Source organism: Tumidithrix helvetica PCC 7403 (genome assembly GCF_965232925.1).
In the GTDB taxonomy this organism is placed as follows: Bacteria; Cyanobacteriota; Cyanobacteriia; order Pseudanabaenales; family Pseudanabaenaceae; genus Tumidithrix; species Tumidithrix helvetica.
The window spans coordinates 57672-115342 of sequence record NZ_CBDDRA010000017.1 but is presented as its reverse complement, the minus strand read 5'-3'; the positions used below and the strand labels follow the sequence as shown (position 1 = coordinate 115342).

At 46.4% G+C, this 57671-nt stretch carries 54 protein-coding genes (2 of these 54 cut by a window edge); 26 read left to right on the top strand and 28 right to left on the bottom strand.

The window, feature by feature from the left end; genetic code table 11:
- Positions 1-340 carry the 5' portion of a WbuC family cupin fold metalloprotein gene (locus tag ACP2WE_RS16360; RefSeq protein ID WP_425216616.1) on the bottom strand. The gene continues 140 nt to the left of window position 1, outside the view, so only the first 340 of its 480 coding nucleotides appear in the window; it begins with the start codon at positions 338-340; its stop codon lies beyond the left edge, outside the window.
- A gap of 288 nt (positions 341-628) precedes the next feature.
- On the opposite strand from ACP2WE_RS16360, the gene ACP2WE_RS16355 reads away from it, so the two are divergent.
- The 3 genes from ACP2WE_RS16355 to ACP2WE_RS16345 all read left to right on the top strand — a co-directional run bounded on the left by ACP2WE_RS16355 (position 629) and on the right by ACP2WE_RS16345 (position 3442).
- The gene (locus tag ACP2WE_RS16355) at positions 629-1858 is read left to right on the top strand and encodes a glycoside hydrolase family 10-like protein (RefSeq protein WP_425216615.1); all 1230 of its coding nucleotides are present in this window, start codon (positions 629-631) and stop codon (positions 1856-1858) included.
- Positions 1859-1871: 13 nt separating this feature from the next.
- Positions 1872-2483: a 2'-5' RNA ligase family protein gene (locus ACP2WE_RS16350; RefSeq protein ID WP_425216614.1), complete on the top strand. Its 612-nt coding sequence runs from the start codon at positions 1872-1874 to the stop codon at positions 2481-2483.
- Between the two features lie 101 nt (positions 2484-2584).
- The gene (locus ACP2WE_RS16345) at positions 2585-3442 is read left to right on the top strand and encodes a hypothetical protein (RefSeq protein WP_425216613.1); all 858 of its coding nucleotides are present in this window, start codon (positions 2585-2587) and stop codon (positions 3440-3442) included.
- 43 nt (positions 3443-3485) lie between these two features.
- On the opposite strand, the gene puuE is transcribed toward ACP2WE_RS16345, so the two are convergent.
- From puuE to uraH, 3 genes are all read right to left on the bottom strand, one after another.
- The gene (gene puuE / locus ACP2WE_RS16340; RefSeq protein ID WP_425216612.1) at positions 3486-4409 is read right to left on the bottom strand and encodes an allantoinase PuuE; all 924 of its coding nucleotides are present in this window, start codon (positions 4407-4409) and stop codon (positions 3486-3488) included.
- A 151-nt stretch (positions 4410-4560) separates the two neighbouring features.
- Positions 4561-5070 carry a 2-oxo-4-hydroxy-4-carboxy-5-ureidoimidazoline decarboxylase gene (gene uraD / locus ACP2WE_RS16335; protein WP_425216611.1) on the bottom strand — a complete coding sequence of 170 codons (510 nt, stop codon included), beginning with the start codon at positions 5068-5070 and terminating at the stop codon, positions 4561-4563.
- Between the two features lie 22 nt (positions 5071-5092).
- Positions 5093-5446 carry a hydroxyisourate hydrolase gene (uraH, locus tag ACP2WE_RS16330; RefSeq protein ID WP_425216610.1) on the bottom strand — a complete coding sequence of 118 codons (354 nt, stop codon included), beginning with the start codon at positions 5444-5446 and terminating at the stop codon, positions 5093-5095.
- Positions 5447-5566: 120 nt separating this feature from the next.
- Here uraH and hpxO point away from each other — a divergent pair, with 120 nt between their 5' ends.
- Entirely contained in the window at positions 5567-6730 is a 1164-nt protein-coding gene (gene hpxO / locus ACP2WE_RS16325) for an FAD-dependent urate hydroxylase HpxO (RefSeq protein WP_425216609.1), read from the top strand.
- A gap of 183 nt (positions 6731-6913) precedes the next feature.
- The gene (locus ACP2WE_RS16320) at positions 6914-7939 is read left to right on the top strand and encodes an aromatic ring-hydroxylating dioxygenase subunit alpha (RefSeq protein WP_425216608.1); all 1026 of its coding nucleotides are present in this window, start codon (positions 6914-6916) and stop codon (positions 7937-7939) included.
- A gap of 68 nt (positions 7940-8007) precedes the next feature.
- On the opposite strand, the gene ACP2WE_RS16315 is transcribed toward ACP2WE_RS16320, so the two are convergent.
- The 4 genes from ACP2WE_RS16315 to ACP2WE_RS16300 form a co-directional block, all read right to left on the bottom strand.
- The gene (locus ACP2WE_RS16315; RefSeq protein WP_425216607.1) at positions 8008-8391 is read right to left on the bottom strand and encodes a hypothetical protein; all 384 of its coding nucleotides are present in this window, start codon (positions 8389-8391) and stop codon (positions 8008-8010) included.
- A gap of 1758 nt (positions 8392-10149) precedes the next feature.
- On the bottom strand, positions 10150-11448 hold the full coding sequence (gene guaD / locus ACP2WE_RS16310) for a guanine deaminase (protein ID WP_425216606.1): 1299 nt from the start codon (positions 11446-11448) through the stop codon (positions 10150-10152).
- A gap of 3 nt (positions 11449-11451) precedes the next feature.
- Positions 11452-11802: a hypothetical protein gene (locus ACP2WE_RS16305; protein ID WP_425216605.1), complete on the bottom strand. Its 351-nt coding sequence runs from the start codon at positions 11800-11802 to the stop codon at positions 11452-11454.
- A gap of 33 nt (positions 11803-11835) precedes the next feature.
- Complete coding sequence (locus ACP2WE_RS16300; protein WP_425216604.1) at positions 11836-12324, bottom strand: hypothetical protein; 489 nt, start codon at positions 12322-12324, stop codon at positions 11836-11838.
- Positions 12325-12465: 141 nt separating this feature from the next.
- Here ACP2WE_RS16300 and ACP2WE_RS16295 point away from each other — a divergent pair, with 141 nt between their 5' ends.
- A complete protein-coding gene (locus tag ACP2WE_RS16295) occupies positions 12466-13506 on the top strand; it encodes a DMT family transporter (protein WP_425216603.1) in 1041 nt (346 codons plus the stop codon).
- A gap of 125 nt (positions 13507-13631) precedes the next feature.
- Here the strand turns inward: ACP2WE_RS16295 and ACP2WE_RS16290 are convergent, their stop codons facing one another.
- Positions 13632-14462, bottom strand: coding sequence for an Rpn family recombination-promoting nuclease/putative transposase (locus ACP2WE_RS16290; RefSeq protein ID WP_425216602.1), 831 nt, complete (start codon positions 14460-14462; stop codon positions 13632-13634).
- A gap of 247 nt (positions 14463-14709) precedes the next feature.
- Here ACP2WE_RS16290 and ACP2WE_RS16285 point away from each other — a divergent pair, with 247 nt between their 5' ends.
- The 3 genes from ACP2WE_RS16285 to ACP2WE_RS16275 all read left to right on the top strand — a co-directional run bounded on the left by ACP2WE_RS16285 (position 14710) and on the right by ACP2WE_RS16275 (position 18454).
- The gene (locus ACP2WE_RS16285) at positions 14710-15033 is read left to right on the top strand and encodes a CU044_2847 family protein (protein WP_425216601.1); all 324 of its coding nucleotides are present in this window, start codon (positions 14710-14712) and stop codon (positions 15031-15033) included.
- 1 nt (position 15034) lies between these two features.
- Complete coding sequence (locus ACP2WE_RS16280; RefSeq protein ID WP_425216600.1) at positions 15035-16354, top strand: S1 family peptidase; 1320 nt, start codon at positions 15035-15037, stop codon at positions 16352-16354.
- A 309-nt stretch (positions 16355-16663) separates the two neighbouring features.
- The gene (locus ACP2WE_RS16275; protein WP_425216599.1) at positions 16664-18454 is read left to right on the top strand and encodes a TPM domain-containing protein; all 1791 of its coding nucleotides are present in this window, start codon (positions 16664-16666) and stop codon (positions 18452-18454) included.
- 48 nt (positions 18455-18502) lie between these two features.
- On the opposite strand, the gene ACP2WE_RS16270 is transcribed toward ACP2WE_RS16275, so the two are convergent.
- Positions 18503-19996, bottom strand: coding sequence for a hypothetical protein (locus tag ACP2WE_RS16270; protein WP_425216598.1), 1494 nt, complete (start codon positions 19994-19996; stop codon positions 18503-18505).
- Between the two features lie 98 nt (positions 19997-20094).
- Positions 20095-20946, bottom strand: a complete 852-nt coding sequence (locus tag ACP2WE_RS16265) for a helix-turn-helix domain-containing protein (protein WP_425216597.1) — start codon at positions 20944-20946, stop codon at positions 20095-20097.
- Between the two features lie 379 nt (positions 20947-21325).
- On the opposite strand from ACP2WE_RS16265, the gene ACP2WE_RS16260 reads away from it, so the two are divergent.
- A complete protein-coding gene (locus tag ACP2WE_RS16260; RefSeq protein ID WP_425216596.1) occupies positions 21326-21667 on the top strand; it encodes a hypothetical protein in 342 nt (113 codons plus the stop codon).
- Positions 21668-21792: 125 nt separating this feature from the next.
- On the opposite strand, the gene ACP2WE_RS16255 is transcribed toward ACP2WE_RS16260, so the two are convergent.
- The gene (locus ACP2WE_RS16255) at positions 21793-22290 is read right to left on the bottom strand and encodes a hypothetical protein (RefSeq protein WP_425216595.1); all 498 of its coding nucleotides are present in this window, start codon (positions 22288-22290) and stop codon (positions 21793-21795) included.
- A gap of 8 nt (positions 22291-22298) precedes the next feature.
- On the bottom strand, positions 22299-23537 hold the full coding sequence (locus tag ACP2WE_RS16250; protein ID WP_425216594.1) for a Zn-dependent hydrolase: 1239 nt from the start codon (positions 23535-23537) through the stop codon (positions 22299-22301).
- A gap of 94 nt (positions 23538-23631) precedes the next feature.
- Between ACP2WE_RS16250 and ACP2WE_RS16245 the strand changes: the two genes are divergently transcribed.
- The 3 genes from ACP2WE_RS16245 (at position 23632) to ACP2WE_RS16235 (ending at position 25525) form a co-directional block, all read left to right on the top strand.
- Entirely contained in the window at positions 23632-24312 is a 681-nt protein-coding gene (locus tag ACP2WE_RS16245; protein ID WP_425216593.1) for a GntR family transcriptional regulator, read from the top strand.
- 33 nt (positions 24313-24345) lie between these two features.
- Complete coding sequence (locus ACP2WE_RS16240; RefSeq protein WP_425216592.1) at positions 24346-24777, top strand: allophanate hydrolase-related protein; 432 nt, start codon at positions 24346-24348, stop codon at positions 24775-24777.
- Between the two features lie 427 nt (positions 24778-25204).
- Positions 25205-25525, top strand: coding sequence for a hypothetical protein (locus ACP2WE_RS16235; RefSeq protein WP_425216591.1), 321 nt, complete (start codon positions 25205-25207; stop codon positions 25523-25525).
- Between the two features lie 46 nt (positions 25526-25571).
- Here ACP2WE_RS16235 and ACP2WE_RS16230 read toward each other — a convergent pair whose 3' ends face one another.
- The 3 genes from ACP2WE_RS16230 to ACP2WE_RS16220 form a co-directional block, all read right to left on the bottom strand.
- Positions 25572-26114: a DUF1697 domain-containing protein gene (locus ACP2WE_RS16230; RefSeq protein WP_425216590.1), complete on the bottom strand. Its 543-nt coding sequence runs from the start codon at positions 26112-26114 to the stop codon at positions 25572-25574.
- 377 nt (positions 26115-26491) lie between these two features.
- The gene (locus ACP2WE_RS16225) at positions 26492-27262 is read right to left on the bottom strand and encodes a DUF3226 domain-containing protein (protein ID WP_425216589.1); all 771 of its coding nucleotides are present in this window, start codon (positions 27260-27262) and stop codon (positions 26492-26494) included.
- Positions 27263-27264: 2 nt separating this feature from the next.
- Positions 27265-28422 (bottom strand): AAA family ATPase, encoded by a 1158-nt coding sequence (locus ACP2WE_RS16220; protein ID WP_425216588.1) that lies wholly within the window; start codon positions 28420-28422, stop codon positions 27265-27267.
- Positions 28423-28946: 524 nt separating this feature from the next.
- Between ACP2WE_RS16220 and ACP2WE_RS16215 the strand changes: the two genes are divergently transcribed.
- A complete protein-coding gene (locus tag ACP2WE_RS16215; protein ID WP_425216587.1) occupies positions 28947-29966 on the top strand; it encodes a hypothetical protein in 1020 nt (339 codons plus the stop codon).
- A 60-nt stretch (positions 29967-30026) separates the two neighbouring features.
- Positions 30027-31310 (top strand): M16 family metallopeptidase, encoded by a 1284-nt coding sequence (locus tag ACP2WE_RS16210; RefSeq protein ID WP_425216586.1) that lies wholly within the window; start codon positions 30027-30029, stop codon positions 31308-31310.
- Between the two features lie 39 nt (positions 31311-31349).
- Here ACP2WE_RS16210 and ACP2WE_RS16205 read toward each other — a convergent pair whose 3' ends face one another.
- From ACP2WE_RS16205 to ffh, 3 genes are all read right to left on the bottom strand, one after another.
- Complete coding sequence (locus tag ACP2WE_RS16205) at positions 31350-32378, bottom strand: NAD(P)/FAD-dependent oxidoreductase (protein WP_425216585.1); 1029 nt, start codon at positions 32376-32378, stop codon at positions 31350-31352.
- 69 nt (positions 32379-32447) lie between these two features.
- Positions 32448-33320 (bottom strand): isoaspartyl peptidase/L-asparaginase, encoded by an 873-nt coding sequence (locus ACP2WE_RS16200; RefSeq protein ID WP_425216584.1) that lies wholly within the window; start codon positions 33318-33320, stop codon positions 32448-32450.
- A 165-nt stretch (positions 33321-33485) separates the two neighbouring features.
- Positions 33486-34910 (bottom strand): signal recognition particle protein, encoded by a 1425-nt coding sequence (ffh, locus tag ACP2WE_RS16195; protein WP_425216583.1) that lies wholly within the window; start codon positions 34908-34910, stop codon positions 33486-33488.
- 227 nt (positions 34911-35137) lie between these two features.
- Here ffh and ACP2WE_RS16190 point away from each other — a divergent pair, with 227 nt between their 5' ends.
- The 5 genes from ACP2WE_RS16190 (at position 35138) to ACP2WE_RS16170 (ending at position 36980) form a co-directional block, all read left to right on the top strand.
- The gene (locus ACP2WE_RS16190; protein ID WP_425216582.1) at positions 35138-35821 is read left to right on the top strand and encodes an SDR family oxidoreductase; all 684 of its coding nucleotides are present in this window, start codon (positions 35138-35140) and stop codon (positions 35819-35821) included.
- 42 nt (positions 35822-35863) lie between these two features.
- A complete protein-coding gene (locus tag ACP2WE_RS16185) occupies positions 35864-36031 on the top strand; it encodes a DUF4145 domain-containing protein (protein ID WP_503473944.1) in 168 nt (55 codons plus the stop codon).
- Between the two features lie 137 nt (positions 36032-36168).
- The gene (locus tag ACP2WE_RS16180; RefSeq protein WP_425216580.1) at positions 36169-36435 is read left to right on the top strand and encodes a type II toxin-antitoxin system Phd/YefM family antitoxin; all 267 of its coding nucleotides are present in this window, start codon (positions 36169-36171) and stop codon (positions 36433-36435) included.
- Positions 36413-36676, top strand: a complete 264-nt coding sequence (locus ACP2WE_RS16175; RefSeq protein WP_425216579.1) for a Txe/YoeB family addiction module toxin — start codon at positions 36413-36415, stop codon at positions 36674-36676. The genes ACP2WE_RS16180 and ACP2WE_RS16175 overlap by 23 nt, the downstream gene beginning before the upstream one ends.
- Positions 36677-36755: 79 nt before the next feature.
- Positions 36756-36980, top strand: coding sequence for a DUF433 domain-containing protein (locus tag ACP2WE_RS16170; RefSeq protein WP_425216578.1), 225 nt, complete (start codon positions 36756-36758; stop codon positions 36978-36980).
- Between the two features lie 121 nt (positions 36981-37101).
- Here the strand turns inward: ACP2WE_RS16170 and ACP2WE_RS16165 are convergent, their stop codons facing one another.
- The 3 genes from ACP2WE_RS16165 to ACP2WE_RS16155 all read right to left on the bottom strand — a co-directional run bounded on the left by ACP2WE_RS16165 (position 37102) and on the right by ACP2WE_RS16155 (position 40004).
- Positions 37102-37692: a 2OG-Fe(II) oxygenase gene (locus ACP2WE_RS16165; protein WP_425216577.1), complete on the bottom strand. Its 591-nt coding sequence runs from the start codon at positions 37690-37692 to the stop codon at positions 37102-37104.
- A 172-nt stretch (positions 37693-37864) separates the two neighbouring features.
- A complete protein-coding gene (aroC, locus tag ACP2WE_RS16160) occupies positions 37865-38950 on the bottom strand; it encodes a chorismate synthase (protein WP_425216576.1) in 1086 nt (361 codons plus the stop codon).
- 106 nt (positions 38951-39056) lie between these two features.
- Positions 39057-40004: a LysR family transcriptional regulator gene (locus ACP2WE_RS16155; RefSeq protein ID WP_425216575.1), complete on the bottom strand. Its 948-nt coding sequence runs from the start codon at positions 40002-40004 to the stop codon at positions 39057-39059.
- A gap of 210 nt (positions 40005-40214) precedes the next feature.
- On the opposite strand from ACP2WE_RS16155, the gene ACP2WE_RS16150 reads away from it, so the two are divergent.
- The 5 genes from ACP2WE_RS16150 (at position 40215) to ACP2WE_RS16130 (ending at position 44650) form a co-directional block, all read left to right on the top strand.
- Positions 40215-40682 carry a phosphate-starvation-inducible PsiE family protein gene (locus ACP2WE_RS16150; protein WP_425216635.1) on the top strand — a complete coding sequence of 156 codons (468 nt, stop codon included), beginning with the start codon at positions 40215-40217 and terminating at the stop codon, positions 40680-40682.
- 239 nt (positions 40683-40921) lie between these two features.
- Positions 40922-41044, top strand: coding sequence for a photosystem II reaction center protein PsbX (psbX, locus tag ACP2WE_RS16145; protein ID WP_425216574.1), 123 nt, complete (start codon positions 40922-40924; stop codon positions 41042-41044).
- 221 nt (positions 41045-41265) lie between these two features.
- Complete coding sequence (locus ACP2WE_RS16140; protein WP_425216573.1) at positions 41266-41958, top strand: Ycf66 family protein; 693 nt, start codon at positions 41266-41268, stop codon at positions 41956-41958.
- Between the two features lie 104 nt (positions 41959-42062).
- Complete coding sequence (locus ACP2WE_RS16135) at positions 42063-43679, top strand: serine/threonine-protein kinase (RefSeq protein WP_425216572.1); 1617 nt, start codon at positions 42063-42065, stop codon at positions 43677-43679.
- Positions 43680-44368: 689 nt separating this feature from the next.
- Positions 44369-44650: a GlsB/YeaQ/YmgE family stress response membrane protein gene (locus ACP2WE_RS16130; protein WP_425216571.1), complete on the top strand. Its 282-nt coding sequence runs from the start codon at positions 44369-44371 to the stop codon at positions 44648-44650.
- A 59-nt stretch (positions 44651-44709) separates the two neighbouring features.
- On the opposite strand, the gene ACP2WE_RS16125 is transcribed toward ACP2WE_RS16130, so the two are convergent.
- Positions 44710-47232 carry a DUF5682 family protein gene (locus ACP2WE_RS16125; protein WP_425216570.1) on the bottom strand — a complete coding sequence of 841 codons (2523 nt, stop codon included), beginning with the start codon at positions 47230-47232 and terminating at the stop codon, positions 44710-44712.
- A gap of 98 nt (positions 47233-47330) precedes the next feature.
- Positions 47331-48185 carry a Uma2 family endonuclease gene (locus tag ACP2WE_RS16120; protein ID WP_425216569.1) on the bottom strand — a complete coding sequence of 285 codons (855 nt, stop codon included), beginning with the start codon at positions 48183-48185 and terminating at the stop codon, positions 47331-47333.
- A gap of 567 nt (positions 48186-48752) precedes the next feature.
- Between ACP2WE_RS16120 and ACP2WE_RS16115 the strand changes: the two genes are divergently transcribed.
- Positions 48753-49298 carry an SgcJ/EcaC family oxidoreductase gene (locus tag ACP2WE_RS16115; RefSeq protein ID WP_425216568.1) on the top strand — a complete coding sequence of 182 codons (546 nt, stop codon included), beginning with the start codon at positions 48753-48755 and terminating at the stop codon, positions 49296-49298.
- A 78-nt stretch (positions 49299-49376) separates the two neighbouring features.
- On the opposite strand, the gene ACP2WE_RS16110 is transcribed toward ACP2WE_RS16115, so the two are convergent.
- From ACP2WE_RS16110 to ACP2WE_RS16095, 4 genes are all read right to left on the bottom strand, one after another.
- Complete coding sequence (locus ACP2WE_RS16110; protein ID WP_425216567.1) at positions 49377-50537, bottom strand: ATP-binding protein; 1161 nt, start codon at positions 50535-50537, stop codon at positions 49377-49379.
- A gap of 137 nt (positions 50538-50674) precedes the next feature.
- Positions 50675-54607 carry a DUF4132 domain-containing protein gene (locus ACP2WE_RS16105; RefSeq protein WP_425216566.1) on the bottom strand — a complete coding sequence of 1311 codons (3933 nt, stop codon included), beginning with the start codon at positions 54605-54607 and terminating at the stop codon, positions 50675-50677.
- Between the two features lie 41 nt (positions 54608-54648).
- Entirely contained in the window at positions 54649-56832 is a 2184-nt protein-coding gene (locus ACP2WE_RS16100; protein ID WP_425216565.1) for an SWIM zinc finger family protein, read from the bottom strand.
- Positions 56808-57671, bottom strand: partial view of a VWA domain-containing protein gene (locus ACP2WE_RS16095; protein WP_425216564.1) — the 3' portion only. The gene runs 306 nt beyond the window's last position; only the last 864 of its 1170 coding nucleotides appear in the window; its start codon lies beyond the right edge, outside the window; its stop codon occupies positions 56808-56810. Before ACP2WE_RS16095 ends, ACP2WE_RS16100 begins: the two co-directional genes overlap by 25 nt.

The window sequence follows — 57671 nt, the reverse complement described above, 5'->3', positions numbered from 1 at the left end:
GAAGTGCCACCAGTGTATGATATACACCCTCTGCCAATTCCAATCCCCATGGATCGCCTCCCACGCGAAAATAACGCTGCACTTGCCCAGTCTCATCCAAAACTAGCAATCCGAGTTCCCCCTGAAGCACGGCAAATAATTCAAACCCATTGTTACCTTCTCCTCGAAGGTGACGATGAGGACGCACGTAGGTTCCAAGCTGAAGCACATTGACAAAACGCTGCACTTGGTCGGGAAGTTGGTGCAGGTTATGATTTTGTCGCAGTCTCGGATTTAAACTTGCCTGTTCGCCTGTTTGGCTCAGCAAGGCAAGGGTTAAGAGTTTAACAAGATTGTCCATAAGCCAACAAATAAATTTAATTATCCTTGTTTACAGGCATTGGCGATCGCATCTATATCGTTTGTGAACGTAAGTGTAGTTTTTGGGTTCGTGCAGGCAAGATGCCTGCGCTACAAATTAATTGAAACTCATTTACGATCGCATCTATATCGTGATTTTCGTTTTTTGTTGCAGGCACACAAATCTTGCATGACGACACCCTTCGAGGTAAAGTGCTAACTCAGATCTTTATAGAAATAAGGAGAACTCTGAAATTCGTCAATTCAGGGTTTGCTAGGCTTAATCACGATGAAAAAATTTCACACAAAAACTTGGCAGAGACCTTTACGATCGCTTGTTTCGCTCTGTTTGGGCTTAGCGATCGCGCTTATGACAAACCTTCCCTTTTTTAATTCCTTCTTTTTGGCGGCGGCACAACCTCCAGCCCCAGTAGCCAAATCCGCGTCGGAACTAAGAGGGGTATGGCTGACCAATGTGGATAGTGATGTTCTATTTTCGCGGGATAAACTCAGTCAGGCAGTTCAACGCCTAAAACGCCTCAATTTCAATACAATTTATCCCACGGTTTGGCACGAGGGATATACCCTCTATCCTAGTGTGGTAGCTGAGAATACCTATGGCAAAGCAGTCTCTCCGATTCCAGAATTGCAGGGGCGAGATATGTTAGCAGAAGCGATCGAACTGGGTCACGAGCAGAAACTAGCCGTAATTCCTTGGTTTGAGTTTGGCTTAATGTCTGAAGAGAGAGCCGAACTCACAAGGCTGCATCCCGAATGGTTGACTAGTCGCAAGGATGGCTCCAAGGTGTTTGTTTATGGCGATCGCGGTCAACATCGTTTTGTTTGGCTCAATCCTTTACGACCTGAAGTGCAAAAACTACTCGTCGATCTAATTATGGAAGTTGTCACCAAATATAATGTGGATGGCATTCAAATTGACGATCATTTTGGGATGCCTGCTGAGCTTGGCTACGATGACTACACGATCGCACTCTATCAAAAAGAACACAAAGGCAAACGCCCCCCCGAAGATATCAACGATCCAGAATGGACGCGCTGGCGTTCTCATTTCGTCACGAATCTAATGGTGAAGATATTCGCCTCGATCAAAACCACCAAACCTAATTGCCTGATTTCTCTCTCTCCTAATCCTAGAGCCTTCTCTTACCAACACTATCTCCAAGATTGGTATCGCTGGGTCGATCTGGGATTTATCAACGAACTGATCGTACAGGTCTATCGTTCCAAATTGGCTGAATTTGTGAATGAGTTAGAAAGTCCTGAATTACGAGAGGTTCGCAAAAAGATTCCTGTCGGAATTGGGGTTTTAGCGGGTTTACGCGTTCAAAATGTGGCGATGGAATTGATTGAAAGTCAGGTTAAGGCAACCCGCGATCGCAATTTTCAAGGTTTTTCTTTCTTCTTTTATGAAACGCTGGGCGATCGCGATCCAGCCTTTGCGAATTTACTCCCTGCACCCGCTATTCGCCCAAGCAAACCATTGGCTCGTAAAGCCTAGCTGAGAATTCCTTATGTCTGATGTTCCTAAATCTGAAGCATCAAAACAGCGATTCTTTATTGCTCTACTTCTGCCTGAGCCTATCGAAGCTGGGATCGATCGGATTAGGCAAGATTTTCGCGATCGCTTCCAAAGTCGAGCTGCCCTTAATTCGCCACCTCATATCACCTTACAACCTCCCTTTGAATTTCCACTAGATGGTTCGACTGAAGATGTCTCGACCTTAACGAAACATCTAGAAGAATTCGCTTCTAGCCGCTATTCCGTTCCCATCACGCTATCTGGATTTTCTGCCTTTGCGCCTAGTGTGATTTATGTGGCGGTCAAGTCTCCAGAACTCCTGACAATGCAGACCGCTCTCGCCAAACATCTTGAAACAACGATGAATCTGGTCGATCTACAGGCGAAAACTCGTGCTTTTGTTCCCCATGTAACCGTGGCTTCCCGCGATCTAGGCGAACAAAATTTCAAGCTGGCATGGGCAGAATTTGAGCATAAATCGATTCGCTATGATTTTATAAGCGATCGGATTACACTCCTCGGTTATGAAGAACAAAAATCGATCGCTCATGCAGATTTCCCATTCATAACAGCGCTTCAGAACGACAAATCTGCGAGAGAATAATTATATAATCGTGATTGATATCCCTAAAAAGGGAAAGTTGCAAGAGCAGACCTAATCTATGTCCTAAACTCTCACCCCTCACCCCATTCATACTCTAACCCATGACAAATTCTCATACCTACGAAAACCCAGTAGCACAGCTTTTGTTCATCAAGGAGCCTACCGCTTGGAACGATCGGTGGATTGATTACCCAACAGAGTTCGGGCTGACTAAAGCAGATATACCCGATCTGATCCGATTGAGCTGTGATGAAGAGCCACTGGACTGTGAGTCAATAGATTACTTTATTCATGCATTACGGGCATTGGCTCAGCTCGATCCAGAAGCCGCCTTGACTCTTTATCTAGAACTGTTGCAGAAGTTCCCCGATGACGATTTTTTGCATGAGGAGATATATGGTCTCAGTCGAGAGGTGGGTGCGATCGCGATCGCGCCATTGGTAAAACTTATGTCAGGAGTCACTCAAGACCGATGGGTGCAAACGACGGCAGCAAATGGGTTGGAATCGATTGCACAGGCACATCCAGAGTGTCGTGAAGCTTGCGTGCAAGCTATCGTCGAGCAATTGCGAAATTATCGAAACCAAGACGATGGCACTCTCAATACAACGTTGGTCGATAAGCTGATTCAGTTGGAAGTTGTAGAAGAAGCCGCATTACTGGCGGAGGTATTTGAAAACTGCGAGATTGATGAGTTTTTGACTGGATCTTGGCCTGCGGCTCAGGTGAAGTTCGGGCTGAAAAAAGAGTCTGATTTTTCGCCAGAGGAGCTGATTGCTAAAGAGCCAGATTATATTAAATTGATACGAGAGCAGCGAAAGCAAGACATCGATCGCGATGTAATTGCTGTCATCGGGCAAATCTCTGCTCTTCGACGACCTGCTGGCAAGGGTTTTGGCTCAGTTAGCTCAGGCAAGAAGGGAAAAAAGAAAAAGAAGAAAAAAGATGGCGATTTCTAAGCATTGTAATTGAGCATATCTCTTCTCCATAGAAGATTTGAGCTTACACAGGCTTGTGATTTGCGTGCCAGTGGTGGGCAATGTCAATGCGACGACAGAGCCAGACTTGTTCGTGGTTTTGCACGTAATCGAGAAAACGGGCTAAAGCGGCAGCACGACCTGGTCTGCCAACGAGGCGACAGTGCAATCCCACACTCATCATTTTGGGAGCGGTTTCTCCCTCGGCATAGAGAACGTCAAACGCATCGCGCAGGTAGGCAAAAAACTGATCGCCGCTGTTAAATCCCTGTGCTGTAGCAAAGCGCATATCGTTGTTGTCGAGCGTGTAGGGAATGACGAGGTGGGGTTTACTGGATTCCTGCACCCGATCGTGAACCCAATAGGGTAAATCGTCGGCATAGCTATCGGCATCATAGAGAAAGCCACCTTCTTCCATCACAAACTTACGAGAATTGGCACTGGTACGTCCTGTATACCAACCGAGGGGACGACTGCCTGTGACTTGGGTATGAATGGCGATCGCTTTCTGAAAGTGTTCGCGTTCTAGGGTTTCGGGTAAATATTTATAGTCAATCCAGCGGTATCCATGGCTGGCAATTTCCCAATCCGCTTCCAGCATGGCAGCAACGGCTTCGGGATTACGTGCCAGTGCCATGGCGACTCCATAGACTGTAACGGGAATCTGCCGCTGGGTAAACAGGCGATGCAATCGCCAAAATCCTGCGCGACTGCCATATTCGTACATTGACTCCATATTCATGTGGCGCATTCCCTTAAGAGATTCCGCACCAATAATTTCAGACAGGAAAGTTTCGGAAGCGCTGTCACCATGAAGAATACAGGTTTCACCACCTTCTTCGTAGTTGATCACAAATTGAAGGGCGATACGGGCTTGGTGCGGCCATTGGGGATGGGGAGGACGACGACCGTAGCCGATTAAATCTCTGGGATAGAAGTCATTGACCATTGGAAATCAGGAATAGATAACAAAGTTATGTGAAATTGAATTAGGGATAGATGGGGAATTAAAGTGTTCCCAATAGTCTTGCCTGTCTTTGCTTTAGGGTCTCGATCCCCCCCAGCCCCCTTACAGAAGGGGGGAGAATTAATTCTCTTCTTTAAGGAGGATTAAGAGGAATCAAATCTTGGAGTCGAAACCAAGCGATTTGGGCAATCTCTTTGAGCGCTCGATCTTTCTCGGTTTCAGCAGAGTTTTGCAAGCGCTGTTCAAAAGCTTCCAGAATGCTAGCTTTGGAATGGTTCCTGACTGCGATGATAAAAGGGAAGCCGAACCTCTCGAGATAGGCTCTGTTAAGTGCCTGAAAGAGATTGTATTCATCTTGAGACAACCGATTTAAACCCAAGCTCGATTGTTCGAGGACAGAGGCTTCTGCCATTTTGACGCGATCGCCTAGGCTGGGGTGGGCGCAGATCAGTGCCATTTTTTCGAATGGGCTCAGGGTATCTACAACATCGATCGTGGCTGCATGCAATTCCGAGATGCTTTGGAACGGGCGTTTATCCCAGGTTCGTTCCGCGATCGCCGGGGTATCTTCAAACACTGCTCCTAAAGCATCGGTAAATACCGCTCGATCCATCTGGTTGAGTTGTGTCAGGGTGTAGGACATAGTGTGGGAAAGCGAAAATAAACTAGCTGCCGCGATAGGTGCTGTAAGACCAAGGGGAAATCAGGAGAGGAACGTGGTAATGGGCGTCAGAATTGGCAACCCCAAACCGAATCGGAACGCGATCGAGAAACGCTAAGGTATCGGGTTCGTAAAATTCCGAAAAATAGGAGCCGATCTCAAAAATTAATTCATACCAACCAATTTTTAGATTGCCATCAGCGAGCAAGGGGGCACGTCCATCCGCATTAGTGATCGCACTTTTGATCGGTGTAGAGAGATTGGTGGCAGGATCGATCGCCCATAATTCGATCGCGATCTCGGCAGCAGGGCGGCCACGAACTGTGTCTAAAACATGGGTTGTAAGCTTACCTGACATAGAGTTCTTTGCTGTATACCGTATACAGTAATCAAAATACCAGAAATAATTGTAGCTACCAGTACAGAATCATTGATATAGTCTTGGTATGTATTCTGTATACAGTATACAAATGAGTCCATGTACAATCTCAAGGTCGCGATCGTTGGTGCGGGTATAGGCGGCTTAACGGCGGGAATTGCACTGCGCCGCATGGGATATGCTGTCGAAATCTACGACAAAGCCAGCGAATTAAGACCCGCAGGGGCGGGGATTTCGCTATGGTCAAACGGCGTGAAAGTGATGAATTGGTTGGGTCTTGGCGATGCGCTCGCATCGATTGGCGGACGCATGGATCGCATGGAATATCGCAGCCATACCAACGAACTCCTCAGTCACATTGATTTAAATCCTCTGATCGATCGCGTTGGACAGCGACCCTATCCCGTTTCGCGCACCGACTTGCAACGAATTTTGCTCAATGCTTTTGGCGAAGAAAACGTGCGGCTCCAGTCTAAATGTATCGGAGTAGAAGCGAATACGGAGAGCATTACCGCTCTATTTGAAGATGGCCATCGCACTACCGCAGATTTGATTGTTGCTGCCGATGGTATTCATTCCCTTTTACGTACCTATGTAAATGGAGGGGAGGTAGAGCCACGCTATGCCGATTATGTGAACTGGAACGGTTTGGTCGAAGCTAGTCCCGATATTTCTCCCAAAGATGTTTGGGGGATTTACGTGGGGGAAGGCAAACGCGCCTCCATGATGCCCATCGGAGGCGATCGCTTCTATTTCTTTTTTGGTGCGCCCATGCCCAAGGGTACGGTGGTGGAGCCCTGCGATCGCCGAGCCGAATTGGCACAACTGTTTGCAGGCTGGGCTACCCCCATACAGAATCTGATCGAGCGGCTGAATCCGCTCGAAACCAATCGACTCGAAATTAGCGATCTCGATCCTTTGAAACAAATCGTGCGCGATCGCGTTGTGTTGCTGGGTGACTCTGCCCATGCTTCTACGCCCACCCTCGGACAGGGGGGCTGTCAGGCAATGGAAGATGCCGAAATTCTCTGTCGCTATTTGATTACGACCAATCTGGGTGTGGCAGATGCCCTGAAGCGTTATGAAAGCGATCGCAAAGAACGCACAAATTCTCTAGTTTTGAAAGCTCGCAAACGCGCAGACACCATTTATGGCAAAGATCCGCAGGTGACACAATTTTGGTACGAAAGCCTAAAAGAAGAGGATGAGAAGGATGTGATCGATGCCCTCGCTAAAGTGATTTTGGCGGGTCCATTCCATTAGAGATTTAGATCCTCGACTTTTTCTTTGCAACCGCCAATCGACTTTGTTGGTCATAAAAAAAGTCGGGGATCTAGACTAAGCATTTACAGTTTTCTTTTGCTTACCTACTTCTTATTTCCCTGCGATCAAATGGTTCCTGAAATTTTTTATTGTAATTAGATTGAAGTTGGAGAGTTTTTTCCTATGTTAGTGACAAGGCAACCCGTATTTCGTAAGTTTTGGTATCCCGTAATTCCCACAGCCGATCTAGCCGAGGGACCCAAACCCTTTACGCTGCTGGGGCAAAAACTCGTGCTGTGGCTCGATGCCGAGGGAAAACCCGCTGCTGCCAAAGATCGCTGCTGTCATCGTTCCGCCCAATTGTCGCTAGGCAAAGTCGTGAATGGTGCGATCGCTTGTCCCTATCACGGCTGGCAATTTGACAGCACGGGTAGTTGCGTGCACGTTCCCCAGTTAAAGGGTGTGGGTATCCCCGCAACTTCGCATATCGATGCCTATCGTTGCACAGAAGCCTATGGCTATGTTTGGGTATGCTTGGAAGAACCGATCGCCGACATCCCTAAAATTGCGGAAGCCTTTGAGACTGACTATCGCTTAATTCACGAGTTCTACGAGCCTTGGAAATGCGCGGGTTTGCGTGTGATGGAAAACGAACTCGATCTAGCCCATCCCACCTTTGTGCATACCACCACCTTTGGTAGTGAAGACCATCCCACGCCCGATTTATTAGAAATTACCGAAACGAAAGAAGGTCTGCACGCTCATGGTGTTTTGGGTGTGGTCAATCCCGAACTGCAACAACAAAACCTAAAAATGGATTCCGTACAGACCTATCGCACGTTGGATATGTTGTGGTTTATGCCTTTCACAGTCAAATTACGCATTGCCTATTCCAATGGACTGGTACATATTGTCGTCAATACGATGACCCCGATTGATGATGGCACTTCGCAGATGGTGCAGTTCTGCGTGCGCAACGACACAGAGAAGGATACACCTAGCCGCGATGCGATCGCCTTCGATCGCGCCGTTACCCTTGAGGACAAACGAATTCTAGAAACGACGGACTACGATGTTCCCCTCGTTCCCAATCGCGAACAGCATATGTTTACCGATAAGCCCGGACTCTTAATTCGCAAAAAGATTGCAGAGCTATTAAAGGATCATGGCGAAACCGAGCAAACCCTAGAGACGGCTACTTTAGCCTAACATGGAACTTCAAACTCGCTTCTCGTCCTGAGGCAAGTCCCACAGGTTCAAACTGCTTAAGCCCTCTATCAGTTGGTCTCGATCCACAAACGCATTTCATCTTCTGTATCGCAATAAACACTTTGACCCGTTTGAGGGTTGAAGGCATACCACCAGATATTGCCACTGCGATCGGAAATCTGCTTAATTTGCAGTTCTGACTTCGGTGCAAAAATTTGCATCAGTCCATCCCAAACTTTGGTCAAGCCAGATTGCCATTGAGAAAAGGGCGATCTCAAAATTTCAGTTTGCATCTCTTCTGCAAAAATCTCTTGTCTTTCATCTTCTAACAGCTCAACTAGCTGTAAGTTGCGAATTGCTCTAGCAACTTCTAGGCGGCGTTCGAGAGAAGTTAGCATACTGGTCTTATGTTTTGCGATTATTCGCGTATCGGAGCGATGGGTTGTAGTCATGGCTTTCTCTTTAAAAAATTAATTTCTATTATCCTTAATTTATATTTTTTCTGTACGTTTAGATACAAAAGACACAAAAATTTGCTTTTATTGCGAAAATAATTGGCACATTGCTAAGGTATTCAGGATTTTATTAGATATTCTCATGAAGCTGAGATGGTAGGTCTCGAACTTTATCTACTCGCCTCGATCGCGATCGCGCCGTATAGATCCGCATTGTCGTTCAAGCTATTGGCAGCATGGGAAGCAAAGTTGCGAGCAAAATGCGGTAAATCCTGAAGAGAAGTAACGAGGGGTGCTTCAGGGCTAACCGCTAGATTGACCAAATCTTTTGTGACCATAAAGATCGCCCCTCCTTTGCCTTCGCCCGATCGCTCTCCTTCCCCCGCGATCGCCATATTCTCTTGAAACGTGACGTTACGCAGTTGCAGCCTACCACTGCGGATAAAAATACCGCCACCCATACCGCCACCCCCCCCACCAAAGCCCAGAGCACCATCACCCGCAGCAAAGCCTCCAGACCCGTTTTTACCAACGATTCCTACAGGATTGCCACTACCACCAAACCCACCACCACCGCCACCACCACCAAAGCCGCCGTTGCCGCCGTTCCCACCATTGCCGCCANTNCCNCCATCCGCACATTTGGCGATCGCATTTGCACCATTACCGCCATTCCCCGCATTGCCAAATCCACCAAATCCACCGCCACCACCAAAAGCGATCGCGCCGATACTGTCAATCCCAACTCCCTCAAGCCGCAAAGATTTCCCTCCATTTTTTAACGGGGAATGGCTATCCCCCATCCCTGAGTTAGGAACTGGAATAACACCCGCTAAGGAGCCAACCCCAAATACTCCGATGCCACCATTGCCGCCGTTGCCACCATTACCGCCGTTCCCTCCCTCCGCGCCTGCATTGCCACCGTTACCGCCATTCCCCGCATTGCCAAACCCGCCAAACCCTCCGCCGCCAGCAAACACAATCGTGCCAATACCATTGACACCAATGCCACTGACCCCAGCGATCGCACCACGATTGACGAGATATTTGTTCCCTTGACTGGAAATTGCCATGCCTTCCAATCCTGGCTCGGTGCTGATACCTCGAATACCTGCGATCGCGCCACGATTGATGTCATAGCGCTCTCTTTTGCTTTGGATTGCGTTCTGATTCTTGCTGATGTCTGGAACAGCGCGATCGCCCCGTCCGCCATTGCCTCCGATGGCGCGATTGTTGCGAAATACGACATTGGTTAGGTTTACTGTACCTTGATCGATAAACATGCCGCCACCCATGCCCGCACTTCCGCCCGCAGTGCCTTTGCCTGTTTCACCCCTTGCGAGTCCATTCGCGATCGCCAAATTCTGCATCTCTATGCGACCATCCTCGATATAGAAAATGCGATGCTTGCCTCTGCCATCGATCGTGTCATTCCCATCCCCCACGATCGCCAAATTGCCGCGAATTTTCGGTAACGGTTGGTTTAACGCGATCGCACCGCTGACGCGACTCAGATCGATTTCGTCATCTTCGGGATTTCGATTGGCTTGCTCGATCGCTTGACGCAAGGAACCATGACCGCGATCGCGTAAAGTCGTCACAAAAATTCTGTGGGTTACCTTACCGACCTCTCGAACGACTTCCGTTGCCGCAACAGGAGCAGTCCAACAAAGGAGGGCAAAGGATAACGAAATCACCCACAAAAGCAGTGTTTTTAGGAATAATTGGGAAAAAGGAAGTTTAAGCATCCTAAACCTACATACGTTCGCCAGCAATATAGGTTGCCGCGACCGCGCGATCGTCACCCAAAATCATCGTGGCGAAAATTTGTTCGGCAAGGGTTTCTAAATCTTGGGGAATACCGCCGCGATTGCGAAGCGCCATCAGAGGAGTAGCCTGCATATCCAAAACCACAAAATCTGCTTCCTTTCCAAGATCGAAGCTGCCTAGTTTATCTTCCAAAGAAATCGCCTGCGCCGCACCTAGGGTTGCCAGATAGAAAGCTTTAAAGGGCGAAAGACTTTCTGCTTGCAATTGGGCGACCTTATACCCATCGCTCATGGTTTGGAGCATAGAGAAACTTGTCCCCGCACCGACATCCGTCGCCAGCCCTACTTTGATGCCATGATCTGACTTGGCTTTACCCAGCTTAAACAGTCCGCTACCGAGAAAGAGATTGGAAGTCGGACAAAACGCGATCGCCGCACCTGCCTTAGACAACCGCTCGAAAGCCGATTCATCTAGATGAATGCAGTGAGCAAAGATGGAGCGATCGCCGACCAAGCCAAACTGCTCGTAGACATTGAGATAGTCTTTGCTGTTGGGAAAAAGTTTTGCTGTAAATTCAATCTCTTGGGGATTTTCGGAAAGATGGGTATGCACGTAGACATCGGGAAACTCTGCTTTTAACTTTCCTGCTAGGGTCAGTTCTTCATCCGTAGAAGTAATCGCAAAGCGCGGCGTAATTGCATAGAGCGACCTGCCATTGCCATGCCATTTCTGAATCTGTTCTCTTGTCTGTGTGTAGGCAGTTTGAGCGTCGTTAATCAGAAAATCAGGAGCATTGCGTGTCATCAGCATTTGCCCTGCCACCATTCGCATATTCCGTCGCTGGGCTTCCTCAAACAATGCATCTACGGAATTTGGGAAGATCGTCGTCAGTACCACAGCCGTGGTTGTGCCGTTCCTGAGCAGTTCGTCCAGAAAGAAAGAGGCGATCTGACGCGCATAGTCCTTGTCGTGAAACTTCTTTTCTGTAGGAAATGTATATTTGTTCAACCATGCCAATAGTTGCTCGCCGTAGGCAGCAATCATTTCAGCTTGAGGATAGTGAACGTGAATATCGATGAATCCAGGTAAAATCAACTTGCCTTCATGGGAAGCGATCGCTACGCCAGCATATTTTTCCTGCAATGCCTCAAATGTGCCAAAGTCTTTGACCTTGCCTTGGTCGATCACCAGCAAGCCATCAGGAATGTAACGAATGCTCTCTGACTCAGGCACAAAAAAAGGATCGCCAACAAAATCAAGAAAAGCAGCGCGGATCGCCTTCATGAACTACTGCTCCTTTTGGGTTTTATTTTGACCGCTATCCTGTTGTTGATAGGTGGTTTCCTGTTTTGGGCTTTGATCCTGTTGGTAGCTAGAAGTCTGGGTTTGCCGATCGCTACTTTCTTGCTGCTTAAAGCTCCGATCCTGCTTGTAGTCTTTTTGGCGATCGCTGGAATAGTCCGTTTTTTGCTGATAGGAATTGCCTTTTTGCGTTAAAGTGGCGCTTGGTGCAGCCTCTGCTGCGCCTTGCTTGCCATAGTCATGGGCGGAAACCATAGTAGCGTTATTCAAGCAGAGTAATAACGCGATCGCGAGGGCGACGAGTATTTTGGGGATATTTTGCATGGGGGAAATCATAAATGCTCCTAGATTTGAGTTTAGTGTGTAAGTTTACTGATTTTGATTTTGATTGTTGCTGTAGTCGCGCTTTTGGCTTGAGAAACCTTGCTTCGCGAGATCCTTCTGCGGTTTTTGGCTGCCAAAGTAGCCAGTTTGCCCATCCTGTTGAGAGGGGCTGTTGGCACTCTGTACGGACAGAAACTCTTGGCTGACCCAGCCCTCGGCATAGGGGGGATTTTCAAAGCGGACGAGATTCCATGTTTTGCCAGTATTGCTACCGACTTGCTGAAGTAACGTCACGCGATCGCCAGATAGCCCATAGCCAATCCGTTTCTGCGACGCTGCATTTGGTTGGGCGTAGATCGCAATCTGAATTTTTTTGTCTGGTGCTACGAGCGTTGCCGATTGGTTCAAATCTTGGTTATTGCTCTGATTTCCAGCCGCCGCGATCGCCGTGGCAGTGCCTTGGAGAAAGACAAAAATTGCCAGCACAGTTGCCAGTAGTATTTGCCGAATCGAGCACCGTTCTATATCTTCCATAGCGCTTTCTAGGAGATTTACGTAAATATTGCATACTGTATACAGTATGCAATATCAAGCATACATTTTTAGTTGTAGTCTGAAATACTATTTGCTCCAAGGATTTTTTGTATACAGTATACAAATCGTTCCCTCAAAACTATGCAACCCAATCTCGCCAAGCTGGAACTTGCCAAATCTCCGATATTTCTGATTGCACCCTTCTTCTTCCTTGGTACCTCAATGGTGGCGATGAAAGCTGCTATCCCCGATACAACGCCTCTATTTCTGGCAAGCTTTCGTCTAGTTCCCGCTGGTATTTTGATCCTCGCCTTAACCCTGTTTCTCAAGCTGCCGCAACCCAAAACTTGGAAAGCATGGCTTTGGATCGGATTGTTTTCGCTAGTGGATGGCGCGATGTTTCAAGGTTTCCTGACAGAGGGACTGGTGAATACGGGAGCTGGATTGGGAGCTGTGTTGATCGACGCCCAACCTTTGGTGGTAGCGGTTTTAGCGCGGCTTTTGTTTGGCGATGTCGTGGGTTTATGGGGTTGGCTGGGTTTAGCGATCGGCTTTGTGGGAATTTGCCTGTGCGGTTTGCCCGAAGCATGGGTGATGAGTCTGCTGCATGGCGATCTGAGCTTTCTGCAAGGCGGTTATTTTCTCAGACCCGAAAATCTATTGCACAGTGGCGAATTGTTGATGCTATTGGCTGCTTTGTCGATGTCCTTGGGCACGATCGCGATTCGCTATGTCAAAAAGCATGTGGATGCGGTTGTGGCAACGGGCTGGCATATGGTACTTGGCGGCTTGCCTCTATTTGCCCTATCCATGTTTAGGGAATCCAATCAAATTACCCACCTCAGCAACGGCGATTGGTTGGGACTTGGCTATGCCATGCTATTTGGCACGGCGCTCACCTACGGCATGTTCTTTTATCTTGCCTCGGTGGGCAATCTCACCAGCGTGAGCGCCTTAATCTTCTTAACACCGATCTTCGCCATGCTCTTCAGTAGCATCTTTTTAGGAGAAACCCTGACACAGTTGCAATGGATTGGCGTATCCCTAAGTCTAGTGGGTGTCATTGTGGTCGTTCAACGAGACGCGATCGCTTCCCAATGGAGCCTTTTGTTAGAAAAAATCGGCAAGCGATCGCCTGTGGTTGCTTTAGTCACGGCAAATGAAGAAACATCTAAAGAGTGATTAATTCTTTATACGGCGATCGCGAGAAGAACAGGCTCAAACTGACTCGGTGCGTTTTCGGTACATTCGTGGAATAAAACGCACCCTTTACTAACACTGTGGGTGCAGTCCGATCAGCTTGACGATTAGAGTTTTGCAGAGCGCTTGGGTTTTAATGCCTTAGCTGGTTTAGACTGTTGTATAGCCAGTTTTTGTAGTTTTTGGACTTGTTTGAGGGTTAGCCCTGTAACTTGAGCGATCAAATCGATGGCAATGTTGGAGCGCAGCATATTGAGGGCGATTTGGTTTCTTTCTTCAGCTTTGCCTTCAGCTTTGCCTTTCGCTTCGCCTTCTAATAGTATTTCTTGATAAATTACTGATTCTTTCATGATTTCGCTCCTTAGAAGTCTTTGGATGATTTCTTTATTCAGGGCTATGCCTGATATTATAGCGGTCGATGCGGCTAGGTGACTTTGTAACCGTTTATCTTGGATATTTTCAATTTGCCTTGCAACTTGTAGTAATGTTTCTTCGGGGTTGCTGGTTTGAGACAGCGTGGCAAAGGGAAATAGTCCTTGGTATTGCTGAAATATTGCGGTGGGCTGCTCCCATAATCTGATGGCGCTAAATTCATGGTTTAGTTTGCCAATGTTAAATTTGGTCTCATGGACTAAGGGGGATTGGCTGGGGGTAAGGTAGATGACGACTTGATGAATTTGTTTGTTGGGGAACTTGCGATATAGCCGCAGTCGATAATCTGTCATGCGGAAAGGGATGTTTTGATTTGGCTCGGTTTGGAACTCGATATGCAGGATGATTTCTGTTGATTCGAGAAATATAACGGAGTCAGCACGAATTGGCTCCACTGAGAGTTCGGAGGGTTCGAGTTTGGTTAGAAGGATCGCTTTGCCGAGTAGCCAACTGGCAAAGTCGGTGGGGAAGGTTTCTGCTAAAAATTTACAGATGTTGTCGATCATCGCGGAATTCTATCACCTCAAATGCCTTTGAGAACGACTCAATCCATAGTTCAAAAGATCGTCCACTAGTTTGAGAGAATCGCTTACATATTTGTGTGGAGATCTCAGGGAGAAAGGTAAGGTTACGAGTAGATTTATTGGGTGCGTTTCATTTCATGAACGCACCCTACAATACTGCTTAAAAAGCACCAACAATATATGATAAAATCCTGAAACGGGTTAACGTTAACACCTACACGAAGAAATTATGGAGTTCGAGCAAGCAAGAACTGAAATACTACCTGTCCAACTAGAAGGTGGTTCTATTATTAGGGTTGAAGTTGCAAAAACTGGGCGTGAAGATGTTTCATTTGATCTTAAGCCTTTTAAGCAGGTAACTGATGCTTTAGAGGGAATTGTACAAGCGGTAGCTATACCAATACAGAGGGCTAAACCTCAGAAAGCAACGGTTAAATTTGGCATAGAGATTGCTGTTGAATCAGGACAGTTGACAGCAATTCTGGTCAAGGGTACAGGAAAAGCCAACTTAGAAATTACTTTAGAGTGGCAATCTCCTCACAAGGGTTCTTGAAATGCTCCAAACACTTGAAGAAATTTTAGAGAGTTGTACTGTAAAACTAAAAAGTCTCAGCAGTTCTGGTTGGGGTACAGGTTTTTTCATTGCTCCCAACCTTATCTTAACATGCGCTCATGTTGTGGAGAAAGAAATCTCTCCTTATATTGAAGTTTACTGTAAAAATCAAGGCAAAGTTGAAACAGCTTTTATTGAGAAGCTCTACTCTAAGCCATTTGATATTGCCTTGCTTCGATTAAGTTCTCCTTTCAATACTTTCCCTTGTGTATATTTAGATACAGATGTTAGAGCGAGTGATATATTTTATACATTTGGCTACCCTGATGATTTTCAAACTGGTGCTCCAGTCACATTTGAGTGTGAGGGGATTACAGGAGATAATCCTCCGTTCATAAAATTTAAGTATGGGAACGCTAGACCAGGTTTGAGTGGTTCACCGCTACTTAACAAACGAACTGGGAAGGTATGTGGGGTTGTCAATTTTACGCGAGGTAGAGCTACAGATTTGGGAGGAGGAGGTATCCTTGCTGAAACAATTTTTGCAAAACTGCCAAACTTAAAGGCACAACAACAAGAATTTCATAAAAATGATAAGACATGGATCAACACTCTCAAGTCTATATTCAATGCCAAAGTTGAAAGATATGTAGATGACTTCATTCAAGGCTGGACTAATCACGCTCGAACATTTGCAAAAGAATTTTCAGATTCGCGGTTAGCAGTTTCAGGAGATAAAACGATAAAGTGGCAGTTTTCTGTAATAGCTGGAAATACGATATCATCCGAATTCCGTAGAGAAATAGAAGTGGCTTTTAAAGAATTCCCTGACAAAATCAACTTTGCTGTATCGCTTCTAGAAATAAAGTCTTTTTTGAGCAAGATTAACAACTTTAAAATGGAATTGCATTCTCAGGAGCTACTTGCAGTTGAAGAATATGTATTAATGAAATTTTTGTCGCCTCGTATAATTCCCAAATTTAAGTTTGAAAATTGGCTTTGGTTTCGCGGATTTCTTGCAGGAGCATCTATTGGGGCTGCAACTGGAGTATCAATAGCTGGAGTTGGAGCATTGTTTGGAGCGTCGATAGGAGGAGCAATTGGAGGTATGTCTTCGGATAAAATTCAGATTCATCAAATGTCGAAAGAAGCGAGTGCCAAGATTATTGAATGTGTTGAGGAGTCCACCAAAGAACTGATTGCAAGAAAGAAGGAGATAATTGATTTTATTCTTTCATTGTTAGTTAATGAACCCGAATTCCCACTAAAAAGTTTAGAAAATTGGTTGAAAGAAGACGTAGAGCAATCGGGCTTAAATTGATTGAAAGCGATCGCCTTCAACTTTTGGACTTGCGATCGCACGGGTAAATTAGCACCCTTGCTATAATGCTCAACAAGAATTAGAGATTCATCCTCAAGCAGTCCATGTCTAGGCGATACATCACTGCCACAGAGGAACGTCAAATTATAGAACGCGCCAATCGTCTCTGTGAATACTAATGAATCGATCTGGAGTTCTGAATATGCAAAGGTTGTTGCTTTTGGCAGGGCTACATCCACCGATTGAAAAATCGTAATCACTGATGGGCGATCGCTTACTATACTTAGACAAAGAGCAGCCAGCAGATTTATGACAGTAGCACCAACCTTTTTCCAACGATTCTATCGGAAATTGTTTTTGCTTGTAGCGATCTTTCTGACAAGCCTACTGCTGATCCAACCCAGCGTTATGTCTCAATCGCTTGATGATTGGGGCAGCCCACAGCAAAATGAGGGGCGTCAGGGGTGGATTCGCGATCGCGCTGATTTGTTAGATTGGCAAACCGAGTTGCACCTGAGTCATCGCATCAACAAACTTGTGGGCAGAACTAGTGCTGAATTTGCGATCGCTACCCTCCCAAAAATTGCAACAGAGCAATCCCCTCGTGCTTTTGCCATAAAGCTATTTAACGTCTTGGGCATTGGCAAAAGAGAAGCTAATAATGGTGTGTTGTTGTTGGTGAGCAAGAACGATCGACGCATTGAAATCATTACTGGTAAAGGCTTAAGCGAAATCCTGCCCGATGGGGAAGTCAGTCGTTTGATTCAGCAAGAGATTGTACCTGCATTCCAGCAGCAGCAATATGCTACGGGGATTATTCAAGCAGTCAATGCGATCGCGCAACGATTGGAAGCGCGACTCCCTAGCACGATTTTTCCAGACTGGATGCCGACGATCTTCGTGTGGATTCCTTGGTCGATCGCGATCGGGGGCGCAGGTTGGGCAATCTTCAGCACGCTTCAAGTGCTGGTGTTGAGTTTCACACCAGTACAAGTACCCATCCCTATGCAAGGGTTTAATACCAAAGCGTTTTCATCTTCTGAGATACTAGCCACCTGTTCCTTTTCTGCTTTACTATCTAAAGTTTCCACACTCAAGAGCGATCGCGGGGAGGGGAAAATCCCTGACTTAATGACCAATATACTGGTGGGTGGATGGATATTGGGGATTGGCTCAATCTATGGATTTTGGCAATTTGTCTTGATGCATCCTGAAGCGGAATTTTGGCAAAGCGATCGGAGTACTTGGCTTGTCTTCGGCATGGCTGGGAGTATTGGGTGGATTTTGGGGATGTTGGTTAGTCGCATTGTTGCCCGTGATTTGCCTTGGCTCTCAGTTGCGCTATCGCTGTTGACAGCAGGATTGCTTGCATTGCTGAGTGGCTTTTTTGGCTTTCTCATGACGACAGCTTGGGGTGAAAATGGAATCACCGTAATGTTGCTTGTTGCGATTGTAGTGGCATTTGCTTGGGCAATTTTGATTAATCCCCATCTAAGTTTTAAACGCCATCGGGATTATCGCAGCGATCGCACAGGACAACCACCCCAAGAACTTACAGCGCAAGAGCTAGAAAGTGTACTAACTCCGATGGAAATCTCAGCGCGATCGCTAGGGAAATTGGAATTTCGAGGATGGCGAGAGGCTGAACTTGCTTTGCCAATTACGAGAGAACAGGTTTATCTAGTCCAACGCATTGACAGTAGTGCGAGTGTTTGCGCCCATTGTAAATCCTATGCGGTTGATGTTTCTGAGCAAACCATTGAGAGGGCGATCGAAACGACTAAAAAGAAAAAAAAGAGCGATCGCCAACAAAAAGAAAAGATTACCTCTGTCCGATTGGTGAAGCAAACGGTGTATAGCTGTCATTTTTGTGGCTGTGTCTTTGCTTACGATCGACAGGAAACACCGATGCTTTCGAGCAGTGATTCTGGCGATTACAGTTCCAGCGATTCTATCTCTAGCAATTCTAGTAGTAGCTATAGCAGTTCTAGTAGCGATTCCAGTAGCTATGATAGTTCCTATAGTAGCGATTACGGCAGTTCCTCCAGTGATTTCGGCGGTGGTAGTAGTGATGGTGGTGGTGCGGGTAGTGATTGGTAAGCGAACATCTTTCAACTTCAGGAAATCTTTTAAATGATTTCTTGTTGATTATCCATCAAACGCAAACGACCATCGCCACAGGATGCGCGAATTCGCTGAAATAATCCGATCGTAGTCGGGGTCTTCTCGATAGGTGCTACCAAGTCCTCTGGGTAGTGTGAGCGTTACATAGCGAGGTAGTTGGGAAATAGGTGTCGTGCATAGCCAAGTTTCTAGATTATCGATCGCCTCTGATTTGGTTAGAGGGACTTGAAAATGCTGGACAATTAGCGCGGCAGCTTCCTGAGCATTATTTGCGGTTGAGGCATCAACATTATGACGAACAAGCAGTCGAGACCATTCCTGACGCAGGCGATCGGGTTCAGACTTCGGATCGAGATAGGTTTGTAGGGAATCTAATCCATCTCCTGTGGCTTCAAAGTAATAATAATCACCGTCAAATAAATCCCAAGAAATCTCACCCAACTCTCCCGCTAAAATCGCCGTCAAGAGCATGGCATCGATTGATTGCCGATCGAAATCAGGTGTGTGGTAATTGCGAACCAAGCTAATCTGACCATCATATAAACACAGCCACCCCGAGGGATAATCTCCTGATTTAGCTACATAGCAATGGGTGCTGTCTGGAAGATATACCTGATGTAAACGCCCTTGACGTTGTGTTTGCAGAACCTCAATGCATTGATACAAATCGCTTGTGGGCAATTCTGTGATGGCTAAATCGTCAAAATGAATCCTCAGTTCGTCAGCGATCTTATATTGATTGATGTACAGGCATGGATAGAAATTGTTTTGAGGTAATCGTGTTTTAATAATATTTTCAAACCAATCTTTTAGTTCAGTAGATGTTTTGTCCACAAAGATTTTTAAATAGATCGGTCCGATGCTTGGATGTTCGCGCCAAGCCCAATCCCAATCACATTGAGATAAGGCTGTTTGTCCAAGATAAGGTAATGGCTGGAGTGTGGTATCTTGTCCAAGCTGCCATCCTTGTACTGGGAATGAAGCCGTGCGATCGCTCATCACTAAAGGTGAGATTTTTCTGGGTTTGATGATAACTGGCTTCTGGAAATCAAGAAGAGTGTCATTTTCGATATCGAACTGAGTTGCTAAGGTCAATGCTAGATAGAACCGATATTTTCCACTATCCAAATCTTCAGTCCATTCTTCAGTATCCCACTCGGCAATTAGAGCGCGATCTTCAGTTTGGGAAAGCGATCGCATAAAGGGCGCACTCGCAGAAAACAGAACCCAAGTCTGCCAACAGGGCAATGGTTTTTCTAGCTTATCGTCAGGATATAATTCCCAATATTCTCCATAGGTGATCCCCCAGCCAAAATCCTCGTCTGGCTCATGGTAATACTCATCGTAGTTAGCATCTATCTCAAAGCAAACGGCTCCGTGTTCGTGGACTAGTCGAGCTATTTCAGATTTTCGGACAAAATCTCTCCAAAATGGAATCTTTTCAGGGGCGGTAAATCGAAACAAACATTCGCCTGTATTGATTTCTCCAGTTTCCAAAATTCGGATATGTTGAGTCATGGTTGTGCAAGGCAACTGAATTCATAATTTACAGCATTTTTTGAGCAAATTTACCACAAGGCTGGGTCACAGGGGGTAGCCCCACATTGGCTGCAAATTTAGGCAAGGCTCCAGTTACGTTCGGTTACCTCATCTGCTGGGAATAGACATTCAATTCGGATCTCCTGAAGCGTGATGTCATAGGGAGTACCTAACGTCGCGATCGTCGAGAAAAATCGCAAATCCAAATCGTTTTGCTTGAGGTGAGTTGTCAGAATCAAATCATTTTGCGTGTAACGGCTTGAGGTATTCCAGAGATCGGAAGCACCAGGGTAACTGATGAGTTCGTCAAACAATAGGGTAGACTGTTCGCTCTCAATTGATGAACTTGCTTCGCGATGGATTCGCTGAAGCAAATGTCCAGCTACTTCTTCCCAGTTCGCCATAAATGGACGTAGCCCCTGCGGATCGAATACGACTCGCATCAAATTGATTTTCCCATCAATACAAAAGCGACTTTGCAACTTTTCAGGATCGATGAATGCGTTGAGCAGGCGGGTGGCTCCATGGTTGGTCAGGAGTAAATTCCAGTAGCGATCGATCGCGATCGCTGGGTATGGTTCTTGCTGGCGCAGGATAAACCCGATCGCTTTGCAAACCGATGACATCTCTGGAGCCGATAGATCGGTCTCTGTGTGAATGGGCGCAAATCCAGCCGCACTCAGCAGCAGATTTTGGTGTCTGAGCGGAATCTCTAAAACGGTTGCCAACTGCAATACCATTTCCTGGCTAGGTTTTGCTCTTCCCGATTCCAAAAAGCTGATGTGACGTTGAGAGACTTGACTGGTAAGTGCGAGATCGAGCTGGCTGAGGCTGCGTCGATCGCGCCATTGCTTCAGCAATGTGCCAAAGGTGATTGGTTGATGTTGACTGAGCCCAATCGAAGTATGAGCGATCGCGCGTTGCTGCATGACAAAATCCCAAAGATAATGACTTTGATTACTTCAAAGGTAATTGCTTTAATTATCTCTCTTTGGCACGATGATGACAATGACATTCCGAGGTCATACCGTTTTTAAAAAATGATGCAACGCTTCTTGTAACGCGTGTTCGACCGCCCTATATTTTACCTCTTCCCAACCCCTCTCCTCGCAGGAGAGGGACTTGAAAACCCCATTTTTTCTTGCTCCTCCCTCTCCTAAAAGGCGAGGGAGGCTGGGAGGGAGAGGTTCATCGAATTCACGTTCTTTTAGATAAAGACCACCCTCTGCACGGAACCCAAAATCCGCTCCGTTGCAAATTCAAGTGAAATTAGAATCAGTCTGCTATTCGGCAAACAGGAGTAACAACATGACCTTACTACGCGCTTTTTTAATTGCTTCCATTCTGCTCATTTTCCCCTTATCAATTTATGTCATCATCACGATGGGAATTAATTGGCCAGCCATCTATTTTGGCGACCTGCTCAAACTTGACTGGCGATCGCAGTTCAACGTAGATCTTTTGATTTCTCTCTGCCTGCTGGCAATCTGGGTTATGTGGCGCGAGGGGTTTACCCCAAAAGGGATTCTATTCGGCTTTCTCAGCTTTTTCGGGGGGACAATGTTCGGATGTCCCTATTTGCTGTTCGCAATCTACAAAGCCAATGGCGATCCAAAAGCGGTTCTACTGGGCGTACATACTGACAAGTAACCGACTCCCAAGAAAATTAGTCATATTATAGCAATTTTCACTTCAGAACAAGCAATGGATGTAGGTTAAAACCTTTCTGTAGCAAGGTTTTAACTATACTCTTCTCATTTGAATACTGCTATAGACTATTGGCAGCGATCGTGAATCCACATTACATCTGGTAATAAAGGAGGGGTGCTTTGTGTCATCGTGCCTCTTCTTTGATAGTAATCATGACTGCCCAACTCCGCAATAACGGCATACCTTGGCGACTCTGTTTCTTGTCCTAAAAAAATTGGTGTCGCAGATTTTAAATCCCGATCGAAAAAAGTAATCCAAAACCTATTTTCACGCTTTGAATTACTCCTATCTTGCTCCAACAACCAAATTGAGCCATAACCGCTAGATTGAGTAACTTGAAACCGATAAAGTTGTCCTAGTTGAGGATGAGCGATCGCAGCGGTGGCATGGAACGGACTTCTTGGAGGTGGTGGGCCGAAAACCAATTGAAAACCTTTTCCATCAGCATCACGATAAATGCTTTTAGCAATTGGACATGACTCAGATGCGGCGGCTCCTGTTACCGTTTGCATTGACAGGAGAACCATAGATAGAATTAACAGGGCAAAATTAGTAGTTTTCATAACGTTAACTAGATTTGTCGATCTAGCTTTAGAAGTGTATGTAACAAGACATTGGCTCCCTGCACGCAATGTTCTGGAGAGGTGTACTCAGTTTCAGAATGACTGACGCCATTTTGACTGGGGACAAAAATCATTCCCATCTCTGTCAATTTTGCCATCTCTTGGGCATCATGCCCAGCGCGACTGGGCAAATGCAGGGAAGTAAGTTCTAACTCCCGACAAGTTTGCACGATCGCTGTCTGAATGATTGGACTCGCAAGAGCAGGTTGATTCTGTAGAACTGGCTTCAGGCTGATTTTTGTCTGGGTTGCTGCGGCGACCGCTTCTAGATCGCTTTCTAAGGAATTAATTAAATCATCTAGGTTATGGTCGGATAGGTCGCGAACATCTAGAGACATCTCGACAAAAGCGGGAATCGTATTTGGAGCATTGGGGCTAACAAGCATTTTACCCACCGTTGCCACTTGCTTTCCAGGGAGGTTTGCCAAAAGATTTACGCTCAAAATTACTTGAGCTGCTGCCACAAGCGCGTCTTGGCGCATGGACATGGGGGTAGTTCCTGCATGGCTGGCGCTGCCTTGGACGGTAATCGTATAGCGCCTTTGCCCGACTACACCTTCGACCACGCCAATCTGGATACCTGCACTATCTAATACGGGGCCTTGTTCGACATGAAGTTCCAGAAATGCGGCAAAGTCATTGCGATCGCGCTGAGCTGTCTCGATCTTTTGCCAATCTCCTCCAATACTAGCTAAGCAAGTTTGAATCGTTCCCTCCACAGGATGATAGGAATCAGGATTTGGGTTTATATTACCCGTTATGGCTTTGCTTCCAATCATGCTGCCTTCTTCATCCGCAAACACGATCGCTTCTAAGGGATGATTGAGTTGTAAGGAATTCTCTTTTAACGTTCGTATCACCTCTAGGGCTGCCAGCACACCATAGGCTCCATCGTAATGTCCTGCATTGGGTACGGTATCGATATGCGAACCCGTAGCGATCGCAGGCAGATCGGGATTACTACCTGCATAGCGCCCTATAATATTTCCACCTGCATCAATCCTGACCTGCATATCTGCCCCAAGCATCCATTGCTGCACCAACTGTCGCGCCTTTATATCCGCTGGGCTATAGGCAAGGCGCTCTACACCACCATTCGGGAGTTGACCAATTTGCGCCAAGGTGGCAATACTGGCAAGGAAGCGATCGCCATTGATTGAGAGGGTCGAAAGCATGGGAGTCGCCATAGGTTTGCGAAAGGTAGTGTAGATTTGAGCAATTGACATTTACTATGTATACTGTATACATTAGGACTACGCAAGAAAGTGAGGAATCTGTACCTTGAGTTTGTCTACCATCCAACGCAGTCAATCTTTGCACGAACAGACCTACCAGGTCTTGCGAACCAATATTTTTTCGGGCGACCTAGCCCCTAACGCGCGTCTGGTTGAGACCCAACTGGCTGAACGTTTGCAGGTAAGCCGTACGCCGATCCGCGAGGCAATTCGCAAGTTGCAACAAGAGGGGCTCGTCACAGCAGATGCCAGTGGAGGTCTGCGGGTGGCAACGCTTTCAATCGAAGATGTCATCCAACTCTATGATTGTCGCATTGCCCTAGAGCAACTCTCGGTGTCTGGAGCCTGCGATCGCGCTAGCACCCTAGAGATTGAGCAATTGGAACAATATGTAATCTCGGCTGAGAACCTAGCTCGACCAATTTTGGTGGAACCTACAGAGCTTTTAGAACTGGACTTTCAGTTCCATCATCTCATTGCAGAAAGCTCTGGAAATAAATGGTTGGTTTCTTTGCTAGAGCAAGTGTTTGATAAGATGTTCCTCCTGCGATTGCGAACGACCAATCATAATCCTAAAGTACTAGAAATTCGCCAAGAGCATCGTCAGATTTACAAAGCGATCGCGCAAAGAGATGCCCAATCTGCCAAGGATGCGATTTGCGAACACCTCACTAACAGTAAAGCTAGAGTTGTGAGAGCCGTAGAAATTTTACAAATAGGTCAATAAATCACTGCACCCAACTTCTATTAAGGAAAAATCATGACTGAATCGACTGGACAAACAACAACGCAAACAAAAAAAGTATTTATCTGTGGTTCGGCGTTAAAAGGTCAACCCGACCATCAAAACTTGCAGTCTGCTACTTTCGTTAAACCAGCAAAAACTCGTCCTCTCTATCGGCTCCATGCGGCTGAAAATGGATGGCATCCAGCAATCTATACTGTGGCAGAGGGTGGCATTAGCATTCCAGGCGAAGTATACGAACTCACGATCGCACAGTATGACTATCTACTCGCAAACGAACCACCCCATATGTACCCTGGTGATGTGGTTTTAGAGGATGGCGAAGTCTTAACGGCAATGCTCTATCCTCTCGAACTCGTAGAAAAGTATCAGTGGCTAGATATCTCAGACTTAGGTGGTTGGGCTGTCTACAAAGCCAGTCTCAAATCAGGCGATGGTAAGGAATAGGGTTTAACGATCGCTCTTGAAGATAAGATTGAAAACAATGCATTTGTAGAAAACCAAGATGGCAATTGTTATTATTTTTGTCGGTATTATTCTTGTCCTATCTTTAGGTTCATTAGTAATACTCATTAGGCACTATCGCTAGGCGAACTCTGTGAGGAATATCTGAGGAATAACTTCGTCGTAAAGCAAGAATATAGGATTTTAAAGATTTATTTGTGAATATTATGTAAATGCATCTCCTGTACAGCGATTGAGGTTATAGAAAGATATAGAAAAGTGATAGAAAGGTTATCTCTGCTTTGTGAATCCATGAATCCATGTTATGTAAATAGAACTGACACAGGATGAATCAAGAGATTCTGAACTTCATCCACTCTGTCAGATGAAGTTGTTTAAGCGATCGCATGGAGGAGAACCGTAAAAAGTCATGACTACACCAGATCGACCTTGCCCTACCTGTGGCAGCGAATTAATCGCGGTCACAAGCAATTTTGAGGGAGTCGTCACGGACTATAGCTATTGGGTATGCCTTTCTTGCGATTGGCATTCAGAGCCTTTTTATTACCCAGATATGCAGCCCAATCTAGAAAACTTAGAAACCTCACACCCAGATATTCCTCTGACTAAGACTGAATATGATTATCTCAAAGACTTGCTAGCAGGGCTTGCCATCGAGCTACCATTTAACAATCGCGTGCAACATGCCTTGATTTTGCTCGAACGGCGATCGCCTCTCCGAACCTTTTAATTCCATTTACCTTCCCAGACTATCCTTCAGGAGTTAGCACAGTTCCTTACTGTACAGGATATTTCGCAGCTATTTTTGAGATCGTGCTAGCGCTGCGGAAGGTTGCTCTTAGTTTGAGCTTTTTCTCAAACACTGCATTAGAGAAGGTGGATTCGCTCTGTTTCTGTTTGCATAACCAATAGACCTCGCGATCGCGGGTATGAAAGTCATCGATCTCAGTCTTTAACGTATTGAGAACTTGGATGGCATCTTTAGTCAGTGGTTCTGCTAAAAATACGATATTTAAGGCAAGAGCAGATTGCAACGCATCCTCTGTAAAGGGCTTGTAGCTGGCAAGATCGGAGACTTCGCGATTGGTTCTAATAAATGTCGCAACGTCGTAACCTAAGGAGCTTTTGAGCTGTTGCTCAATGGTCTGTTCGAGGCTCTTAGCGTTTTTAGAATCAGCGTTGAAGATGACATTACCACTGGCGATAAATGTCGAAACATCAGAGAAATCCATTGCTTCAAATAGAGAACGAAGGTAGTCCATTTTGACTGTATGACCTCCGACGTTAATGGCACGCAGGAATGCAATATATCTTGGCATAGCAATTGTTTTGAACTACAGAGTTTGCCCAAACTGACAGTGATTGCTAGTTAGTAAGTCACCTTACGCGGAACTATAACCTCAAAGTACTCCTCAAACACTCTTCCCTTATGGGGCGTAGCGACAAAGCTACCGTTTTGATCTTGTTTCCCTCGAAGAACTGAGGGATAAGGGCTTCAGAAACCTCTACGTAACATAAATTAGTAGTTCCAGAGATTATTTTTATAGTCCCGATAATGTTATGGGATTATCAGAGGCTACTTACAATTGCAGGTCTTCCCAATCCTAACATCTTGGCTAATTGCCAAATCATCTCTGTTGTCATCCAATGGACTTCCAAAGTAGAAAATCTTGAGATGCCTATCAAATCTAACTACTCATACAAGTCCCATAACTTGCTCAAGAAACTCCTGGACACGCTTTATAGTATTCAGTGTCATTGTTTTCTCATCTATCCATCGGTTATCCTGTATTGAAACTTGCAAAGTCTTACCAGGTCTTAGTATGCTACTGATGCTTGAAATCACTACTTTATTTTTGCCTGCTGGTTTATTTAGCTCCTTCAAGTCATCCTTAGTTAATTGGTTAGTATCAATATCAGCAACATATTTAGTAGAAAGAGCTAGTAGATTCGGATAGTTTACCTTTGCACATTCAATCAAAATATCTTCTAAAGTCCCTGGGGCACTGTTATTTGGAGCTATAAAAATCCCACATCTGGGAGAGTCTTTCATAACTTCCCCAAGCACTGAAGGTAACAACAAACCACGTGGAGATAACTCAGAAATTAGTTTCTCGAATCTTTCTTGAGGTGTTTCGCTATCATCAGCATCTAGAAAAACACCAATGCCAAAAAATTTTGAAGCTGGAATTAACGCAAGGTTTTCCTCTATAGTTTCCGATAAACGTGTGATTCCAATAGCACTATGCAAAGCAACTGATAGATCAGCATTTTGTAAAAAGACTGGAACAGGCACACGTTTCCTCAGGTCATCATCCACAGGAAATGCTGAAGGTACAAGTGGTTTCCAAAAGGAGTCAAGCGACGAGAAACGAGTTACTCGCTTTAAACCATAAGATTTGAGTAAACAAATGAGGAATTCAATATCTTGGGGACCTTCTGTAACAATGTAACAGTACTTGACCATGACTACCTCACATCCAGTCCACGCTCTGAACGCAACCTATGTAATAAGCTCCCAGAGAACCTTTGGGGAGCTTGTCCCTTAGGATTTAGTCGAAAAGCTACAACATCATCTGTAGTAACATCAGCTTGTAACATTGCATCAATCGCCTCAAGACTATGAGTTGTCACAAAAAGTTGAATATCTTGGTGACGACAAGATTTTACAATCCAAGAAAATACTTTACTGAGCGCAGAAACATGGATAGATGTCTCAATCTCATCAATAAGGAGTACACCATTTTTGTTAGTCAATAGAGTAAGAGCGATAACTAAAGTCCGTTTAAACCCATCGCCAAATGTATATAAAGGAGCAAATCCAAGCTCTTTATGCTCTATATAGAGAACTGCTCTAGCAGTTGGAGTGGATAGTATTTGAATATCAAGTATATTATCATCGAACCATTGAATCAACTCGAGCACTTCGCTCTTTCCATTTTTTTCCTGCAAAATTATTCGTGTGAGGCGATCTAAAATAGGCTCAGAAGAGTATGAAGGAAATATAGTTGCACTTTTTACAAGTGGTTTATTACGCCTGCGTTGGACAAATCGCTCATCTTCCCAAAACTGGAATACTTCTATATGCTCTGGGTCAGAGGGAAATAAGCTAACTTGTTCCGAGACTATATTTGCTGCAATTTCTATCTCAACACCGATTCGAATAGAGTTGATTTCAGGAGAACCTGTATCCTCATCAGGAGAACCTACTTCTTCATTGAAGCTTTCTTGATTTGGCTTTTCCACTCCACTACCATAAATTTCTCCAAGCCTCGCTTTAAATCTATGTATAGGGGTACTGCCACTTGCTTCTATTAAAATTTCACTCTGATAAAACTCGTTGTTAGATGAATCTATCTTTTTGGGGAAAATCCATTTTACTGCCTCAAGATTAGGTCGAAGCGAAATGTATGAAGATCTGCCTAGATATAGCCTCCTTTGTGAAACTTCGAGCCATTGAAATGGATCAAGTGGATTACATAAAATTGAAATAGCTTCAAGAAGGCTAGTTTTTCCTGAATTGTTATTGCCAACAAAAATATTTACTTGACCTAATTGCTGCAGATCGAGCATTTGAAAGCCGCGATAGCCACTTATTTGTAGACTGTCAAAGACCAAAGTCATCATAAACTGGCTCCAAGAACCGTATTGGCTTTAACTAAACTAAATTAGCCTAAAAATGATATTTCAGATTGGCGTATATAGAAAGTACTTTAAGTTTAATGTATGTCTTGCTAATCTTTGATAACTCTGAAGAGAAGGAATAAATTTGGAATAAGGATTTATATCCTAAAGAGCAAGAGCTATTGGGATATAAGGGCACCTCTATTACTTGGCTTATTCTCAATAACAAAAGCCCAAAAGCCTTGATGTTTCGTTTGTATTCTCAATTATTTTGGATTTTTAGAGGTGCCCATAAGGATGTCAAAACAACGATGAGCTAACCCATGTCTCAATTGTTGGGTGTAACTATTTTGCTTAATCGCTAAGGATAAGACCATCACTACCATTTTAAAAATGATTTAAAAGGTAATCTTGTTTTTGTCAAAAATTGCCTGAAATTGTCGGAAAAAACTTCCCCATACCTGTTACAATGCGTTGACTTTTTGGCACGTCTGCAGAAGTAACCGGTGAGGATGAGGAGAAAATCTATGAAGCGACTTGGAAGCAAAACGGCTTGCTGGCTTGGTTTGGTTGCCGCGATTTCAATGGGAGTAACGCTTTTTCCCCCTGAGGTAACAGCTCAGCTCAAGATTATCAATCGGGACAATCGCGGGATTAGAGACGAAGGCGATCGCTTGCTCGACCTCGGCAAAACTCAGCTCGATCGGGGGCTACCCAAACAGGCAATCGCCTCTTGGCAACAAGCGATCGCGCTTTACGAACTTGTGAACGATCGAACCGCCATTTCTCGTACCCTAAGCATGATTGGGGACACCTATCAAAAGATTGGCGCTAAAGTCGATGCCCAAGACACCTATCAGACCCAACTTGGCTTTGCCAATACGCTCAGCGATCCAGGGGTACAAATATCATCCTTAAATAGCTTGTCGGCGATCGCCCTGATCAAAGATGCCCCTGCCGAGGCTATGCCGATCAATAAAGCGGCACTCGATCTCTCCCGTCAGTATCGGCATATATTCGGCACAGGCACTGCCCTGCACCACAGTGGCTTAATTGCTGCCCGTTATGGCGATCATTTCACGGCAATCAAACGTTATTACGCCTCAATTCCCTATCGTCAAGACATCCGAGATTTTTCGGGCCAAGCCTATACCCTGATTAACAGTGGGGATAGCTACATGGCGACCGATAACTTTAAAGCTGCCATTACAGACTATGGTTGGGCATTGACGATCGCCCGCCAAACCCATGACTTGAAGCTGATGGCGATCGCCACCGACCGCCTAATTGCTCCCTATCTGGAAATTCCTAACTTTTACCGCATCGAAGATTTACTCCAAAATCGCACGGGTATTGCCCTTGTCTTAAACGACTTGCCCACAGCGATACTCACCCAGCGTCAACTCGGCGATTTGTATCTCTCCTTTGGCTACATTCCTAAAGCGCGGGAGGCTTACCAACAGTCTATAGATTTTGCTGTTAAGCTAAGAGATGATTCGGCAGTACGTGAGTCTTATTATCGGTTACAAGCCCTCGATCGGTCGTAAGATCGGCGTAAGGTCGCATGTAAGCCCGAATCGGGTATTCACTTAACCATTCAGCAAGATATGACCGTAGCGATCGCTCCCCCTCGGACTAGTCTGGCTGTGCCAACTGTGCACGTCTTACCCAATGGCGTCAAAATCATTGCCGAGCAGATTCCCGTCGATGCTGTGAATCTCAGCATTTGGGTGAATGTTGGTTCTGCCGTCGAAAGTGATGACATCAATGGCATGGCGCACTTTTTAGAACATATGGTGTTTAAGGGCAGCGATCGCCTCAAGGTTGGCGAGTTTGAGCGTCTGATCGAGTCCCACGGAGGCAATACCAATGCGGGAACCAGTCAGGACTACACCAACTACTACATCACCGTTGCCCCCAAGGATTTTGCCAAACTTGCACCGCTTCAGTTGGATGTGGTTTTAAATGCCAGCATTCCCGACCCAGAGTTTCAGCGCGAACGCTTGGTCGTACTCGAAGAAATTCGTCGCAGCGAAGACAATCCCGAACGACGCATTCAACGCCACACCGCCGAGATGGTGCATCAGTTGTTGCCCTATCGTCGCCCCGTCTTGGGCTCTGCGGCAGTGATTTCCCAAGTCACCTCCGAGCAAATGCGTGACTTTCACCGCAGTTGGTACGCCCCCCACAACATGACGATCGCTGCGGTTGGCAACCTACCCGTATCTGAAACGATCGAAGCGATCGCCAACTATTTCGATCGGAGTTCCCAACCTGCACCCATCCCTCAAACTCGTCCCACTTGGCTACCTGAGCCAGTCTTTGATACAGTGGTGCGGCAAGAAGTCACCGATAGCAGTTTGCAGCAAGCCCGCCTGATTATGACTTGGCGCGTACCTGGACTAACCGCGATCGAAAAAACCTATGCACTCAATATTTTGGCAAGTGTTTTGAGTGGAGGACGAACTTCGCGACTCGTCAAAGACTTGCGAGAAACCCGCCGTTTGGTCGATCGGATCTCGGTAGGTAATTCCACCCAACTCTGGCAGGGAACATTCCAAATCTTTGCGAAGTTAGATGTTGAGAATATTCCACTCGTCGAGCAAGCAATTCGCGAGCATTTAACCAAACTCCATGACGAATTTGTCACCATGGTGGAGCTAGAGAAAATTCGCACGCAGGTGGCAAATCGCTTTATCTTTGGCAATGAATCGCCCAATCAAAGGGCAGGAATTTATGGCTACTACGATCGCATAGTCGGTCATCTCGACACAGCCCTCTACTATCCTGATTTTATTAATGCACTAACGCAAGCTGATTTGCAAGCGGCCGCCCGCGAATATCTCAACCCCAATGCTTACGGAATTCTGATCGTAAAACCTGAGGCATGAACGTAGAAAATGGAAATAAGAATGGGAATGCTGCCTGAACTACTTCAACAGTTCCACTAAAGATTCCGACGCCGCTAGCCCTGACTGATAGGCAGCTTCCACATTTGAGCCAGCACACCAGTCACCCGCACAAACTAGCGGTAATGGAATGGAAGTAGATAGACAAGCAGCACCTAAGACTTCTTCGGCGATCGCATAGCGCCATCGATGCACTTGCCACCATTCGGGACTGCTCAACCACTTCGCTAAAAGTTTACCCGCTCGGTTTAAGATCGGCTTACCAGCCAGTTCTAAGTCTGGCTCATCCATGGAATGTTTGGCAAAATCGGCCGTACTTTGAAACACAAACACAGGTTGGGTAGCTTTGTCAGGGTGCTTACTACTATCCAACCCAATCCAACTCAAAATCGGGTCGCTCAGACATTTAATCGCCTGCCATTCTGGAGGCACAGAATTTCCCGCCGCATAGCCCGCCATGATCGTAATACTGGGTGAAAATTTCACCGATCGCACTGCCTGTTGAAAGCTGGGTGCAGGAGCAAGCACAGATTCAAATAGGGGTAAAAACTGAGGCGCAGGCATGGTTGCAACTACTGCTGTTGCTTCTAAGAGTTCTCGTTGGTCGGTGATCAGTTGCCACTTTCCAGCATCGCAATTGACTGCCACAATTCGGGTGTTAAAAATTATTTTTTGATCGCTGGCAAGATGTGCGTTCGCTAAATATTTGGGAATCGCTGTCATTCCCGCAGGACAGCAATAGCGGGGATACATCTCATCGGCAGTAGGAGGACGCAGCCCTGTTTCTGTGAGGTAATGGAAATTGCGCGTCCATTTTTGGACGATGCCTTTTTCTTCTAGCTTGTTAATAAATCGCTCGAAGCCATCATTCCGCACCGTGATGTACTGCGCCCCATGATCGACCCAAGTTCCTTGCAGCCGTCGTGTTGCCATGCGTCCGCCCACACCAGCCGATTTTTCAACTATGGTGACCTTAAATCCAGCGTGGCGAAGTTGCTGAGCGCAGATTAGCCCTGCGAGACCAGCACCAATAATCATCACATCTTTCATAGTTGAGCCACTGAGTTAAGCGATTGACATAAACAATACCTAATCAACTGATTAGGGCTTTTAAACCTATTACAGCGTATCACCAATCGAATTTCCATCATGATACGCCGCGAACAAGACCGCACAGGTTTTACCCCAAGCGATCGCCCCGCTGGCATCCAGACAAATTGCGCCAAAGTCCCGATCGCGCGATCGGGCTTCATCAAAAGATTTATCGACAGCTTGCTGGAGGCTTAGACCATCCGTTACCCTAACCACGATCCGAGTTGCTAGCCCCTCGTCTATTATATCTTCGCCTACTCCCGTGCAACTTACACCAGCCATTTGTGTGGCATAGTTGCCAGCCGCCGTTGCGGAGTCGCTAACGCGCCCGATGCGTTCAAAGCCGCGCCCCCCTGTCGATGTGCCCGCACAAAGCCGACCAGAGCGATCGAGTGCCACTACACCAATTGTTCCCATCGCTACCTCTGCCATTTTGCGGCTGAAGTTGGTCTTGCGTTCTTCGATCCATTCTTGCAAGCGTTGATCGGTGAGCGGATTAAAGATCGGGACGGCAAGTTCGCGGGCTAACTCGGCTGCCCCATAGTCTGACAACACGCGATCGTCACTGGTTTGCAGGGCTTGAGCCAGCTCGATTGGGTTTTTGACCCGCGAGATATTAATGACGCCACTAAAGCTTTGGCGATCGCCATCCATCAGCGAGGCACTCATGCGAATCTGCCCATCGGATTGCAGCACCGAGCCTGTTCCAGCATTAAAGCGGGGATCGTCTTCTAACAGTTGGCAGGCTTTGACGACCGCAGCGATCGCACTCTCACCCTGTAACAATAAAGGATAGACGGCGGCGATTACGGCATGGAGAGACTGGCGTACAGGTTCTAGTCCACCCTTACTTTCGAGCGAGCTACCTGCCCCACCATGAATAATTAACTTAGGCTGCATATTTTAGCGTTACAACTTGAAACTACTGAAACTTAGATCTGAAAGGATTTCACATTCCTAGATCCCCAACTTTTTTGGGCAAACTTGCAAATTTTTTGACGCAAATCAAAAAAAGTCGGGGATCTCTATTCTGAGAATTCTGAGACAACTGTCAATGAATAAACCCTACAACTCACCAAACCCTTTCTTCTTTTTCTTTTTCTTTCCATAAGGCAACCCACTCGGACTAGTATTCCCCTGATTACCCATCCCCGGCATGCCTGGAAAGCCACCCATACCAGGCATATTGGGCATCTTCCCTTGTCCCATTTGCTGCATCAGCGTCCGCATTTTCTGGAAGTCAGCCACCAACTTGGTGACATCTTGGGTTGCATAGCCCGAGCCCTTGGCAATTCTCTGCTTGCGACTGGGGCTTTTGCCAATCAGGTCGGGATCTTGCCGCTCTTGCTTGGTCATGGAGCTAATCATGGCTTCGCAGCGTTTTAGCTGAACTTCTGCCTGCTGCAACTGCGCGTCGTTGACCTTCATGCCGGGTAACATTTTGAGCAGTCCCCCAAATGACCCCATACTCTTCATCATGCGGGTGTTTTTGAGGAAGTCATCAAAGTCAAACTTAGCTGAGAGAATTTTTTCTTGGAGTTTCTCGGCATCGGCAAGATTAATTTCTTCCTGCGCTTTTTCGACGAGGGTGAGCACATCACCCATACCCAAGATCCGAGAAGCCATACGTTCGGGGTAAAACGGCTGTAGCGCCTCAACTTTTTCACCTACCCCAATAAACTTAATTGGCTGTCCTGAGATCTGGCGGACGGAAAGCGCTGCACCACCTCGGGTATCGCCATCCATCTTGGTGAGAATTGCCCCCGTGATCCCGATTTGCTCGTGAAACGTGCGGGTGAGATTGGCGGCTTCTTGACCCGTCATCGCATCGACCACCAGCAAAACCTCATTCGGTTGGATCTCCTGCTTGATCCGCGCCAACTCTGCCATCATGTTTTGGTCGATCTGCAAGCGCCCCGCCGTATCGACAATCACGGTGTTAATCCCTTGAGATCTTGCCTGTGCTACACCTTGACGAGCAATCTCAACGGGATCGGCATCGCTGCCCAGCTCAAATACAGGGATATCGATTTGTTTGCCCAGGGTTACGAGCTGATCGATCGCCGCAGGTCTATAGACGTCCGTTGCTACCAGCAAGGCACTGCGATCGAGTTTGCGCAGGTGTAAAGCCAGTTTTGCCGAGGCGGTGGTTTTACCCGTACCCTGTAAACCCGCCATCAAAATAATTGTGGGAGCAGGCTCTACTTCGGCGAGGGGTTGGTTTGCCTCACCCATCAGTTTCACTAACTCGTCGTAGACCACCTTGATGAACTGCTGATCGGGGCGGACGCCTGCCACTACATCTGTGCCTAAAGCTTTTTGAGAGATCTGCTCGACGACTTCCTTGACTACTTGCAGGTTTACATCTGCTTCTAATAAGGCTCGGCGCACCTCCCGAATTGCACTCTGGATGTTGGAATCACTAATTTTGTCCTGACCGCGTAACTTTTTCCACGCAGCTTCAAATTTCTCGGTAATTTCGTCGAACATAGTAGTTTTTCGTGCCTTCTAATCAGTGAGTCGTTGTCAGTTATTCAGTAAGCAGTTATCAGTGGTGTCCAAAAAGCTTAATGCTGATTGCTCATTTTACCAATTCCCCATCACCGATTACCTGTTCCTCATTTTTAATGCGTTGTCCTTCTCGCCCTTACGGCAGACCCTATAAATATTAAGTAAGATTAAGATGGTTGCATAACAAATATTAAGTCAAAAACTCTATGAAAGCATTTGTCGCAGGTGCAACAGGCGGAACGGGTCGATGCATTGTTGCCGAATTAGTCAAGCGCAACATTCCTGTCCGAGCATTGGTCAGAGATTTAGAAGCCGCCAAACAAATTTTGCCAGCCGAAGTCGAGTTAGTGGTCGGTGATGTCTTAAAGAAAGAAACGCTTGTGAATGCGATCGCTGACTGTACGGTTTTACTCTCAGCGACAGGCGCAAAGCCTAGTCTCGATCCCTTTGCGCCCTATATGGTGGACTACGAAGGCACGAAAAATTTAGTCAATGCTGCCAAAGCCAAGGGCATCGAACAATTTGTGATGGTTTCATCCCTCTGCACCTCCTTAATCTTGCATCCCCTGAATTTATTTTGGTTGGTTCTATTTTGGAAAAAACAAGCCGAAGAATTTCTGCAAGTGAGCGGTCTGCCCTATACAATCGTGCGTCCAGGCGGACTCAAGTACGAAGATAACGATGATGTCGTGATTATGAAGCCAGCCGACACCCTATTTGAAGGTAGTATTCCTCGCCCTAAGGTAGCGAAGGTTTGTGTGGATGCTTTATTTCAGGCTATCGCTCGCAACAAAATTGTAGAGGTAATTGCGAAGGCTGGAATTACGGAGCCGACGACCGAGCAATCTACTGACCAAGCGATCGCAGAGTTATTTGCTAATCTTGCGTGACGAAATAGCGATCATAATTGTGCGCGATTCCAGTTATGTAGTCTGATGCCTCCTAATAGTAAGACATGGGTGGATCGAATTCGTTTGAGAGGTAATGAGGCAAATCATGAAATTGCGTTGATGGAAGAAGTTGATGCCAAAGAGTTACTTCTCTTTACTGAAATACTTTTGAAGTTGTTTTATACACTGCCGAAAATGGCAGCACCATGAAAAATAGAACTTCCCAAGTAAAATGTGTGATGCTCCCTACTTTATAGATACAGAAGGCGATCGCATTTTGATGAATTATGTTTGCGGCGATCGCAAGTTAAAATGCTAGATGAACTTGTAATTAGGACTATAAAGTTATGTCAACTCAACAAGTCACCTTTCAAGAATGCAACACGCAATTTGCAAAGATTTTTGAGCGAGTATTAGAAAATCACGAAGTCATTTCAGTCTATAAAGAGCCTGAGCAGGGCATTGTAATCTTGGACGCAAAGGAATATAGCAGCTTAGTCGAAACTTTGTATTTACTAAGCAATCCTGCCAACCGCGATCGCCTCCGACAAGGTGTTTTGCAACATCAACAAGGTCAAGTAAGGGAAATTGATGTTAAGGCTTACTTGGACTGAGAATGCATTAGAAGACTTGGATTGGTGGCAGCAGAACGACATCAAGATATTGAGAAAGATTATCCAACTCTGTCTTGAAATCTGTAAAAACCCTACAACAGGGCTCGGAAAGCCAGAGCCTTTAAAGTTTGAATTGCAAGGTTATTGGTCTAGGCGTATCAACCAAGAACATCGGATTATTTATGCTTTTGATGAAAATCAAGTCACTATTACACAGTGTCGATTTCACTACCAGAAGTAACTTGGTTAAAGAGCGATAGCTTTTTGATAAAGTGTGTTTTAGTCGATTCTGAGTTTTTAAAAAGGGAGAAATAATTCTTATGCAAAATCGAATAACTATTGATCCAGATATTTGTAACGGAAGACCGATTATCGCAAATACTCGAATTACTGTGCAAACAGTTATGGAGTTTTTAGGTGCAGGTGATTCAATCGAAGAAGTGCTTGAAGAATATCCATCGCTAAAAAGAGAAGATATTTATGCCTGTATGCAATTTGCAGCAAAACTGATGGCAAACCACTACGAAGTGAGAAAAGTGGCATGAATGGGGTTAAGTTTGGGGCGATCGCCTTTTGATAGGTTAGGCTTGAGGCGATCTCAGGCTGTACAGTTTTACTCGCAGCAACAGACGCGAAACCGAGCCTCGAGCCCTTTAACGAAATTGCTTAACGAATTGTGCGTGATTCTAGTTTGAATTCTGGGATTTGCCGTAGCTCTATACTTTCGAGATTATATTGTTCGCAAACGAGGCTCAGACGATTCCCTGAGCTTTTGACAGCATTCACGGAATGGGTCAAATCTCCTTGGAAAATTACCAGATTATTCTGTTGAGGGCAGATTTTACCGACCTGACGTTTGTGCGATCGCAGCACGAGTTCTCCACCTTCTAACTCTGAGGGAACTTCAACGTAGAGAACGCTGACCACCGCAGGCGGGTCAATAGTTTTGCAATAGGAACGCAACGAGCGATCGATATGCGGATCTACGCGCGAACCAGTTTTAAGAAGTAGGGGATTGAGATAAAAGGCATTGCACTCGGGTTGCATGACGCAATGCAGATAGGGCATAAAGTAAGGAAACTTCTGCTCGACTGTCGCTAAATGCGATCGCTGGAATACCAGCGAAAATCCCTTGGTATCGACAAAATCGCGATTGAGATTATTCACTGAAAAGTAAGGCGAAGCCAAAATCTGTCCGCGCAACTCATTGAGATACGTGCGATCGAAGACTTGCGATTGTTGATGATAGTAAGCCAAGAGAAAAGGTTCTTATAACAGTTAGCAGGTATGGGAATTAGGGGGATTGGATGGCGTGTACTTACCCCTAGGTATGCAGGCAATCTGGGGAAACCATTCCTGTTTCTAGGTTTAAAGATTTGGGCAACCACGGGGGGATTGCCCCTACGTGGCTTTAAAATCCGAACTTACATTAAAGATGCATTGCGATCGCTTTCTGCCTTAAATAATGATCGCAAATCGTAATGGCTACCATTGCTTCTACCATCGGCACAGCTCGGGGTAAAACACAGGGATCGTGGCGACCTTTGGCAATTAGCGTCGTTTCTTCGCCGCCAACCGTTACGGTTTTTTGCTCCTGCATAATCGTCGCCGTCGGCTTAAACGCAACCCGCATGATAATGTCTTCGCCATTGGAAATGCCGCCTTGGATGCCGCCCGAACGATTGGTAAGCGTGCGGAAGCGATCGCCTTCCATATAAAACTCATCGTTGTGTTCTTTCCCCGTCATCCGAGTCCCCTCAAAACCAGAGCCAATTTCAAAACCCTTTGTTGCAGGGAGTGACATCACAGCTTTGGCGAGATCGGCTTCCAACTTATCGAACACGGGATCGCCCAAACCAACGGGAACATTCCGCGCCACACATTCCAAAATACCACCGATGGAATTTCCCTCTCGCCGCATGGAATCAATCAGTTCGATCATCTTTTCTGCCATATCGGCATTGGGACAGCGCACAATATTACTTTCGACCTGCTCTAGGGTGACTGTATTGGGATCGATCGCTGCTTCTAAATCTTTAATCCGCTTGACATAGGCAATAATTTCTACGCCTGCGACTTGCTGGAGAATTTTCTTGGCGATCGCACCTGCGGCAACCCGACCAATCGTCTCTCTTGCTGAAGATCGTCCTCCCCCCTGCCAATTGCGAATTCCATATTTGGCTTGATAGGTGGCATCGGCGTGAGAAGGGCGAAACTTGTCTGCCATCTCGTTATAGTCTTGGCTGCGTGCATCTTTATTCCGCACGAGAATTGAAATCGGAGTTCCCGTAGTTTTGCCTTCAAACACACCAGAGAGAATTTCGCAGCGATCGTCCTCTTTGCGTGGTGTGGTGATTTTGCTCTGCCCCGGCTTGCGGCGATCGAGATCGACCTGAATTTCTGCTTCGCTAATTTCAATGCGCGGCGGACAACCATCAATGACGACGCCCACGCCGCCACCATGCGATTCACCAAATGTTGTAATCCGAAATAAATGCCCGAACGTACTGCCCATACTTAAGAATTTTAGTCATGCCAATAAAGCAGCATCCAAGACTGGAATACTGCTTGCCTAAGCTTATCAGTATTCCGAGCCTTATATCCCCAAGCCAAAGCTACAATTACCATAGAGAATTTTGCTCGATGATTTGTTTGCCTTCTCCTTGCAGATAGTTGAGAAATGCATTGGAAACCACCGATAGCTGTTTGCTGGCGAGGTGCATCACATGCCAATGGCACTGAATCGGAAAACCCTGCACATCTAGAACTGCCAACTGTCCTGTTGCGCCCTCTAGGGCGACTGTGTGGCGCGAGAGTATCGATATGCCTAAGCCCCCTGCGATCGCTTGCTTAATTGCCTCATTGCTAGCCAGTTCTAACTTGATCTTAAAATCAGTTTTATGCTCGTCAAATAGTTTCTGGACAAACCGTCGCGTCCCTGAGCCTGATTCACGCATGATAAACGGCTCATCCGCCAATCTCTGCAAGGGAATATTGGTCTCATGGGCAAGGGGATGATTGCGCGCAGCTAAAACCACCAAAGGATTTTCTAAAAATGGATAGGATGTGATATCAATATCTGTAGGCAACTGGCTGAGAATGTACAGATCGTCTTTATTCTCAGAAAGGCGATCGATAATGCCATTGTGATTGGTGACTTTTAGAGAAACATCAATGCCTGGATAGCGTTGGCAAAATGGGCCGAGCAATCTAGGAATTACATACTTGGCAGTAGTAACCACCGCAATTTTTAGATGCCCCTGTTTTAGTCCCTTCATGTCGGCAACGGTCATCTCATATTGAGACAGCTTTGTGAAGATTTCTTGACAGGTACTAAAAAGCTCCTTACCTGCATTGGTGAGAAATAGTCGTTTGCCCACCTGCTCGAACAGCGGAATCCCAATCACTTTTGTTAGTTGCTTGATTTGCATCGATACTGTGGGCTGCGTGAGATACAACTCCTCGGCGGCGCGAGTATAACTGCCATGGCGGGCAGCAACCTCAAACACCTGAAGTTGATGCAGCGTAATTTGATTAGACAGATGCGTGTCTAGCAAGCGATGAGCCATAAATTTTGCGATCCCGAGGATCTGAACCCTAGATATAGATACTTATCTATGAAAATTATACTAAATAATAGCCTTATGTCTATGATTTTTTAAATAATCATCAACTTAAATAAATAATCCCCGCTAGTAAGCTGAACTACTGCCGAAAGCGATCGCATTCCTGTAGGATGGCGTGAGCACGAGCTTTCATTCCCCATCTAAGTGTCTATGATGCGACGGTTTAAGCACCTATTTTCCCAATTCCTCGGTTCGACAAGCGACCAAAATTTCCTACGCTTCATTCACCTGATCGAAAATCTCGTCTCTAAGGTCTTGGCGATCGGGATGATTGTCGTAATTTTATTTGCCGTGATCGATTTGGGGCGCTTTTTGATTAACGATCTTCAGGCTAGCAATGGTGCGCCTTTGCTAAAGCACTTAATTGAAATTTTTGGGCTGTTTTTAAATATTTTGATTGCTCTCGAGATTTTAGAAAATATTGCAGCCTATCTACGCAAACACGCTATTCAACTGGAGTTGGTCATTATTACAGCCCTAACGGCTGTCGCTCGGAAAATTATTATCTATGATAGTAAAGAGGCAGGTGGTGACTATACAGGGCTTGCCTTCGCTATTCTCTCGCTCTCGATCAGCTATTGGATTGTGCGTCATGTTAATCGTAACCAACCAGAGGAGTAATGCAGGGGCAGTGCCACCTGATTTTTCATATGTCTACCCCGTGGGATCTAGGATATTAGGGCAACTATAGGAAGATTGCTAGTGAATAGCATCAATGTTCTGGATTACCTGATTTATCCAATATTTATGCTGTAACTGGAAAACTTGAATCACAAAGCTTGCTAATCGTTAGAGCCTGAGTTAGAGGTTGTGGTGTTAAAATCAATAGTAAATTTTTGATTTATAGGAATATTTTTTGTATGACACCTTCATTAGCAAATTTACTCTGGAGCCTACTATGGGGCGCAATCATTGTTGTTGTTCCCGCTACGGTTGCCTTACTTTGGATTAGCCAAAAAGATAAAGTAGTGCGACGCGGTTAAGATTGGGGCTTCGATACGGGAGACCCAGGGGCTAGAATTTTAGATTGAGATAAGTTGATCGAGTTCTAGAACCAGTCACCGTATCGATAAGCTAAAGAGCGTTATTTAAGGGTTAGGGTATACTTTGGTTACAGTTCTGCGTCATAACAGGTAGCGGCTACAACATATGCAGGTATTAGGAGACATCAAGCAACATGATTAACATAGGTGGAAATCCACTGATGATCATCTTGGCTATCGTTGCGGCTCTGGGCGGAGTAGGACTTTATTTTGTCCGCAATTTCCGACCTGAGTTAGCAAGAGACCACGATATCTTCTTCTCGGCGATCGCGCTTGTGTACGGCATTATTTTGTTAGCCTTTAATTTCCGTATGGAAATTACTACGCAGTTGGCTCAGGTCTTAGTCGTGGGCTTTGCGGGTTGGTTCGCTGTTGAATCTTTGGTTTTACGGCAGGCACTAGCAAGTCAAGCCAGACGTTCATCAACCCCTAACCCTGTGATGGATATGGATGACGATCCAATTGGTTCTGATTACCGCGTTGAGATCGATCCATCCCGTGAAATTTCTGCTCGACGCGACCGCAATACTCGCCGTATGCGTGGCTCAGCCCCAAGCGATTCGACCTCAGAGTTAAGAGGGGATGTCGAACAAGAACGTCGCACTAAACGTTCGAGGCGTGGCAATGAGCCCGTCATTGATATCGATGAGGATGATATCCGTCCTGTCAACCCTAAGCGTCGTCCTCGACCCAGCTCTGATGCTAAAAATGGTCGCGAAAACCGCGATCGCGATATGGGTAGTGAGAGTGATGACGAAATTCGTGGAGCCTCATCCTCAAGACGGAGAAGGTCTACTTCTAAACCAACAAGTTCCGAGCCCGATGCGGAAGTGAATGACTTTGATGACTTTTAACTCATTGATTGAACTTAACTTTTCTGGCAAAGTTTAGTCTAGACGTTTAGGCAACGCTATGAATTGACTGCTATAAAACCCTTATTAGGGAACGAGATCTAACTGTGAGCTACTGCGTCAACCCTACCTGCACTCATCCAGAAAACTCGCACCAAGAGCTTGTGTGTGCCTCTTGCGGTAATGCTTTGAGATTGCGCGATCGCTATCGTGCCAGCCGTCCTTTGGGGAAAGGCGGTTTTGGGGCGACCTTTTTAGCAGCGGATGAGGGACTACCTGGCTATCCCTCCTGCGTAATTAAACAACTGCGACCCAATACGCAGTCTGCCAGCGTGTTAAAGATGGCGCGGGAGCTATTTGAGCGTGAAGCTACGACATTGGGGAGAATCGGTAGCCATCCCCAAATTCCACGTTTAGTTGACTACTTTGAAGAAGAGGGCAACTTTTATCTGGTTCAAGAGTATGTTGAAGGCGAGACGCTTAAGCAAGAATACGAGCGGCGGGGTATTTTTAACGAGATTGAGATCCGCAAGGTTTTAACAGAAATCTTACCCGCGCTTGGGTTTATGCATGAAAATGGCGTAATCCATCGCGATATTAAACCTGCCAACATTATTCGACGGAAACAAGACGGACAACTTGTCCTGATTGATTTTGGGGCTGTGTCTAGTCAGGTCAATAAAACGACGATCGACGAGGATGATGAAGATCCGAGCGGGCTATTGACGAACTTTGCCATTGGTACGCCAGGGTTTGCACCACCCGAACAAATGGCAATGCGCCCAGTTTTTTCTAGTGATATTTACGCCACTGCCATGTGTTGTATGTATCTGATGACAGGGCGATCGCCAAAAGATTTTCCCCATGACCCCTTTACTGGTGAAATTAACTGGAAATCTCAGGTACAGGTCAGCGAGAATCTCAAAGCTGTATTTGACAAGATGCTTCAACAGTCTGTGTCACAGCGCTTTCGCTCTGCGGCTGAAGTTCTCAGTGCGATCGAAACCAAACCTGCACAGGCTCCAGATGCAGGTGCGATGCAGTCTATATCTCCAACTAGCCAATATCAGTCGATCGCCCCCTCAAAACCACCCATCCCAAACTCTCGCATTCAACCTGGGCGAAGCATCTCATCGAATACCGATCTAACTGGGGGTATGTTTACGACCTCAGACAACACGCGATCCCAAGCCAAAACTGGAGATTTAAAAGGCGGCAGACGGGTAATTGTTGAGTATGGTCACGGCAAGCGCAATTTTGCTAACCAAGAACTAAGTAAGATTTCCCTTGGCAGTGCTTCTCTGGCAGGAATTGTCATGAGTCGCTCAAAATTGGTCGAAGCCGATCTCTGCCATGCCGATCTGACCAATGCTAGCTTTCAAGGTGCAAATATGGCACAGGCTAAGCTAAACGGGACAAACCTCAGAGATGCCAAGATGCAACGGGTGGTTTTGTTTAAGGCAGACCTTGGTAGCGCTTCTCTAATTCAAGCAGATTTGCGAGAAGCCAACTTGCAATCTGCCTATATGAGTAAGACGGATTTATCAGGAGCTAATTTGAGTGGTGCCAACTTGAAAGGAGCATACATGACACAGGCAAACCTGCGGGGGGCAAACCTATGTGGTGCTGATTTAAAGGGGGCAAAAGTTTCAGACGAGCAGTTATCGCTTGCCAAAACCAACTGGGCTACCATTCGTCCAGATGGCTCCAAGCGACTATTCTAAGCTGTTATAGTAATCAGGCATCATTCATCAAGGCTAAGACATCCGATTGATTGTTTTGAAGACAATGACTTCACTAATTATCATTGCTTCCCCTTAGCTTTTGAGGCGTTAACCTTTGCCATAATCAAAGTGCATTTATTATCGATATGCACTATGTTTTTGCATTTAGGATCGCAAATTGATTAATACCAATTTCTCTTGAAATTGCGACAGATCGGGTTTTGTGTTCCGCGCGGAGCGCAGTCTTTTCAAAAAGATGCGTTGCATCACTTTTTGAAAATGGTATAAAGTATAATTCTTTCAAAGTGTAATTCTTTCGCAGTAATTGGCACTTTAACCAATGCATCTTTGTGGCTGGAATTGCAGATAATTTAATCCATAATCCTTAGCATACGATTTCCCCGAATTCTGCATTTGCCCCTTTTATGACGATCGCTATAGCAATCCGATCTGATTTGTCAGAGCAGAAAATTCTTGTAGAGTTCATTTCGCAAAACCCTGTCTCACGATTGATTTAGGATTGCTATATAGATTAGGTGATTTTTTTGACTCAATCAACAATTCAAACATGAAAACAAACATGAGATTGTCATAATCGGCGTTATTAATATCGATGAAGATGCCATGTCTAAGATGAAATATGTGAATGACGCGACTAGCGAACTGAATCTATCTGAAGGGGATTTGTCATGACCATCTCACTAGTGGGTCTGATAATTCTCGTCGCGATCGCGGCTGTTTGCGGTGCTATTGGAAGAGCGATCGCGGGAAACGTTCGCGGCGGATTAATCGTCTCAATCGCCCTTGGCTTCATCGGCACCCTTCTTGGACCTTGGGTTGCTCAATTGCTCAAACTCCCAGAACCTTTCTTGGTCACTATCGATGGACGCCCTTTCCCGATTCTGTGGTCAATTATCGGAGCCGCTCTTTTTGTGGCGATCGTTCACCTATTTTCACGTCGAAGGTGGTAGCTGGCAAGCGTTGGAAGAGCAAAATAGAAGAGGATTGGCTGTTTTAAGAGAAATTGGTATTACAGAATCAAGCGATCGTGTTGAAGGGATTCTGTGAGTAGCTGTTCTAGGCGTAGACCAAACTGTAAGTCGGCTTCCGTAAAGTGACGATTTGTGAGATCGCCCAGTTCTGTTTTGAGATCGCCCTCTTCTCGATAAAAAGCAGCAACGATCGCAGCGACCTTATCGGTTTCTCTAGGGGTTAAATCTGCAAATGCCAAACGGAACTCTGGTAGGACGTGCAGAAACTCGTCATCATCCCAAACCTGAAGTTGGGCGTCGATCGCTTCTAAAAGGCGCGATACATTCCACGCCACCTCGCGGCAGGTATAGAGAAGTCCTCGCAAAAAGCCCGCCCCACCTGTAATCTGTCCAGAGGTTCCTGATGGCGAAGAACTTCCTATGGAACTCTGAAGATATCCCATCCCTAGGGTCACAATTTCTGACTCGGATAGCAACCCCGCACGATACAAGATGCCTGCGGCTCCTCCAGCGACGGTGGGATGGCTCTGCGGTGTGGCTAACAAATGATGGAGTCCGTCATAAAATAGATCGGGATCGAAGGTTGCAGAATCGCTCTGGAACAATTCTTGAACTGTTCCAAATCTGCCTAAAATGCTCATCACTTCTTCCTCAGAGCAATTAGAAAGATCGGGCAGCAAATAGCAGAGGCGTTGATAGGCGATCGCACTCAATGCGGGGATCTGGATGAGGTCATGGGCTTCCAAAGGTTCGCGAGATTGCCATAGCAAGACCAACTGACTTACAGCATCGACCAAAGACATAAAAGCAGGATCTTCGGCGATATTGGTGGCAATCAAGTCCAATAGGCGATCCGTATGGGCATGTAAGCCCATGCGACATGCCGAGAGTAAGATACGCACAGCTTCTAAGGCCGATCGCGATTTCCCCATCTCTTCCAATTGGGCGATCGCCTGTTGCAAGAGATAAACTGCGGCGGTTTCGAGGGTGGTTCCATACAGCGATCGCTCGATTAAACTGCTCTCTGTCTGGGGGATCCAACGATATTCCCAGACTTCTTGCAGGCGATCGAGTTGTCTGCCTTGGACAAAATCAGGCCCCGCGACGATGCGTGCAAACGGAATCTCTAAGAAATGCAGGGCATGTAAAAAACGACTAGCTTGGCGATGGGCAACTTTCCGATAAATATCTAGGGTGAGCGACTGCGGTAGGGAGGTATCAATTTTAAAGCGCAAATGACGGGCGATCTCGCGAAAATCATTCACAATCGGCGGAACTCCCACATCAGGTGGTAAATCCCCGATGCGATCGCCTGTCAACATCTGCCTTACCAGACTCATCAAGATCGTACCTTCGCCATCCATAGCTCCCTTGACAAAGCAACTGCGAATGCCATCGAGCAAGTCCTCTCGGGTGGGGGCTTGATGATGGCGAAAGGCGGCAAGACGGCGGGCTTGTTCTAGGGCAGCGATCGCATCGGCAGTAGAGAGTGCAGTTCCTGTAGTTTGGGCTCGGGTCTTGTTACCAATTTCCACTAAAATCTGATTGGCTGTTTCTAACAAAGGATTGGAAGTTCCTTTCTGCAATTCTTGCCAGAAGCGCTGATAAAACTCAGGGGCAGGCATACCTGCACCGTAACCATTGAGGGCATCCAATTGCTCAAAGCTATACCGCATTAATACGGTTTGTCCTTCTTCGGGTTTTAGAACGAGTTTGGGTAGAGGTTGAATAGATTCTTGTAAAAATGGCAACGCCACAGTATGAAATCCCCCCGTAATCACGAGGATCTTTTGTGCGGGTTGCATCTTTTGCTGAGTCGGTTGAATTATCGATTGAATTGCCGATGCCATCGCTCGTTCTCTTGCCAACGTTCCATCTGACTCTAGGATTGGTTCTGGCGAGTCAAGTCTTGCCATAAAGCAATAGGCTGCGACATTTTGGATAAAGTTAGAGGTGGAAGTCGCCTTAAAATTCGCTTCAAACAGGTGATCCCAGAGGTCATCGACATCGCGGCAACCCGTCTTTTTTGCTAAAGCTGTCAGATAGGCGCTGCGTCGAAAATAGCTCTCTTCCAATAACGCGCGGGTTTGTGTCGCACGATCGAGGTTCGGATGTTTATGGGAAGCGATCGCTTGTTGAGCAAAGGTCAAATCGATAAATTCAAGCTTGGCATTCACAGAGGCGCCCACTCGCAAAGCTACGAGTTCGGGAGAATAGTCGCAAAAGGGATAATATCCTGCAAATCTCTGGGCATCGGAGCTAAGCGAATCCCCCTCTGGCATATCTCCCAATCGCTTAGCCGTATCAATATAGGTCGTATAGACGGCAAAGGGTGCTTTTGCCCGTTCGTGCAGCATAAATGGAATCAGCTCCGTCATGTCGGCGGGGCCTTCGATTAAAATGACCGCAGGCTTTTCAGTGAGGATGAGCTGTTGGATATGCCAAGCACAAGCAGGGCTATGATGCCGAATCGGGAAGAAAATCAGATTGTTTTTGGCGCACTCTGTCAGCGATCGCAGGAAGAGATCGAGTTCTTGAGGATTAGGAGCGAAATTTTTCATAACGATCGGCGATCGCCTACGGTACATGAATATCAAGGTAACTCAATCGCCCGAATTTATTGAGGCGATTCCTTACAGGCTGCCTACTGCCGCTACTATCAAATCTCATCAGGATTGATACCCATCGACCTCAAGTAAGCGGCAAGTCTCTCTTTTTGTTGACGTTCTTGCTCGGCAATCGTTTCAGCCTGCTGTCGAGCAAACTCTGCCTGTTGTTGAGCAAACTCCGCCTGTAACCGAGCCTGCTTTTCAGCGATCGCTCGTTCATCGCCAGTCAGAAGTAAATTTCCATCCGCATCCCACCAACGCAGCCAAGGAACAGGAGTCTCTTCTATTCCAAATAGGATGCCTAGCTCTACACCCAAAAAAGATATGGGATAATGTCCGCGAGTATTGGGTTGAATTAGTTCGTATCGTCCATCTACAAGGTGATATACCTCTACGGAAGCTTTCCTAACTTCATAAATCGCATAAAAAGGGATGCGGATTGCCTGTTCGTAAACCCAGAATTTCCCTGCTTTTTCGCTTTCGCTTGGAGGTGTCTTTTCTCTCTCTTCAGAGCCATCTCCAGAAACAAACTCGATCGCGATGAAGGGCGCAACAATCTCTTTCCACAACACATAAGAGCGACGATATTCTCCATTAAGAAGCGCTGGTACGTTAGGAACGTAAAACCAGTCTGGAGCTTCTGCACCTCTCTCAGGTGGCTCGGTCAATCGCCAGTAAATACCGCTATCTTGACCGATGCAATAGCGTCCATCGGGATGTAGTTTTTGTAGAACTGGCTCGATGGAACTCGTTAATACTAAGCTTTGTGGGTGTTCTTGGAAATTCTTCACAAAAGTACCATCTGACTCTGGTAGTTGCGTATGATCGGGGAGGCTGATTTGGGATGTTTGAACGGGTGGAGATGAGATAGTAGTAGGCATAATCAGTGCTTGAGTACTTTCCATAGTAACTCCGAGAGACATGTTGGCTTAACTTTAACATAGTAACCAGTTTGTAGTCGCTACAAATCCCATAAGAAATCGTAGACCGTAATCTAAATAAGGGTTCGTTGCATTTTCTTCTCAGCAAGGGACTTCTGTTCGTGTTTAGTAGTCCATCGATTTTGCCATATTGGTTCATCTACGAGCATCAAGCGGCGATTTCCAGCTTGACCATGCAGCGATCGTCACCCTTAGTAACAGTCTTGTGTTTTCTCTTCGAATTAGGAGATTGCCGAACGATCTATTCAGTAGAAAATGAACTTATACCAATTTCTCTTGAAATTGCGACAGATCGGGTTTTGTGTTCCGCGCTCCGCGCGGTCTTTTCAAAAAGATGCGTTGCATCACTTTTTGAAAATGGTATTACACAGGTATTTGTTGTGGCGATTTCTAGAGGAGGGATGGAATCATGGTCGCGTTTGTCTAATGATTATCATATCTAAAAATCTATGATAAATATATTTTCAATAGACTTTAACCTATGCTAATAATTATATAATCTCAAATAAATTAAGTAAATTTTTCAGCATTATGATGAATTCTTTAAAAAAGATTGTTTTAGTTGGTTGTGTAGCTGGGGTTTCGTTTAGCGGACTTGTTGGTGGCGCGATCGCCGATGAGACTCCTTTAAGAAAGTCAGTCGTTCCTGCTTCTGTTACATCCGCAGATCCATCGGTACGGCAAGCTTATGAGACCTGGGTAAGCACTGTTGGGGCTGCCAACTGCAACCCTGTACCTGTATTAGCGCTTTATGACAAAGATGCAATTCTGCTTGCTACGCTTTCTTCTACGGTGCGAGAGAATAGTAAGAACCAACTGCGTCCATATTTTGAGAAATTTACCTGTCTTCCTAACCTTAAAGGTACTACCAATCAAATTCTGACTAGAAGTTTTGGCGATACGGCAATTAACTCAGGGATTTATACCTTTACCTACACAGGTACAGATGGGAAAACTGTCAGCGTTCCAGCAAGGTTTAGTTTTACCTACAGAAAGGTGAATGGAAAATGGTTGATTGTCGATCACCACTCTTCTGTTGTTCCTAAAGATATCGTAGTGGTTGAAAAGAAGAACTAAACTGAAAGCCCAGCGATAGACGAGACGGTTATGTCCGATCGCTCGTCTGCAAATAAGCTTCCCAAAATTGATGGTGAATTACCGCAACCATTTCCGTGCTTTGTAATAAGTTTCCCAGATCGGGAATTTTTGCGCCCTCGCCTTGACCACGACATCAAAATAGTGTTTGAGCTTCTTGGCATCTTCGGGGTTGTCTTTGAGAACCGTACCCACGAGATTTCGTACAATATGTTCGCCTTCGATCGCACCGTTACCAAAATAACAGGCATCCAAGCCCGCAGATACACCCACAGCTACGGCTTCGGCGGTGGACATGACCGTAGAAGGACGTTCGATCACGGTTCCCTCTTCGGTTCTGCCTTCTCTCAGATCGTGGAATGTGGTGACGAGTAAATCGATCACATCAATATCTAAGTTCACGTTCGCTTCGGCATCTGCCAGTAATGCTTGGGTTTGTTCCATCACCAGCTTGAGTTCTAACTTTTTGTCAGAGATCGGTTTGACCGTCTCAAAGTTAAAGCGACGTTTGAGCGCGCTGGACATATCATGCACACCGCGATCGCGTATATTTGCCGTAGCGATAATATTAAATCCTTTTTTGGCAAATAGAATCGAATCATTGTCGGCTAGTTCTGGAATATGCAGAACTTTATCCGAGAGAATGCTGACGAGGGCATCTTGAATCTCAGGCGGACAGCGGGTGATTTCTTCAAAGCGCACGAGTTTGCCAGCTTTTAAGCCTGTGTAAAGGGGAGAAGGAACCAGCGCTTGCAGGCTCGGCCCCGCCGACAGCAATAGGGCAAAGTTCCATGAGTATTTGATTTGATCTTCGGTCGTACCTGCGGTTCCCTGAATTGTATTGGTGGAATCCCCTGCGATCGCAGCAGACAGCAATTCCGAAAGCATCGACTTTGCCGTACCAGGTTCGCCTACGAGCATCAAGCCGCGATTTCCCGCTAGCGTGACGATGCAGCGATCGACGAGGGCATCATCGCCATAAAATTTTTCTGTAATGACGGTGCTGGTCTTTTTGTTTTGCCATTTATGGGAGAGGGCTTTGCCATCGGAGCCTAGAATAAACTTACGCACGGCACGGGGCGAGAGCAACCAACCTGGGGGCTTGGCATCAGTATCGGTGGCAGCAAGAGCGTGCAGTTCCTGAGCAAATCTGACTTCAGCAGGCGATCGCACTGCATTTTGGATGTCTGGTTGCTTGTCTTTTTGAATTTCTGTGGTCATAGTGGTTTAAGTGAAAAAATTGAGACGATCGCAAACCCTTGAAAGACCCCTCCCCTAGCCCCTCCCCGACACGGAGAGGGGAATTGGATTGAAGCCCCCTTCCCTCACAGGGAAGGGGGTTGGGGGGTAGGTCTGTTTTAATAGGCGGATTTCTTTTGCCAGTCGGGATCGTAGCCTGTGCCTTGAGCGGCGATCGCTTTTAGATCGTTCCAGACCTCGCTGAGTAGAACGGGGGGGATTTCGATTAAAGGCAGTGCGGGTTGGCGATAGTAATAGTCTTGCGTATTTTCTTCGAGTCTTTGGAAAGAGAGCTTCTCTAAGGCGGCGGGTCTGTTCTCTTCGGGTAAAAAGTTACCTGTAAATTGAATCACCGCTTCTAATTTTAGACCTGCGAAGGATTTGCGATAATCGTAGAACCAGCCACCATCTTGGGCTTGTCCTCTGGTATAGCCTAACTTGGTTGCCTTGCCGCGAATTTGGAATGTCTCTACCATATATCCCTCAAAGTCAGAGATCTCTGTGGTTTGGGCTTTCTCCTCAGGTAGGATATAGGTATCTTGCCCAAATTGGGAAAATAGGGGAACGACCTCGTAATCGGCAAAATGAGTCTGCCACGATCCAGAGAGTTCGCGATCTAAGAGACTGGCATGGGCGAGGCGGATCGTAGCTTCAGGGGGAATTGTGACGGCATTGTCTTCGACATCGGTGAGCGTGCCATCCTCTAAGGGGCGGAAGGTTTGCGAGATCGCCTCGCCATTATAGACAGACCAGACAAGGGCTTGGCAATAGCGAGAGATTACAGGATGTTTGTTGAGGAATAAATCCCAATCGCGGAATTGCCACGATCGCTGCGTGCACATGGCTTCGTACAAGCGTTCTTTTTGGAGCGTGAGTAAAGATTTTAGCTGTTTCTTAGCATCCGAGAGCAATTTCTTGGCTTCCTTAACAGCCTCGGCATCCTCGTCTTTGCGGGGTTCGGGCAGCGATTTGATCGCCTTACCTTCGGGGTTGTAAAGCACAAAGCTAAAATCTCGATCTAGTTTGGCTGTGAATTTGCGGCAGGATGCATCCTGACTGGAATCGCCATACTCTAGGACTAGTTCGGCTTTCTCGTCAAATCCCAAGGTGGGAATCGTGCGATCGCCGAGTTCGTCGGTTGACCATCCTTTGCGATCGGCAAGGATTTCCACGCATTTCTGCGCTTCTTCTTGAATGCTCTTGGTGCGAAAGCGTTTTGCCACCGAGAGCAGTAATTGAATTGCGCTAAAGTCCTCTACCCAAACCAGCATTTGCAATAAAGCCATACATTGCGCCGCACGCCTGCCGTAATAGGTCTGTAGATAGTTGCTGACGAAGGGAATTACGGATGCACCACCACAGGACGCAACCATCGCCAGTACGCCTTTTTCTTTAATCGCACTGCCTTTGAGTTGAGCGAGAAATTGATTGACATGGGTGCGATGCAACTGGGCTTCGGTGATGGTTAGGGTATTTAATCGCTGTTGCCACTGATAAGCCGCCATTTGCCGCGCATAGGTTTCTGCCTGTTCGGCAGTGTAATGCTTGGAGCTTTGATACTGTTGCAGGAGCTGTTGATAGATTTCCTCTTCGGTATCGGGCGTGCGACTGAGAAACTGCTGATGGTAAGCCCACATCGAGGCAGTCTGGGGTTTTGCCAAGTCGTCGGCTTCTTGATAGGTATATTTGGGAATCGTATCCTGTCCGATCCAAGCTTGGAGAACGAACTTGCCTAGGTCTTCGCGATCGCTTTTCTTGAAATAAGAAACATAGCGATTTACTAAAGGGCTAGGTTCGGCGGTTTTTTGTTTGTAGGCTTGGAGAATAATCCAAGTAAGAATCTCGCGATCCACGGGCGCGTTGCTGTCTTCCCAACGCACGACAGGTAGATTGTCAAAGGGGAACCATGCCAGCGCATCTGGAATTCCTTTTTTGAGCCCAGCTTTTGCCTCCGCTTGCAAGCCTGCGCGATCGAGAAACTCTTCCACGGATGCACCGAGCTTTTCGAGGCTTCGGATCAGAGCGTCCTTAACGAGTTCGCTTTTCTCGGTCTTGAGCGCTGCTTTAATGACATCAATAGCATTGGGAATTGCCAAACGACTCATCCAATCGGCAGCGGCAATGCGAATTTCGGCACTGCGATCGCTTAATGCCTTCATTACTTTCTCAGGCGTATCGGATAAATTCTCTAGACAACGCTGTGCCAGAGGTTTTTCCGACTTAGAATTACCTAGCGCAATCTCCCATAAAACTGGTCTCAGATTAGTTGGAGGTTCTGGGAACTTATCTAAAATCTGGAATACAGTTTGTCTCTGGGCGTTTTTACCGTAATGATAGGTGGATTTTGAAGTGGGCTGAGGTTTTAGGATTTCTTCGAGAAGATGTAACCTCTCTTGGAAATATGGATAGCTCGAATCTTTAACCCAATCGAATCGGTCGATCGACCCTTTGCCTTGGTAAGGATCTAGAAATGTCAAGCCAATAGTATTTTCATCCATCTCTAAAGCCTTAAATACAGCCGCTAAATCTCGCAAACCGAACTGAATCCCTCTTGCTTTTTGATAGTCTGAGAGATACCCAATCGCCCAAGAATTGAGAGCACAGCGCTTGTATTTATTGCGATCGCTTAGATCTATAAAATTAATCTGTCCCAGCACCACTAAAAATCGCACGGCATGGATAAGTTCGAGGTCGGGAGTCTCTAAGAAAGCCTTAATAAATTGTTGGTGGGAATTGATCAGCCAGTTTCCCTGCATAATTTGGGGATTGTTCGCACAATCTTTGCCCAGTGCAATTTGGAGAATATCAAAAAAGCTATCTATTTGGCTGGATTTTAACGATTGTGGTGGTTTTAGCCAGCTTTGCTGGGCTTTATTCGTCTGGTAGTGGGCTTCAGAGGCTTGGTAGGATTGATGCATGAGTTCCTCTAGCCTAATTTTGACGCTTTCAGGTAATGGAGCTTTTAGCTGGATTTCTGGCAACGGAGGAAATGCAGGTTCTGATTCGGGAGATTGAGAAGATTCAATAGATGTAGGTGCTTCGAGGATTTCGGCGATCGCATCTTTTACTTTCTGAGCTTTCTCAAGGTTGAGGCGTTCCTTTAAGAAATCATGATTCTGCTCTTGAGTTCCCAATAATTTAACCGCATGGAAACGCTCGTCTGCTTTGCCTTTGGTGGCGAGATTTTCTAAACTAGGAATGGCAAGCTCGAAATTCTTTTGGATAATTACCTCAGCTAAAGTTCTTACGGATTTTGCGGAACTGACAGCGAGAGATGCGATCGCTTCGACAAAACTAGCGATCGGAATTTGGCGATCCTTCATAATCTCTAAAGCCAAGATTTTCTGTTTGGAGTTTGTATGCGTGAGCGCTTCATGGATGACATCGAGGTACTGGAGCGAATATTCCGAGAAATCCTTTAAAGCACAAGCGATCTGCGATAAATTTCTAGCTTGATAATCATCAGGGGGGGCCAAATAAGCGATACGAGCCAATCTGTCGGGCTTCTCTTCTGCTAAAACGAGCATCTCTGCAATTGTTTTGGCACTGACATTGAGCTTATCCTTACCAAGATCTGGATTGTGGTACATTTCATTCCCAGCGATCGCTTGCAGGAAAGCAGTTAACCAATTCGTCGGAGCGTTGCCATAAGACACGAAAATGGTGTGAATACTATTAAATGGGAGTTTATAGACTTGAGCTAGGCGAAAATAGAAAGGAGCATCTTGAATCGTTATTTTTTTCCAGAACTTCGATCTTGCCTTTGCTGACTTTTCCCACTTGTTGTGAAACTGACTTTGTAAATCTAGTGTAGCTTGCAACTGTTGAACTGTTTGTGTTTGTTGATTCTGGTTCTGGAATGTCGATTGCGCTGCTTTAATCGCAGCGGGCGGTACCTGTAAAGCCTCTTCATCACTGCCATCTAAAACGTACTGCAAGAGGCGATCGCGCATCTCTTCATCACTCAATACGATCTCAAATCGTTTAAAGTCTTCCAAAAGTAGGTCTATGATTTGCTCAGATAAACCAAGGGGATTATTAAATTGCGTCATATTGAGCCTGCTTCTATTTCAACTGTGAATATACCCAGTAACTATCGCGATCGCATCAAATATTCTTTGACTGTAACCTCTTGGCACAGCAAGCACAAGTACCGCAGCCGCAATATATAGCCAGCCCGACTCTGCGGTTCTCGCGCCAAGCCGTTTAAACAATCTGCCAGAGATTTTAGCCCCACGGACTCAAACAAATTTGCCTCCAACTGCCATTGGTTGGCGATCGCTTCGGTCATCCGACTGCTCCCCTGCTCCGCCATACCTTGAATTTCCGCTGTCAACTTCTCCAGTCTTTGCTCTAACCGACTCAGTGGCATAGAGGTTTGAGGAATTTCTAGGCGATCTTCAATTTCTTCAAATTCCGCCCCTGTCGCGATCGCATTCTCATGTTGGGTAGTTTGAGTTGAACTACTGCCATGCTTAGTTGCTAAGGCAAAGCTAAGATTAACCACAGGCTGATGGGAACTCGCCTGCGATGGAGCGCTACAGAGCAAAGAGATAGGATAGAGTGACAGCCCCGATCGCGCGATCGCGATCTGCCCCACAATGCCCCATACACCCACCTGTTCTGGTTCCAACGCTTCCAAATACTGAATCCGCTGTTCCTCTCCAGCCCGAAACCTCACCTGCAACGGCAACAACTGTCCATCCTCATCGGCAACTAGCCAAGTAAACATCTGCTCCATTTCATCGAAACCCTTCTCACCCCAAACCCTAGGGCGAATCACGACTATTTCGCGCAGCAGATCGTATTCGCTCAGCCCCGATCGCACCGTCGTGGCAGCATAGCTGCGTAAAGCCGACCACGAATGAAAAAGGCGATCGGCAAAATCAATCTGGGTGGGGTCAACCGCCGCAATTCCGATTGCACGGGTTTTGCTAGAAGAGGATAAGCGGTTTAGGCGATTTCGCTTTGCTGCCATCAACTTAAATTGCGTTTGCGAAGCCTGTTCGGGCGTGGACAATCCTTCCCATGCACTCGGTTGCCTATATCGCACCTGCGGATTAAAGCCCGTACCCTGAAAGGTTGGTCTTGCCTCAGACCAGCAGCACCACTGTTTCGCTGCTAAATCCCAAAATAAAACCGTCAGCCCCGCATAGCCAGATTTGGTGACCCAATCATAGGCTCCCAAACCCGCCAGATCCAGCGTTCCGACTTCCTCATATTGGGTGCGATGCCAGCCAATCAGATCGGCTCTCGGTTCCTGTTTTTGCGAAAACCCATTCAAAAGCGCTTCGCATAGGGCATAGGTACGGGCAGCAGTTAAGAAGAGGCGAGTTTCATCGGCTTTGACATCGCGATCGCGACTTAGTTGCAACTCATCGGCGATACTCCGCAACATCAGCGACAGTCTGGGCAAATTCACCCCCGTAGCCGAAACTGCCAAGGTCGTAAACCGCTGTTGAATCGCCTCAGACAGATGGCACAGACCTACGTTCACGCATTCTCTCAGAAGTTGCATGGCTGCGACTAAAACCTGCGATCGACTGCGCGGAGAACCGCTAGCTGCTTGTAAGGAAGTGCTGCTGGTTTCAGAAGTTGCGATCGCGATGCCGTGGGATTGCTGGTAACTCAAAACCGCCGCCACCAAATGCCGACAGACCTGCCGCGATTTGCACGAACAGACCATACCTTCCAGTCCCATGTTGGGGAAATAGCGACAGACGACATTCTGGCGATGGAGGCGAATCGAAATTGGAACTGCTTCTTCAATCTCTATCGGGAAATCGATTCCTACAAGTTCTCTCGCCGCTTGGACTGTCTTTCTACCTGCCCATTTCACCAGATCCTCATGGCGATAACCCAGCAGTTCCTCTGATTTGCCTGTGGGATTGGGAAGATTCTCAGCAGTTCGATCTGGCGTTTCAATGGAATCTCGTTCCGATCCTGCTTCTGAGTTCTCAGTGAATTCCGTAGCATCCGATCTTGCTGTCTCAGCTAGCCACAAACTCGCAATCAAAATATGGCGACAGACATCCACGGCAGGACAGGTGCAACTGGCTTTGGTGATGCCCTGCTCTGGCATCGTCACCTCGGCATCGGCAACCCGCATTTTAATGGCTGTGGGCGTTTCTGAAGCAATGACTGGAACTTCGCCCTGTTGCAAATCTTTTTTGGCGCGGCGCAACAGACCTTTGTTGGCGATCGCTTCTAAAGCACTATCGTCAAACTGTAAAAGCTTTTGCTGGAGCTGTTTTAAGAGATGACTTTCGCTAACCACTGTGCTAACCTCTTGGGCGTTAATGCGGCGATTTCCATGCCAATTTCGGCAAGACGTTCTGCCATTTGGCGATCGTAATAGGGATTCGCAGATTCGTCTAGGGAAGCCAGACCCAATAGCGTCACGCTAGATTCTTTTAGCCTGCGACAGGTACTGAGGAGTTTCATGGGCGAGGCTCCCTCAGCAAAGTCGCTGACCAAGATGAGTACGGTGCGATTGGGATTTTCAATCAGTCCCTCGCAATAAGCGATCGCCTGTCCGATATCCGTGCCACCGCCTAATTGTACGCTCATCAAAATCTCTACGGGGTCATCGACATATTCCGACAGATCGACCACAGCCGTATCAAACACCACCAAGCTGACGCGCAACAACGGCAACCCTGCCAAAATCCCTGCCATCACAGCGCTATGAATCACCGAGTCTGCCATACTGCCACTTTGGTCGATGCAGAGAATCACCTGCCAAGGCACGCGCCTTTCCGTTCGCGCAAAAAAACGCACATTTTGGATAATCAGTCGCTGGCGTTCTGGGTCGTAATGCTTGAGGTTTTGGCGAATTGTCCCCCGCCAGTCCAGATTTTGGGCGACCTTGAGCGGGCTATGTTGAGCGCGGTTGAGCTTTCCTACGAGCACCCGCCGTACTTCGCTTGCCAAGCGTTGCTTAATTTCTTCGACCACCTCGCGAATAATGCGACGCGCCACCTGCAACACCTCTCCCTGCATCATGCCGCGAAAGGTGAGAATGGTTTTGAGCAAGCTGATATTCGGCTCTAGCTTTTCTAGCACCTGCGGATCGGTGACGAGTTCGGTCATGCCATAGCGATCGAGGGCATGTTT

Bases quoted from the DNA above. Each gene is read 5' to 3' on its own strand.
- ACP2WE_RS16220 (WP_425216588.1), bottom strand. From the start codon at position 28,422: ATGATGACTTTGGTCTTTGACAGTCTACAAATAAGTGGCTATCGCGGC.
- ACP2WE_RS16230 (WP_425216590.1), bottom strand. From the start codon at position 26,114: ATGCCAAGATATATTGCATTCCTGCGTGCCATTAACGTCGGAGGTCAT.
- ACP2WE_RS16255 (WP_425216595.1), bottom strand. From the start codon at position 22,290: ATGAAAACTACTAATTTTGCCCTGTTAATTCTATCTATGGTTCTCCTG.
- ACP2WE_RS16240 (WP_425216592.1), top strand. From the start codon at position 24,346: ATGACTGAATCGACTGGACAAACAACAACGCAAACAAAAAAAGTATTT.
- ACP2WE_RS16210 (WP_425216586.1), top strand. From the start codon at position 30,027: ATGACCGTAGCGATCGCTCCCCCTCGGACTAGTCTGGCTGTGCCAACT.
- ACP2WE_RS16180 (WP_425216580.1), top strand. From the start codon at position 36,169: ATGTCAACTCAACAAGTCACCTTTCAAGAATGCAACACGCAATTTGCA.
- psbX (WP_425216574.1), top strand. From the start codon at position 40,922: ATGACACCTTCATTAGCAAATTTACTCTGGAGCCTACTATGGGGCGCA.
- ACP2WE_RS16120 (WP_425216569.1), bottom strand. From the start codon at position 48,185: ATGGAAAGTACTCAAGCACTGATTATGCCTACTACTATCTCATCTCCA.
- ACP2WE_RS16170 (WP_425216578.1), top strand. From the start codon at position 36,756: ATGCAAAATCGAATAACTATTGATCCAGATATTTGTAACGGAAGACCG.
- aroC (WP_425216576.1), bottom strand. From the start codon at position 38,950: ATGGGCAGTACGTTCGGGCATTTATTTCGGATTACAACATTTGGTGAA.
- ACP2WE_RS16105 (WP_425216566.1), bottom strand. From the start codon at position 54,607: ATGACGCAATTTAATAATCCCCTTGGTTTATCTGAGCAAATCATAGAC.
- puuE (WP_425216612.1), bottom strand. From the start codon at position 4,409: ATGGTCAATGACTTCTATCCCAGAGATTTAATCGGCTACGGTCGTCGT.
- ACP2WE_RS16110 (WP_425216567.1), bottom strand. From the start codon at position 50,537: ATGACCACAGAAATTCAAAAAGACAAGCAACCAGACATCCAAAATGCA.
- ACP2WE_RS16285 (WP_425216601.1), top strand. From the start codon at position 14,710: ATGGAGTTCGAGCAAGCAAGAACTGAAATACTACCTGTCCAACTAGAA.
- ACP2WE_RS16280 (WP_425216600.1), top strand. From the start codon at position 15,035: ATGCTCCAAACACTTGAAGAAATTTTAGAGAGTTGTACTGTAAAACTA.
- ACP2WE_RS16125 (WP_425216570.1), bottom strand. From the start codon at position 47,232: ATGAAAAATTTCGCTCCTAATCCTCAAGAACTCGATCTCTTCCTGCGA.
- ACP2WE_RS16315 (WP_425216607.1), bottom strand. From the start codon at position 8,391: ATGACTACAACCCATCGCTCCGATACGCGAATAATCGCAAAACATAAG.
- ACP2WE_RS16320 (WP_425216608.1), top strand. From the start codon at position 6,914: ATGTTAGTGACAAGGCAACCCGTATTTCGTAAGTTTTGGTATCCCGTA.
- ACP2WE_RS16215 (WP_425216587.1), top strand. From the start codon at position 28,947: ATGAAGCGACTTGGAAGCAAAACGGCTTGCTGGCTTGGTTTGGTTGCC.
- ACP2WE_RS16355 (WP_425216615.1), top strand. From the start codon at position 629: ATGAAAAAATTTCACACAAAAACTTGGCAGAGACCTTTACGATCGCTT.
- ACP2WE_RS16130 (WP_425216571.1), top strand. From the start codon at position 44,369: ATGACCATCTCACTAGTGGGTCTGATAATTCTCGTCGCGATCGCGGCT.
- ACP2WE_RS16260 (WP_425216596.1), top strand. From the start codon at position 21,326: ATGACCTTACTACGCGCTTTTTTAATTGCTTCCATTCTGCTCATTTTC.
- ACP2WE_RS16225 (WP_425216589.1), bottom strand. From the start codon at position 27,262: ATGGTCAAGTACTGTTACATTGTTACAGAAGGTCCCCAAGATATTGAA.
- ACP2WE_RS16350 (WP_425216614.1), top strand. From the start codon at position 1,872: ATGTCTGATGTTCCTAAATCTGAAGCATCAAAACAGCGATTCTTTATT.
- ACP2WE_RS16300 (WP_425216604.1), bottom strand. From the start codon at position 12,324: ATGGAAGATATAGAACGGTGCTCGATTCGGCAAATACTACTGGCAACT.
- ACP2WE_RS16190 (WP_425216582.1), top strand. From the start codon at position 35,138: ATGAAAGCATTTGTCGCAGGTGCAACAGGCGGAACGGGTCGATGCATT.
- ACP2WE_RS16150 (WP_425216635.1), top strand. From the start codon at position 40,215: ATGCGACGGTTTAAGCACCTATTTTCCCAATTCCTCGGTTCGACAAGC.
- ACP2WE_RS16205 (WP_425216585.1), bottom strand. From the start codon at position 32,378: ATGAAAGATGTGATGATTATTGGTGCTGGTCTCGCAGGGCTAATCTGC.
- ACP2WE_RS16270 (WP_425216598.1), bottom strand. From the start codon at position 19,996: ATGACTCAACATATCCGAATTTTGGAAACTGGAGAAATCAATACAGGC.
- guaD (WP_425216606.1), bottom strand. From the start codon at position 11,448: ATGAAGGCGATCCGCGCTGCTTTTCTTGATTTTGTTGGCGATCCTTTT.
- ACP2WE_RS16345 (WP_425216613.1), top strand. From the start codon at position 2,585: ATGACAAATTCTCATACCTACGAAAACCCAGTAGCACAGCTTTTGTTC.
- ACP2WE_RS16295 (WP_425216603.1), top strand. From the start codon at position 12,466: ATGCAACCCAATCTCGCCAAGCTGGAACTTGCCAAATCTCCGATATTT.
- uraH (WP_425216610.1), bottom strand. From the start codon at position 5,446: ATGTCAGGTAAGCTTACAACCCATGTTTTAGACACAGTTCGTGGCCGC.
- ACP2WE_RS16305 (WP_425216605.1), bottom strand. From the start codon at position 11,802: ATGATTTCCCCCATGCAAAATATCCCCAAAATACTCGTCGCCCTCGCG.
- hpxO (WP_425216609.1), top strand. From the start codon at position 5,567: ATGTACAATCTCAAGGTCGCGATCGTTGGTGCGGGTATAGGCGGCTTA.
- ACP2WE_RS16275 (WP_425216599.1), top strand. From the start codon at position 16,664: ATGACAGTAGCACCAACCTTTTTCCAACGATTCTATCGGAAATTGTTT.
- ACP2WE_RS16290 (WP_425216602.1), bottom strand. From the start codon at position 14,462: ATGATCGACAACATCTGTAAATTTTTAGCAGAAACCTTCCCCACCGAC.
- ACP2WE_RS16235 (WP_425216591.1), top strand. From the start codon at position 25,205: ATGACTACACCAGATCGACCTTGCCCTACCTGTGGCAGCGAATTAATC.
- ACP2WE_RS16155 (WP_425216575.1), bottom strand. From the start codon at position 40,004: ATGGCTCATCGCTTGCTAGACACGCATCTGTCTAATCAAATTACGCTG.
- ACP2WE_RS16250 (WP_425216594.1), bottom strand. From the start codon at position 23,537: ATGGCGACTCCCATGCTTTCGACCCTCTCAATCAATGGCGATCGCTTC.
- ffh (WP_425216583.1), bottom strand. From the start codon at position 34,910: ATGTTCGACGAAATTACCGAGAAATTTGAAGCTGCGTGGAAAAAGTTA.
- ACP2WE_RS16175 (WP_425216579.1), top strand. From the start codon at position 36,413: ATGTTAAGGCTTACTTGGACTGAGAATGCATTAGAAGACTTGGATTGG.
- ACP2WE_RS16115 (WP_425216568.1), top strand. From the start codon at position 48,753: ATGATGAATTCTTTAAAAAAGATTGTTTTAGTTGGTTGTGTAGCTGGG.
- ACP2WE_RS16200 (WP_425216584.1), bottom strand. From the start codon at position 33,320: ATGCAGCCTAAGTTAATTATTCATGGTGGGGCAGGTAGCTCGCTCGAA.
- uraD (WP_425216611.1), bottom strand. From the start codon at position 5,070: ATGTCCTACACCCTGACACAACTCAACCAGATGGATCGAGCGGTATTT.
- ACP2WE_RS16140 (WP_425216573.1), top strand. From the start codon at position 41,266: ATGATCATCTTGGCTATCGTTGCGGCTCTGGGCGGAGTAGGACTTTAT.
- ACP2WE_RS16265 (WP_425216597.1), bottom strand. From the start codon at position 20,946: ATGCAGCAACGCGCGATCGCTCATACTTCGATTGGGCTCAGTCAACAT.